Annotated in this window: 47 protein-coding genes and 2 riboswitches (2 of these 49 cut by a window edge); of the genes, 33 read left to right on the top strand and 14 right to left on the bottom strand. The window is 71.9% G+C overall.

Features of this window, described 5'->3' with window-relative positions; translation table 11 throughout:
• Nucleotides 1-2,332: the 3' portion of an alpha-glucan family phosphorylase gene (gene glgP / locus IO20_RS0122175; RefSeq protein ID WP_030553653.1), read on the top strand. 221 nt of this gene lie to the left of the window's left edge; the window shows 2,332 of its 2,553 coding nt (coding positions 222-2,553); the start codon falls outside the window, past its left edge; it ends in the stop codon at nt 2,330-2,332.
• A gap of 15 nt (nt 2,333-2,347) precedes the next feature.
• Here glgP and IO20_RS0122170 read toward each other — a convergent pair whose 3' ends face one another.
• From IO20_RS0122170 to IO20_RS0122155, 4 genes are all read right to left on the bottom strand, one after another.
• The gene (locus tag IO20_RS0122170) at nt 2,348-3,865 is read right to left on the bottom strand and encodes a sensor histidine kinase (protein ID WP_030553655.1); all 1,518 of its coding nucleotides are present in this window, start codon (nt 3,863-3,865) and stop codon (nt 2,348-2,350) included.
• Nucleotides 3,858-4,514 carry a response regulator gene (locus IO20_RS0122165; RefSeq protein WP_031127569.1) on the bottom strand — a complete coding sequence of 219 codons (657 nt, stop codon included), beginning with the start codon at nt 4,512-4,514 and terminating at the stop codon, nt 3,858-3,860. The genes IO20_RS0122170 and IO20_RS0122165 overlap by 8 nt, the downstream gene beginning before the upstream one ends.
• 87 nt (nt 4,515-4,601) lie before the next feature.
• Nucleotides 4,602-6,473 (bottom strand): M4 family metallopeptidase, encoded by a 1,872-nt coding sequence (locus tag IO20_RS0122160; protein ID WP_031127568.1) that lies wholly within the window; start codon nt 6,471-6,473, stop codon nt 4,602-4,604.
• A gap of 222 nt (nt 6,474-6,695) precedes the next feature.
• Nucleotides 6,696-7,616 carry a TetR/AcrR family transcriptional regulator C-terminal domain-containing protein gene (locus tag IO20_RS0122155; protein ID WP_030553659.1) on the bottom strand — a complete coding sequence of 307 codons (921 nt, stop codon included), beginning with the start codon at nt 7,614-7,616 and terminating at the stop codon, nt 6,696-6,698.
• Between the two features lie 124 nt (nt 7,617-7,740).
• On the opposite strand from IO20_RS0122155, the gene IO20_RS0122150 reads away from it, so the two are divergent.
• The gene (locus IO20_RS0122150; RefSeq protein WP_245685006.1) at nt 7,741-9,231 is read left to right on the top strand and encodes an MFS transporter; all 1,491 of its coding nucleotides are present in this window, start codon (nt 7,741-7,743) and stop codon (nt 9,229-9,231) included.
• 50 nt (nt 9,232-9,281) lie between these two features.
• Here the strand turns inward: IO20_RS0122150 and IO20_RS0122145 are convergent, their stop codons facing one another.
• The 3 genes from IO20_RS0122145 to glgX form a co-directional block, all read right to left on the bottom strand.
• The gene (locus tag IO20_RS0122145) at nt 9,282-11,108 is read right to left on the bottom strand and encodes an ABC transporter ATP-binding protein (protein ID WP_051874634.1); all 1,827 of its coding nucleotides are present in this window, start codon (nt 11,106-11,108) and stop codon (nt 9,282-9,284) included.
• A complete protein-coding gene (locus IO20_RS0122140; RefSeq protein WP_030553664.1) occupies nt 11,105-12,916 on the bottom strand; it encodes an ABC transporter ATP-binding protein in 1,812 nt (603 codons plus the stop codon). Before IO20_RS0122140 ends, IO20_RS0122145 begins: the two co-directional genes overlap by 4 nt.
• Nucleotides 12,917-12,979: 63 nt before the next feature.
• Nucleotides 12,980-15,178 carry a glycogen debranching protein GlgX gene (glgX, locus tag IO20_RS0122135; protein WP_030553666.1) on the bottom strand — a complete coding sequence of 733 codons (2,199 nt, stop codon included), beginning with the start codon at nt 15,176-15,178 and terminating at the stop codon, nt 12,980-12,982.
• Between the two features lie 143 nt (nt 15,179-15,321).
• Here glgX and IO20_RS0122130 point away from each other — a divergent pair, with 143 nt between their 5' ends.
• The 8 genes from IO20_RS0122130 (at nt 15,322) to IO20_RS0122095 (ending at nt 23,081) form a co-directional block, all read left to right on the top strand.
• Nucleotides 15,322-16,560: a L,D-transpeptidase gene (locus tag IO20_RS0122130; protein WP_397787487.1), complete on the top strand. Its 1,239-nt coding sequence runs from the start codon at nt 15,322-15,324 to the stop codon at nt 16,558-16,560.
• Nucleotides 16,561-16,745: 185 nt separating this feature from the next.
• On the top strand, nt 16,746-18,011 hold the full coding sequence (locus IO20_RS0122125; RefSeq protein WP_030553670.1) for a L,D-transpeptidase: 1,266 nt from the start codon (nt 16,746-16,748) through the stop codon (nt 18,009-18,011).
• An 81-nt stretch (nt 18,012-18,092) separates the two neighbouring features.
• Nucleotides 18,093-18,860: an enoyl-CoA hydratase/isomerase family protein gene (locus IO20_RS0122120; RefSeq protein ID WP_030553672.1), complete on the top strand. Its 768-nt coding sequence runs from the start codon at nt 18,093-18,095 to the stop codon at nt 18,858-18,860.
• Between the two features lie 71 nt (nt 18,861-18,931).
• Complete coding sequence (locus tag IO20_RS0122115) at nt 18,932-19,438, top strand: ATP-binding protein (protein WP_030553674.1); 507 nt, start codon at nt 18,932-18,934, stop codon at nt 19,436-19,438.
• 372 nt (nt 19,439-19,810) lie between these two features.
• A complete protein-coding gene (locus IO20_RS0122110) occupies nt 19,811-20,590 on the top strand; it encodes a polysaccharide deacetylase family protein (protein ID WP_030553676.1) in 780 nt (259 codons plus the stop codon).
• Entirely contained in the window at nt 20,590-21,771 is a 1,182-nt protein-coding gene (locus IO20_RS0122105; protein ID WP_030553678.1) for a YncE family protein, read from the top strand. Before IO20_RS0122110 ends, IO20_RS0122105 begins: the two co-directional genes overlap by 1 nt.
• Nucleotides 21,772-21,879: 108 nt before the next feature.
• On the top strand, nt 21,880-22,095 hold the full coding sequence (locus tag IO20_RS0122100) for an EF-hand domain-containing protein (RefSeq protein WP_030223519.1): 216 nt from the start codon (nt 21,880-21,882) through the stop codon (nt 22,093-22,095).
• 68 nt (nt 22,096-22,163) lie between these two features.
• Nucleotides 22,164-23,081, top strand: a complete 918-nt coding sequence (locus IO20_RS0122095; protein ID WP_030553680.1) for a CopD family protein — start codon at nt 22,164-22,166, stop codon at nt 23,079-23,081.
• Between the two features lie 10 nt (nt 23,082-23,091).
• Here the strand turns inward: IO20_RS0122095 and IO20_RS0122090 are convergent, their stop codons facing one another.
• From IO20_RS0122090 to gcvT, 5 genes are all read right to left on the bottom strand, one after another.
• Nucleotides 23,092-23,982 (bottom strand): hypothetical protein, encoded by an 891-nt coding sequence (locus IO20_RS0122090; protein ID WP_030553682.1) that lies wholly within the window; start codon nt 23,980-23,982, stop codon nt 23,092-23,094.
• Nucleotides 23,983-24,092: 110 nt separating this feature from the next.
• Nucleotides 24,093-25,463: an L-serine ammonia-lyase gene (locus IO20_RS0122080; RefSeq protein ID WP_030223510.1), complete on the bottom strand. Its 1,371-nt coding sequence runs from the start codon at nt 25,461-25,463 to the stop codon at nt 24,093-24,095.
• A gap of 158 nt (nt 25,464-25,621) precedes the next feature.
• Nucleotides 25,622-26,890, bottom strand: a complete 1,269-nt coding sequence (locus tag IO20_RS0122075; protein WP_030223508.1) for a serine hydroxymethyltransferase — start codon at nt 26,888-26,890, stop codon at nt 25,622-25,624.
• Between the two features lie 31 nt (nt 26,891-26,921).
• Nucleotides 26,922-27,299: a glycine cleavage system protein GcvH gene (gene gcvH / locus IO20_RS0122070; protein ID WP_030553684.1), complete on the bottom strand. Its 378-nt coding sequence runs from the start codon at nt 27,297-27,299 to the stop codon at nt 26,922-26,924.
• Between the two features lie 77 nt (nt 27,300-27,376).
• Nucleotides 27,377-28,492 (bottom strand): glycine cleavage system aminomethyltransferase GcvT, encoded by a 1,116-nt coding sequence (gcvT, locus tag IO20_RS0122065; protein WP_030553686.1) that lies wholly within the window; start codon nt 28,490-28,492, stop codon nt 27,377-27,379.
• Nucleotides 28,493-28,551: 59 nt separating this feature from the next.
• A riboswitch (glycine riboswitch) is annotated at nt 28,552-28,665 on the bottom strand.
• Nucleotide 28,666: 1 nt separating this feature from the next.
• A riboswitch (glycine riboswitch) is annotated at nt 28,667-28,766 on the bottom strand.
• A gap of 151 nt (nt 28,767-28,917) precedes the next feature.
• Here gcvT and IO20_RS0122060 point away from each other — a divergent pair.
• The 11 genes from IO20_RS0122060 to IO20_RS0122010 all read left to right on the top strand — a co-directional run bounded on the left by IO20_RS0122060 (nt 28,918) and on the right by IO20_RS0122010 (nt 41,126).
• Nucleotides 28,918-29,580, top strand: coding sequence for an AAA family ATPase (locus IO20_RS0122060; protein WP_030553688.1), 663 nt, complete (start codon nt 28,918-28,920; stop codon nt 29,578-29,580).
• 125 nt (nt 29,581-29,705) lie between these two features.
• On the top strand, nt 29,706-30,446 hold the full coding sequence (locus IO20_RS0122055; protein WP_030553690.1) for an enhanced serine sensitivity protein SseB: 741 nt from the start codon (nt 29,706-29,708) through the stop codon (nt 30,444-30,446).
• 73 nt (nt 30,447-30,519) lie between these two features.
• A complete protein-coding gene (locus IO20_RS0122050; RefSeq protein WP_030553691.1) occupies nt 30,520-31,311 on the top strand; it encodes an enhanced serine sensitivity protein SseB C-terminal domain-containing protein in 792 nt (263 codons plus the stop codon).
• 362 nt (nt 31,312-31,673) lie between these two features.
• Nucleotides 31,674-32,702, top strand: a complete 1,029-nt coding sequence (locus IO20_RS0122045; protein WP_030553693.1) for an ABC transporter permease — start codon at nt 31,674-31,676, stop codon at nt 32,700-32,702.
• Between the two features lie 106 nt (nt 32,703-32,808).
• Nucleotides 32,809-34,572, top strand: coding sequence for an ABC transporter substrate-binding protein (locus IO20_RS0122040; RefSeq protein ID WP_030553696.1), 1,764 nt, complete (start codon nt 32,809-32,811; stop codon nt 34,570-34,572).
• Between the two features lie 114 nt (nt 34,573-34,686).
• On the top strand, nt 34,687-35,685 hold the full coding sequence (locus IO20_RS0122035) for an ABC transporter permease (RefSeq protein WP_030553698.1): 999 nt from the start codon (nt 34,687-34,689) through the stop codon (nt 35,683-35,685).
• Complete coding sequence (locus IO20_RS0122030) at nt 35,682-36,800, top strand: ABC transporter ATP-binding protein (protein ID WP_030553700.1); 1,119 nt, start codon at nt 35,682-35,684, stop codon at nt 36,798-36,800. Before IO20_RS0122035 ends, IO20_RS0122030 begins: the two co-directional genes overlap by 4 nt.
• Nucleotides 36,801-36,808: 8 nt before the next feature.
• On the top strand, nt 36,809-37,960 hold the full coding sequence (locus IO20_RS0122025) for an ABC transporter ATP-binding protein (RefSeq protein ID WP_051874646.1): 1,152 nt from the start codon (nt 36,809-36,811) through the stop codon (nt 37,958-37,960).
• A 172-nt stretch (nt 37,961-38,132) separates the two neighbouring features.
• The gene (locus IO20_RS0122020) at nt 38,133-38,810 is read left to right on the top strand and encodes a trimeric intracellular cation channel family protein (protein ID WP_030553704.1); all 678 of its coding nucleotides are present in this window, start codon (nt 38,133-38,135) and stop codon (nt 38,808-38,810) included.
• 23 nt (nt 38,811-38,833) lie between these two features.
• Nucleotides 38,834-39,742, top strand: a complete 909-nt coding sequence (locus tag IO20_RS0122015; RefSeq protein WP_030553705.1) for a thioesterase family protein — start codon at nt 38,834-38,836, stop codon at nt 39,740-39,742.
• 220 nt (nt 39,743-39,962) lie between these two features.
• Nucleotides 39,963-41,126, top strand: coding sequence for a cysteine desulfurase family protein (locus IO20_RS0122010; protein WP_030553706.1), 1,164 nt, complete (start codon nt 39,963-39,965; stop codon nt 41,124-41,126).
• Between the two features lie 45 nt (nt 41,127-41,171).
• Here the strand turns inward: IO20_RS0122010 and IO20_RS0122005 are convergent, their stop codons facing one another.
• Nucleotides 41,172-41,849 carry an N-acetylmuramoyl-L-alanine amidase gene (locus IO20_RS0122005; RefSeq protein ID WP_030553707.1) on the bottom strand — a complete coding sequence of 226 codons (678 nt, stop codon included), beginning with the start codon at nt 41,847-41,849 and terminating at the stop codon, nt 41,172-41,174.
• A gap of 61 nt (nt 41,850-41,910) precedes the next feature.
• Between IO20_RS0122005 and mnmA the strand changes: the two genes are divergently transcribed.
• Nucleotides 41,911-43,059: a tRNA 2-thiouridine(34) synthase MnmA gene (gene mnmA / locus IO20_RS0122000; protein WP_030553708.1), complete on the top strand. Its 1,149-nt coding sequence runs from the start codon at nt 41,911-41,913 to the stop codon at nt 43,057-43,059.
• Here the strand turns inward: mnmA and IO20_RS0121995 are convergent.
• On the bottom strand, nt 43,056-43,844 hold the full coding sequence (locus tag IO20_RS0121995; protein ID WP_030553709.1) for an alpha/beta fold hydrolase: 789 nt from the start codon (nt 43,842-43,844) through the stop codon (nt 43,056-43,058). The two genes, mnmA and IO20_RS0121995, sit on opposite strands and share 4 nt — an antisense overlap.
• Nucleotides 43,845-43,941: 97 nt before the next feature.
• On the opposite strand from IO20_RS0121995, the gene IO20_RS0121990 reads away from it, so the two are divergent.
• From IO20_RS0121990 to IO20_RS0121940, 11 genes are all read left to right on the top strand, one after another.
• Complete coding sequence (locus tag IO20_RS0121990; protein WP_030553710.1) at nt 43,942-44,481, top strand: LOG family protein; 540 nt, start codon at nt 43,942-43,944, stop codon at nt 44,479-44,481.
• Between the two features lie 7 nt (nt 44,482-44,488).
• The gene (locus IO20_RS0121985) at nt 44,489-45,187 is read left to right on the top strand and encodes an SDR family oxidoreductase (RefSeq protein ID WP_030553711.1); all 699 of its coding nucleotides are present in this window, start codon (nt 44,489-44,491) and stop codon (nt 45,185-45,187) included.
• A gap of 26 nt (nt 45,188-45,213) precedes the next feature.
• A complete protein-coding gene (locus IO20_RS0121980; RefSeq protein WP_030553712.1) occupies nt 45,214-46,212 on the top strand; it encodes a methionine synthase in 999 nt (332 codons plus the stop codon).
• Between the two features lie 32 nt (nt 46,213-46,244).
• Complete coding sequence (ligA, locus tag IO20_RS0121975; protein ID WP_030553713.1) at nt 46,245-48,425, top strand: NAD-dependent DNA ligase LigA; 2,181 nt, start codon at nt 46,245-46,247, stop codon at nt 48,423-48,425.
• 318 nt (nt 48,426-48,743) lie between these two features.
• Nucleotides 48,744-50,879, top strand: a complete 2,136-nt coding sequence (locus IO20_RS0121970; RefSeq protein ID WP_030553714.1) for a putative bifunctional diguanylate cyclase/phosphodiesterase — start codon at nt 48,744-48,746, stop codon at nt 50,877-50,879.
• Between the two features lie 106 nt (nt 50,880-50,985).
• A complete protein-coding gene (gatC, locus tag IO20_RS0121965; RefSeq protein WP_015036350.1) occupies nt 50,986-51,282 on the top strand; it encodes an Asp-tRNA(Asn)/Glu-tRNA(Gln) amidotransferase subunit GatC in 297 nt (98 codons plus the stop codon).
• Between the two features lie 5 nt (nt 51,283-51,287).
• On the top strand, nt 51,288-52,784 hold the full coding sequence (gene gatA / locus IO20_RS0121960; protein WP_030553715.1) for an Asp-tRNA(Asn)/Glu-tRNA(Gln) amidotransferase subunit GatA: 1,497 nt from the start codon (nt 51,288-51,290) through the stop codon (nt 52,782-52,784).
• A gap of 5 nt (nt 52,785-52,789) precedes the next feature.
• Nucleotides 52,790-53,023, top strand: a complete 234-nt coding sequence (locus IO20_RS0121955; RefSeq protein WP_030216157.1) for a hypothetical protein — start codon at nt 52,790-52,792, stop codon at nt 53,021-53,023.
• A 16-nt stretch (nt 53,024-53,039) separates the two neighbouring features.
• Nucleotides 53,040-54,551, top strand: a complete 1,512-nt coding sequence (gene gatB, locus IO20_RS0121950; protein WP_030553717.1) for an Asp-tRNA(Asn)/Glu-tRNA(Gln) amidotransferase subunit GatB — start codon at nt 53,040-53,042, stop codon at nt 54,549-54,551.
• 441 nt (nt 54,552-54,992) lie between these two features.
• Nucleotides 54,993-57,071, top strand: coding sequence for a phosphocholine-specific phospholipase C (locus IO20_RS0121945; protein WP_030553719.1), 2,079 nt, complete (start codon nt 54,993-54,995; stop codon nt 57,069-57,071).
• 199 nt (nt 57,072-57,270) lie between these two features.
• Nucleotides 57,271-57,671, top strand: partial view of an MMPL family transporter gene (locus IO20_RS0121940; protein WP_030553721.1) — the 5' portion only. It continues 1,840 nt past the right edge of the window; 401 of the gene's 2,241 nt are visible here — the first part of the coding sequence; it begins with the start codon at nt 57,271-57,273; its stop codon lies beyond the right edge, outside the window.

The following is a 57,671-nucleotide window of genomic DNA, read 5'->3' as shown; positions in this document are numbered from 1 at the left end:
GGCCCGGCTGCGCGCCGCCGCCGACGACCTCGACGCCTATCTCCACGCCCCCCGCTGGTACCAGGAACAGTCCGGCGCGCCCGCCGCCCTCGCCTACTTCTCGCCCGAGTTCGGCGTCACCGCCGCCCTGCCCCAGTACTCCGGCGGCCTCGGCATCCTCGCCGGCGACCACCTCAAGTCCGCGAGCGACCTCGGCGTCCCCCTGATCGGCGTCGGACTGCTCTACCGGCACGGCTACTTCCGCCAGTCCCTCGCCCGGGACGGCTGGCAGCAGGAGCAGTACCCCGTCCTCGACCCCGGCGAACTGCCCGTCACCCTGCTCCGCGAGGCCGACGGCACCCCCGCTCGGATCACCCTCGACCTGCCCGGCGGACGCAGCCTGCACGCCCACCTGTGGATCGCCCAGGTCGGCCGCGTCCCGCTCCTCATGCTCGACTCCGACGTCGAGGAGAACGCCCCCGGCGAACGCGGCGTCACCGACCGGCTGTACGGCGGCGGCAGCGAGCACCGGCTGCTCCAGGAGATGCTGCTCGGCATCGGCGGAGTCCGCGCCGTCCGCACGTACACCCGGCTCACCGGCACCCCGGACCCCGAGGTCTTCCACACCAACGAGGGCCACGCCGGCTTCCTCGGCCTCGAACGGATCCGCGAACTCCAGGGCGAGGGGCTCGACTTCGACAGCGCCCTGGAGACCGTCAGGGCCGGGACGGTCTTCACCACCCACACCCCCGTCCCGGCCGGCATCGACCGCTTCGACCGGGGCCTGGTCGCCCGCCACCTCGGCGAGGACGGCGCGCTCCCCGGCGTCGACACCGGACGGATCCTCGCCCTCGGCGACGAGATCCCGCTCGGCGGCGAGCCCGGCGTCTTCAACATGGCCGCCATGGGCCTGCGCCTCGCCCAGCGCGCCAACGGCGTCTCCACCCTCCACGGGGCGGTCAGCCGCGCCATGTTCGCCGGCCTCTGGCCGGGCTTCGACGCCGAGGAGGTGCCGATCACCTCGATCACCAACGGCGTCCACGCCCCCACCTGGGTCGCCCCCGAGGTCGGCCGGCTCGGCCCCGACGCGAGCGACGGTGAGCTGTGGGAGCTGCGCCGCACGCTGCGCGAACGGCTCGTGACCGACGTACGGGAACGCCTTCGCGCCTCCTGGCGGCAGCGCGGGGCCGCCGCCGCGGAACTCGGCTGGACCGACTCCGTCCTCGACCCCGACGTCCTCACCATCGGCTTCGCCCGCCGCGTCCCCTCGTACAAGCGGCTCACCCTGATGCTCCGCGACAAGGACCGGCTGCGGGCCCTCCTTCTCCACCCCGAGCGGCCGGTGCAGCTCGTCGTCGCAGGGAAGGCCCACCCCGCCGACGACGGCGGGAAGCGGCTCGTGCAGGAACTCGTCCGGTTCGCCGACGACCCCCGGGTCCGGCACCGGATCGTCTTCCTGCCCGACTACGGCATGGCGATGGCCCGCGACCTCTACCCCGGCTGCGACGTCTGGCTCAACAACCCGCTGCGCCCCCTGGAGGCCTGCGGCACCAGCGGCATGAAGGCCGCCCTCAACGGCTGCCTCAACCTGTCGGTGCTCGACGGCTGGTGGGACGAGTGGTTCGAGCCCGACTTCGGCTGGGCCATCCCCACCGCCGACGGCGCGGCCGCCGCCGACGAGGACCGCCGCGACGACCTGGAGGCCGCCGCCCTCTACGAGCTGATCGAACGCCGGGTCGCCCCCCGCTTCTACGACCGGGGCCCCGACGGGGTGCCCGCCGGCTGGACGGCGATGGTCCGGCGCACTCTCGCCGACCTCGGCCCGAAGGTGCTCGCCGACCGGATGGTCCGCGAGTACGTCGAGCGGCTCTACGTGCCCGCCGCCACCGCCCGCCGGGCCCTCACCCCGGCCCGCGCCCGGGACCTCGCCGCCTGGAAGGCCCGGGTCCGGGAGGCGTGGCCCAAGGTGACCGTCGACCACGTCGAGGTCGGCGACGGGCTCGCCGACGACCTCGCGGACGCCGAGCTGGGCGCCACCCCGGTCGTCCGGGTCCGGGTGGCGCTCGGCGCGCTCGGCCCCGACGACGTCGAGGTGCAGGCCGTCACCGGCCGGGTCGACGCCGACGACACCCTCACCGACACCCGCGCCGTCCCGCTGAAGCCGGCGGGCGGCCCGGATCTGGAGGGCAGGCTGACCTACGCCGGCACCCTGGAACTCGACCGCACCGGCTCCTTCGGCTGCACGGTCCGCGTCCGCCCCACCCACCCGCTCCTCGCCCACCCGTCCGAACTCGGCCTGGTGGCCGTGCCGGGGGAGACGACGGGGGAGGGGGCGGGAGTGCTCCTCAGGTAGCGGCGCGCGTGCCCGTCAGGGCACCTCGGCCTTGTCGGCGAGGTGCCCGTCGGCGAAGCAGAGCCGGTACACCGGGACCGCCGCGAGCATCGTGGCCCGGTAGTACCGGCATGCGTCCATGCCGGGCGGCTCGGCCGGGGCGCCCCGCGGCGGGCCGTCCAGCGGGCGGTCGGGCCAGTCCTCGGCCTCCTCGTCGATCTCCGCGAGCGACTGCCCGACCCGGATCCGGTCGTAGTCCGCCGGTTCCAGATACGACCGGGCCTGCGTCCACAGCGCGACCCCGGCCATCAGCAGGCCGAGCGCGGCGAGCAGCGCGAGCGGGATCCAGATCGCCCGCGCCAGGCCCCTGCGCACCTCGCGCCGCGCCCGGTCCAGTTCCCTGGCCGAGGTGGGCGCGGCGGGCAGGGGCGCGGGAGGGTTCCGGGGCAGGACGGCGGTCAGGGCGAAGCCGCCGTCGTCGGTGGCCCGGTGGTCCAGGGTGCCGCCCGCGAGCCGTACCCGTTCGTCGAGCCCGACGAGGCCGGTGCCGCCCCCGCTGTCGGCGCCCCCGCTGTCGGTGCCGCCGGTGCCGGGGCCGCTGACCACCCGGACCCGGGCGCTCGTCGGGTCCTGGTCGACGGTCACCGACACGGCCGCGCCGGGCGCGTGCCTGGCCGCGTTCGTGAGCCCCTCCTGCACGACCCGGTGCAGCGCGAGCCCCGCCATCCCGGGCAGCGTGGGCACGGGGGTCGGGGCGAGGGTGACCGCGAGGCCCGACGCCCGGGCGCGGGCCGTCAGCTCCTCGACCGTCTCGCCGGGCGGGCTCGTCGGCGCGGCGGAGTCGTCCTCGCGCAGTACGCCGATGATGTCCCGCAGCCGGGCCGTGGCGTCCGCGGCCGCCCGGCGCAGTTCGCCGGCCGCCCGCTGCTGGTCGGGCCCCAGCTCCGGGGAGACCTCCAGGGCGCCCGCGCGGATCGCGATCAGGGCCAGGTCGTGGCCGAGGGAGTCGTGCATGTCGCCGGCGATCCGGGAGCGTTCCCGCAGCCGCTCCCGGTCGGCGACGGCCGCCTGTTCGCGTTCCATCCGATCGGCCAGCTCCCAGCCACTGCGCACGAGCCGGTCGTACTGGCGTACGTAACGGCCGATCAGCCAGGGCGCGACGACGGCGAGGGCGAGCGCGAGCAGCAGCGTGAACCACTGCCCGAGGGAGGTCCGGGTGAGCCAGGTGAGGGCGAGTCCCGCCACGGCGACCGCGCCGAACAGCCAGAGGGCCGCCCGGGTGTGCTCCTGTCGCCGCCCCGCGAGATAGCCGAACGCGACCAGCGCCAGGCTGTACGAGGGTGTGAACAGCTCCAGGGAGGCCGGCAGGCTCGCCGCGACCGTGGCCGCGAGCGCGAGGAGCGGCCATCGCCTGCTCACCGCGACACATCCGCCGAGGACGACCACGCCGAGGGCGACCTGGAGCCGGCTGCCGCCGTCGTTCGGGTCCGACCTCAGCAGCACGGGCACGGAGAGCAGCAGCCAGAGGCCGAGGTCGAAGAGGCGTTCACGCATCGGGGAGCAGGCCCGCCTCGTACGCGAGGACCGCGAGCTGGACCCGGTTGCGCAGGCCCAGCCGGCCGAGGACGGCGCTCACATGCGCTTTGACGGTGCCCTCGACGACGTACATGCGGTCCGCGATCTCCTGGTTGGAGAGTCCGGCGCCGAGGAGCGCGACGACCTCGCGCTCCCGGCCGGTGAGCGGTTCGAGGCGGGTCCGTGCCTCGGCGGCGCGGGTGAGGCGCTCGCCGCCGAGGGTGTCGATGACCCGGCGGGCGACGGTGGGGGAGAGGGCGGCGGCGCCCCCGGCGACGGCCCGCACCCCGGCGATGAGTTCGCGCGGGTCCCCCGACTTCAGCAGGAAGCCGCTGACGCCGCTGCCGAGCGCGCGGGCGATGTACGTGTCCTCGGAGAAGGTGGTGAGCATGACGACGGCCGCGTCCGGCACGGTCAGGCGCAGTTCCTCGGCGGCGCCGAGTCCGTCGAGCCGGGGCATCCGGATGTCGAGGAGGACGACGTCGGGCCGGTGCTCGCGGGCGAGTTCGACGGCTTCGTGGCCGTCGCCGGCCTCGGCGACCACCTCGATCCCGGGGTCGCTCGCGAGGATGGCCCGTACTCCGGCCCTGATCATCGTCTCGTCGTCGGCCAGCAGCACCCTGATCATGCGGTCCAGGGTATGCAGCCGCCGTCCGGACGTGCGGACGCCCGGAGGGAACGTTCCCTCCGGGCGTTCGCGGCATCGCTTCCGGGGTTACGGGAAGGTCAGCTTGAAGTTGTTGATGTAGCCGGTGTCGATCGAGGCCTTGTCCTGGGCGCGGAGCTTCCAGGCACCGTTGGCGACCTCGGAGGAGGCGTTCACGGTGAAGGTCTGGACGATGTTGTCGGCGCTGCCGCCGTTGTCCGGGATGGACACGTCGGCCGCGTTCTCGAAGACCTTGCCGACCGGCGGCTCGGTGCCGCCGGGGCGGGTACCGACGTTGACGCCGGCCCAGGCGTGCTGGACCGCGAGCACCTCGGGGCTTCCGGCGCCGTACAGCTCCGTGGCCACCGCGACGGTGCCCGTGCGGGCGCCGGCGTAGTTGGTGGAGGAGTTGAACTTGGTGGTGAGCGCCTTGAACCAGATCAGCGAGGCCTTGTCACGGCCGATGCCGGTGACGGGCAGGCCGTCCGAGGTCGGCGAGTCGTAGTTCACGCCGTTGACGGTCTTGGTGCCGCTGCCCTCGGAGAGCAGGTAGTACCAGTGGTTGGCCGGGCCCGACGAGTAGTGGACGTCGACGCTGCCTATGCCGGAGTACCAGTAGTCCTTGGACGAGCCGTCCTTGCTCGGCTTGTCCATGTAGCGCAGCGGGGTGCCGTTGCCGCGGATGTCGATCTTCTCGCCGACGAGGTAGTCGCCCTGGTCCTGGGCGTTGTTGGCGTAGAACTCGACGGCCGCCGCGAAGATGTCCGAGGTGGCCTCGTTGAGGCCGCCGGACTCGCCGCTGTAGACCAGACCGGCGGTGACGGAGGTCAGGCCGTGCGTCATCTCGTGCGCGGCCACGTCGATCGAGGTGAGCGGCTTGGCGTTGGCCGCGCCGTCGCCGTACGTCATGCAGAAGCAGGAGTCCTGCCAGAAGGCGTTGACGTACGCGTTGCCGTAGTGGACCCGGGAGTACGCGCCGACGCCGTCACCGCGGATGCCGGAGCGGCCGTGCACGTTCTTGTAGTAGTCCCAGGTGAGCGCGGCGCCGTAGTGCGCGTCGGCGCCCGCGGTCTCCAGGTTCGACGGGGTTCCGTTGCCCCAGACGTCGTCGGGACCGGAGAAGAGCGTCCCGGTGCCGGACGTACCCCGGTTGAGGTTGTACGTCTTGTGGTTGCCGCGGGTGGTGTCGGTGAGCGTGTACGAGGGCGCGGTGCCGAGGGTGACCGAGCCGCTGTACTGCGTGTTGCCGGTGCCGTTGTGCACGGCCTGCCACTCGTACAGCTTCGCGCCGGTCTTCGCGTCCGTCACGACGTGCAGCTCGTTCGGGGTGCCGTCGTGCTGGAGGCCGCCGACGACGGTCTCGTACGCGAGGACGGGGGCGCCCGAGGCCATCCAGACGACCTTGCGCGGGGCGCGCTCGGCGTCCGTCTCCTTCGAGCCCTCAGCCGTGGCGAGGCCGACGGCCTGCTTCTCGGCGGCGGCCGGGGCGACCGTGGCCGTGAGGTCGACGTTCTTCAGCTCCGCGCGGGAGGACTTGGTGACCGAGGCGGTCGCGCCGGCCTTCGTCTCGGCGACGATCAGGTCCCCGCCGAGGACGGGCAGCCCGGCGTAGGTGCGCTCGTAGCGCGTGTGGGTGGTGCCGTCGCGGTCCTGCACGACGTCGCGGACGACCAGCTTCTCCTGGGCGCCGAGGCCGAGGGACTTGGCCGTGGCGGCCTTGTCGGCGTCGGCCGCCTTGATGAGCGCGGTGCGCTCGGCGGGGGTGAGGTCGGCCGGAAGCTTGCCGGGGTTCGCCGAGGTGCCCTGCTGGGCCTTGGGGGCGATGGTCCAGGAATCGTCGGCCGCGGTGGCGGAACCGGTCTGGACGCTCACGGCGAGCATGGCGGCGGCAGCGATCAGAGCGCCGGTCGCGGTGGCGCGACGGCTGGGCGTGGATCTCACGCAGACTCCTTCTTGCGAGGGGGGTACCGGCGGACTGGGTGGGGTCCGTCCGGGCGGAGCAAGCAGAGCTGTGGAGCACGTTCAGGTGACGCGGAAGCCGTTCGGGTGAAGCGCCGAACGGTGGTGCGAGTTGGGGAGAGAGTGGCAGGGCTGACGGGGACCTGTCAGGAGTGCGGCGGGAAGTTGGCCAAAATTCGTCCGCTGCCCGTACGCCCGTGTTCGTTAACCGGACGTTTCGTCGATCATGGACGCGATGCCGTCCAGCGTTCGCCGAAGCCCGAATTCGAAGAGCGAGTCCAGGTCCAGACCGAAGTCGCCACCGCTGGTCACCGCTTCCAGCTCGGGGTACGCGCCGCCCGCCTGGATCGCGTCGTGCCGTGGCTCATTCTGTTCCATCCACTCGCCGTCGGAGATCCCCGTGTCCTGGCGCGCCTGCTCCTCCAGGTCCTCGGCCATCGACAGGCCCTGCACGTACGCGAAGACCAGCAGATGCGTGTGCAGCTTCTCCGCGGACGTCAGCGGAGTCCCCCGCAGCGACTTCAGCACCCACTCCAGGTACGCCAGCGCGTTCGGCGTCGCCACCGGCCGCGTGAACGAGGCCATGGCGTGCGCCATCCAGCGGTGCCGGCGGTACATCCCGCGCAGCCAGCGCGCGCCCTGTTCGAGGCCCGTCCGCCACTCCCGCGGCACGGGCCCCAACGGCACCTCCCCGCACGCCGCGTCCGTCATCAGACGCACCAGTTCCGCCTTCCCCTGCACATGGCGGTACAGCGCCATCGTCGACACCCCGAGTGCCGTCGCCAGCCGGCGCATCGTCAGCGCGTGCAGGCCCTCCGCGTCGGCCAGCGCGAGGGCCGCCTCCACCAGCCGCTCCCTCGACAGCGGCTCGGTGTCCGGGCCCCTCTTCAGGTGCGCGTCCGGGCCCGCCAGGGGCACGACCACGGTGCCCACGCCCGCTTCCGGCCGCACCAGGCCCTCCTGGCGCAGCACCCCCAGCGCCTTCGTGGCCGTCGCCATCGCCACGCCCCACTCGCGGGTGATGGCCCGCGTCGACGGCACCCGGTCGCCCGGGGACAGCTCGCCCGACCGGACACGGCGGCGGAGTTCGGCGGCGATGGCCAGGTAGGGCGGTTCGGTCGTCACGGGCGGGAGTGTACTAGTGCGCCAGGACGGTGTACGCGTAGGAGGGCGTTGAGATGGTGCGCATTCGCCGCGGTGCACTAGGGCGGGCATGGCGGTGTACGCACACGCCTGCTTCCCTCCACGCATGACCTCACTCATGACGAACCCCGGGCCCGGCCCCACCGCCCGTGCCGGCCGCCGCGAATGGGCCGCCCTCGGCGTCCTCATGCTGCCCCTCCTCCTCGTCTCCATGGACATCTCCGTCCTCTACTTCGCGATCCCGTCCATCGCCGCCGACTTGCGCCCCGGCGCCACGGAGCAGCTGTGGATCCTCGACATGTACGGCTTCGTCCTCGCCGGACTCCTCATCACCATGGGCGCCCTCGGCGACCGCGTCGGCCGCCGCAGGCTCCTGCTCGGCGGCGCCGCCCTCTTCGGCCTCGCCTCCGTCGCCGCCGCCTACGCCCACAGCCCCGGCACCCTCATCGCCGCCCGCGCCCTCCTCGGCGTCGCCGGCGCCTGCCTCATGCCGTCCACGCTCGCCCTCATCCGCACCCTGTTCCACGACCCGGCCCAGCGCGCCAAGGCCGTCACCCTGTGGACCGCCGTCATGGCGAGCGGCATCTCGTTCGGACCCGTCGTCAGCGGGGCCCTGCTCGAACACTTCTGGTGGGGCGCCGTCTTCCTGCTCAACCTGCCCGCCATGGCCCTGCTCCTCGTCCTCGGACCCCTGCTGCTTCCCGAGTCCCAGGGGGCCACCGGTGGCGGGCGCTTCGACCTGCTCAGCGCGCTTCTCTCCCTGGCCGCGCTGCTGCCCCTCATCCACGGCATCAAGGAGCTCGCCCAGCACGGGTGGGCGCCGGTGCCCGCCCTCGGCGTCACCACCGGGGTCGTCCTCGCCTGCGTCTTCGTGCGCCGGCAGGCCCGACTCGCCCATCCGATGGTCGACCTCGGACTCGTCCGCACCCGCGCCTACGGCGGCTCCGTGCTCGTCAACCTGCTCGCCATGGTCGCGACCGTCGGCTTCGCCGTCTTCCTCACCCAGTACCTGCAGTCCGTCCTCGGCCAGAGCCCCTTCGAGGCCGCGCTCTGGAGCCTCGTCCCCACCGGCGGCGTCCTCGTCGCCGCGCCGGTGGCCGCGGCGCTCGCCCGGCGGGTCGACCGGGCGTACGTCATGGGCGGCGGGTTCCTCGCCGCGGCGGGCGGCTTCGCCTGGCTCGCCGGGGTCGACCGCGCCACGCCGCTGTGGGTCGTGCTCGTCGGCGGCGGGGTCTACGCCGCCGGGCTCGTCTCCGCGATGACCCTCGCCAACGAACTCGCCCTCGGCGCGGCCCCGCCCGAGCGCGCCGGGTCCGCCGCCGCCGTCCTCGAATCGGGGCAGGAGCTGGGCGGGGCGCTCGGAATGGCGGTCCTCGGGTCGGTGGGCGCCGCCGTCTACAGCGCCGCGATGCCCCCCTCCGCGCCTGCCGCCGCGCGGGAGACGCTGGGGGGTGCGCTCGGGTTTCCCGGGCCTGTGCTGGATGTCGCGCGGAGTGCCTTCGTCGAGGCCATGGGTGGGGCCGCTGTCGCCGCCTCCGTGCTGACGCTTGTCGCGGCCGGGGTGTCGGTTGCCTTGTTGCGGGGGGTGCGTGCTTGACGGTCGTGGGGGCCGTTCCGGGTGCCGGCCCCCACTGCTGTCCGTCGCCTTCAGCTCACCAGGCTTTCCCGCCATGCCTGGTGCAGGCCCGCGTAGCGGCCCTCGTGGGTGATCAGGTCCGACGGCGTGCCGTCCTCGACGATCCGGCCCGCCTCCATCACCAGGACCCGGTCCGCGACCTCCACCGTGGAGAGGCGGTGGGCGATGACCACCGCGGTACGGCCCGCCAGGACCGTGTCCATCGCCCGCTGCACCGCCCGCTCGCCCGGCACGTCGAGCGAGCTGGTCGCCTCGTCCAGGATCAGGACCGCCGGGTCCGCGAGCAGGGCGCGGGCGAAGGCGACGAGTTGGCGCTGTCCCGCCGAGATCCGGCCACCGCGCTTGCGTACGTCCGTGTCGTAGCCGTCCGGGAGGTTCTCGATGAACTCGTGCGCCCCGATGGCCCTGGCCGCCGCCTCGATCTCCTGCCGGCTCGCGTCGGGGTTGCCGATCGCGATGTTCTCCGCGACCGTTCCGGAGAAGAGGAAGGCTTCCTGCGTGACCATGACGACACCCCGGCGGAGTTCCGGGGTGGCCAGGTCGCGGAGGTCCACGCCGTCGAGACGTACGGCCCCGTCCGTGGGGTCGTAGAAGCGGGCCAGGAGCTTCGCCAGGGTCGACTTGCCCGCGCCCGTCGCCCCGACGACCGCCACCGTCTGGCCCGGGGGGATCGTCAGGTCGAAGGCGGGCAGGATCTCGCCGCCCGTCCGGTAGGCGAAGGAGACCTTGTCGAAGGTCACCTCGCGGCCCGGGGTGCCCGAGCGGGCCGGGAGCTCCTTCGGCGCCTTCGTTTCCGGTACGCCCGGTTCCTGGGCCAGCAGGCCCGCGATCTTGGTGAGGGACGCCGCCGCCGACTCGTACGAGTTGAGGAACATGCCCAGGCGGTCGATGGGGTCGTACAGGCGCCGCATGTACAGGACCGCCGCCGCCAGGACGCCCAGTTCGAGGGAGCCCGAGGCCACCCGGTAGGCGCCCCACAGGCACATGCCCGCGACGGCCGTGTTCGCCACCAGGCGCGAGCCGACGACGTAGCGGGCCATCTCCAGGAGCGCGTCGCCGTTCGACCGCTCGTGGCGGTGGTTGAGGGTCGCGAAGTCCTTGTCGTTGACCTCTTCCCGGCGGAACGCCCGGACCGGGCGGATGCCGTTCATCGTCTCCGCGAACTTCACGATCACGCCCGCTATCGCCGTGGAGCGTTCGGCGTAGACCGCCCCCGCCCGCCTCTGGTAGAGGCGTACGAGGAGGTGGAGGGGGAGGAAGGAGGCGATCGCCACCGCTCCGATGCCCAGGTCGAGCCAGAGGAGGATCAGGGAGATCGAGACGAAGGAGAGGACCACGCCGATCAGTTCCTGGAGGCCCTCGGAGAGCAGTTCCTGGAGTGATTCGACGTCCGTGGTCGAGCGGGAGATCAGCCGGCCCGAGGTGTAGCGCTCGTGGAAGTCGACGCTGAGGACCTGGGCGTGGCGGAAGATCCGGCCGCGCAGGTCGAGCAGGACGTCCTGGTTGACGCGGGCCGCGCCACGGACGAAGACGTACTGCAGGGCCCCCGCGAGCGCCGCGCAGAGGAGGTAGCCCAGTGCCACCGCGACGACGGGGCCGTGGTCGCCGGCGCGGAAGGCGGGGACGCCCCGGTCGATGGCGTACGCGACGAGCAGCGGGCCCGCCTGGATCGCTCCCTCCTTGACCAGGATGACCAGTGCGGCGAACGCGACGCGCGCGCGGTGGGTCGAGAGGAGCGAGCGGAGCAGCGCGGCCGTCGCCCCCGGGGGCGACGGCAGGTCGTCGCGGTCGAAGGGGTCGCCGGGCGGCTCGGTGCGGTCGGTCGTGGTGTCCGTCATCGGTCCTCGGTCCCCTTGTCCTCGCCCGACATCAGCCAGGCGTACTCCTCGCTGGTCCGCAGCAGTTCCTGGTGCGTGCCCACGGCCGCGATCCGGCCCCGGGACAGCAGCGCCACCCGGTCGGCCAGCATCACCGTCGACGGGCGGTGTGCCACGACCAGTGCCGTCGTCTCCCGCAGCACCTCCCGGAGGGCCGCCTCGACGCGGGCCTCCGTGTGGACGTCGAGAGCCGAGAGCGGGTCGTCCAGGATCAGGAAGCGGGGACGGCCGACGACCGCGCGGGCGAGGGCGAGGCGCTGCCGCTGGCCGCCGGACAGGCTCAGGCCCTGTTCGCCGACCTGGGTCCCCGTGCCGTCGGGCAGCCGGTCGACGAATCCGTCCGCCTGCGCCACGCCGAGGGCGCGTCGCAGCTCCGGTTCGCCCGCCTCGTGGCCGGCGCCCATCAGGACGTTCTCCCCGACGCTGGCCGAGAACAGCGTCGGCTCCTCGAAGGCCATCGACACCAGGGACCGCAGGCGGTCCCGTTCCATCAGGGCGATGTCCTCGCCGTCCAGCAGGATGCGCCCGGCGGACGCCTCGTGCAGCCTCGGTACGAGCGCGGTCAGGGTGGTCTTGCCGGAGCCCGTGCCGCCGACCAGGGCCAGGGTCTCCCCGGGGCGGATGTGCAGGTCGATCCCGTCCAGGACCGGCGGGGCGTCCTGCGGCGCGTCCGGGTAGCGGAACGACACGCCCTCGAAGCGCACCCCGCCGGGACCCTCCGCAGGGGTGGCCGAGCGGGCGGGCGCGTCCGGTTCCTCGTCGGCGTCCATCACCTCGAAGTACCGTTCCGTCGCGGTCGCCGCCTCCTGGCTCATCGCGAGCAGGAAGCCGATCGACTCCACCGGCCAGCGCAGCGCCATGGCCGTCGACAGGAACGCGACGAGCGTCCCCGCCGACAGGTCGCCGTCCGCGACCTGCACCGTGCCGAGCACCAGGGCCGCGCCGATGGCCAGTTCCGGTACGACGGTGATGACGGCCCAGATCATGGCGAGCAGCCGGGCCTTGGCCAGTTCCGTGCCGCGCAGGGTGCTCGCGAGGTCCCGGAAGGCCAGGGCCTGGCTGCGGTGCCGGCCGAAGCCCTTCACGATCCGGATGCCGAGGACGCTCTCCTCGACGACCGTCGTCAGGTCGCCCACCTGGTCCTGTGCGCGGCGCGCCACCGCCCCGTACCGGCCCTCGAACACCGAGCAGACGATCACCAGGGGGATGACCGGGGTCAGCAGCACCAGGCCGAGCGACCAGTCCTGGGCGAGCAGCAGGACGTAACCCGCGAGGATCGTCACGCCGTTGACCAGGAGGAACGTCAGCGGGAAGGCCAGGAACATGCGGACCAGCATGAGGTCGGTCGTGCCGCGGGAGAGCAGCTGGCCCGACGCCCACCGGTCGTGGAAGGCGATCGGCAGCCGCTGGAGCCTGCCGTACAGGTCCGCCCGCATCCGCGCCTCGACTCCGGCCAGCGGCCGGGCCACCAGCCAGCGCCGGAACCCGAAGAGCACCGCCTCGGTGATCCCGAGCAGCAGCAGGTAGAGGGCTCCGAGCCACACCCCGCCGGGGTCCCGGTCCGCGACGGGACCGTCCACCAGCCACTTCAGGACGAGGGGGATGACGAGGGACAGGCAGGAGGCGACGACGGCGACGAACGCGGCGGTGAACAGGCGCCTCCGCACGGGCCGCACGTACGGCCAGAGACGGAGCAGCGCCCGTACCGCCGAGCGGTCGGGGGCGGCGGCGGGCGCGGGGGGCTCTGGGGCGACAGGTATCTCGGGCATCAGGTGCGACCTTACGGTTCGCCCCTGACGCCTCTCATCCGGTTTTCCGGCCGGCGCGCGGCCTCACTCCCTGACCCGCAGCAGCACCACCGACCGTCCCCCCACCGTGATCGTCTCCCCGCCCCGGTGCTCCGTGCCGGGGGCGGCGGACTGGTCCTCGCGGGCGGTGTCGACGGTCAGTTCGTACGTCTCCGCCCAGGGCGGGCCAGGGAGGCGGAAGTCGAGGGGCTCCGGGCCCGCGTGGAGGACGGCGAGGAAGCTGTCGTCGGTGATCTGCTCGCCGCGCTCGTCCCGGCCCGGTATGTCGCGGCCCGACAGGTAGAGGGCGATGGTGGCCGTCGGGGTGTACCAGTCCCGCTCGGTCATCTCGGTGCCGTCGGCCCCGAACCAGGCCAGGTCCCGCAGCCCGTCGGCGCCCCGGCCGGAGAAGAAGGCCCTGCGGCGCAGTACCGGGTGGCGGTGGCGCAGGTCGAGCAGGCGGCGGGTGAGGGTGAGGAGGTGGGACCTTCCCGGGTCGTCCGGGAGGGTCCAGTCGAGCCAGCCCGTCTCGTTGTCCTGGCAGTACGCGTTGTTGTTGCCGCCCTGGGTGCGACCCATCTCGTCGCCCGCGACGAGCATCGGGACGCCGGTGGAGAGGAGGAGGGTCGTGAGGAGGTTGCGCTGCTGGCGCAGGCGCAGGGCGCTGATCGCCGGGTCGTCGGTCTCGCCCTCCGTCCCGCAGTTCCAGGAGCGGTTGTCGTGGGTGCCGTCCCTGTTGCCCTCGCCGTTGGCCTCGTTGTGCTTGCGCTCGTACGTGACGAGGTCCCGCAGGGTGAAGCCGTCGTGCGCGGTGACGAAGTTGACGGAGGCGTACGGCCGGCGCCCGCCCCAGGCGTACAGGTCGCTGGAGCCGGAGAGCCGGTAGCCGAGGTCCCGCACGTCGGGCAGCGCGCCGCGCCAGAAGTCCCGTACGGCGTCCCGGTAGCGGTCGTTCCACTCGGTCCAGAGCGGCGGGAAGGCGCCGACCTGGTAGCCGCCGTTGCCCACGTCCCACGGTTCGGCGATCAGCTTGACCCGGCGCAGGACCGGGTCCTGGGCGATGACCGCGAGGAAGGGGGAGAGCATGTCGACGTCGTGCATGGAGCGGGCGAGCGCCGCCGCCAGGTCGAAGCGGAAGCCGTCGACGCCCATCTCCGTGACCCAGTAGCGCAGGGAGTCGGTGATGAGCCGCAGCACCTGTGGCTGGACGACGTGCAGGGTGTTGCCGCAGCCCGTGTAGTCGGCGTACCGGCGGGCGTCGGACTGGAGCCGGTAGTAGCCGCGGTTGTCGATGCCCTTCAGGGACAGGGTGGGGCCGAACTCGCCGGCCTCCGCCGTGTGGTTGTAGACGACGTCGAGGATGACCTCGATCCCGGCCGCGTGCAGCGCCCGCACCATCCGTTTGAACTCGCCGACCTGCTGCCCGGTCGTCCCCGAGGAGGAGTAGCCGGCGTGCGGGGCGAAGTAGCCGATGGAGTTGTAGCCCCAGTGGTTGCGCAGGCCGCGCCGGAGGAGGTGGTCCTCGTGCGCGAACTGGTGCACCGGCAGCAGCTCCACCGCCGTCACCCCGAGCCGTACGAGGTGTTCGATCGCCGCCGGATGGGCCAGGCCCGCGTAGGTGCCCCGGAGGTGCTCGGGGATGCCCGGGTGGAGCTGGGTGAAGCCCTTCACGTGCATCTCGTAGATGACCGAGTCCTGCCAGGGCGTCTTGGGTCTGCGGTCGTCGGACCAGTCGTCGTCGTCCTGGACGACGACCCCCTTCGGGACGAACGGCGCGGAGTCCCGCTCGTCGCGGACGGTGTCGGCGACGTGCTGCTGCGGCCAGTCCCTGACGTGCCCGTACACCTCCGGCGGAAGGGCGAAGTCGCCGTCGACGGCCCGCGCGTACGGGTCGAGGAGCAGCTTCGCCGGGTTCCACCGGGCGCCCGTCCACGGGTCCCAGCGACCGTGCACCCGGTAGCCGTACCGCTGTCCCGCCCCGATCCCGGGCACGAAGCCGTGCCAGATCTCATGGGTCAGCTCGGTCAGCGGCAGCCGCCGCTCCGTCCCGTCGGGGTCGAAGAGGCACAGTTCGACGGCCTCCGCCCCTCCCGCCCACAGGGCGAAGTTGGTGCCCGCGATCCCGTCGGGGCCGACCCGGCAGCGGGCGCCCAGGGGTGTCGGGGCGCCTGGCCACACCGGTGGACCGCCCGTCCGCTCCGGGGCATGCTCCGGTACCGCCTCCTGCTCGGCTGTGCTCGCCACCGTTCCGGCCTCCCGCGGCTCGTCGGGCCCGCACGCGGGGGAGCGGCGGCGTCCCGGCCGCCGCTCCCGCGCGTGGTCCTCCTCCTGTTCTGCCCGCACCGGCCCGCTCCCAACATGACCCGTACGCACGTTTCCCCTGGAGGGTGCCCGTCGTTGGGCCGAGCGTGACACTTGTATGGAAGCGGGCGGGGTACGCCCTCGCGGTGGCGGGACTGATGGCGGGCCTCGTGGGCTGCACGGGAGAAGGCGGCGGACGGGGCATCGACGTCTCCCTGCCGGGCAAGGCGAGAGCCCCGGGTGACGTCATCCGGATCAGCCCCGAGGACGGCAGCCGGGGGGTGCCGGCCGAAGGCCCGGTCGAGGTGCGGGTGGACAGCGGGCGGCTCGAACGGGTGACCGTGGTCCAGGTGGAGGACGCCCAGCGGACCCGGGTCGCCGGGGAGATCTCCGCGGACGGGCTGCGCTGGCGGCCCCGGCCGGACACCCGGCTCGCGCTGGCCGCGAAGTACAGCGTGGACGCGGTCGCGCTCGACGCGCACGGGCGCCGCTCCGCCCGGCACACCACCTTCACCACCGTGGTGCCGGAGAGCCGTTTCATCGGCTACTTCAAACCGGAGAATCGTTCCACGGTCGGCACCGGCATGATCGTCTCCTTCGGCTTCAACCGGCCGATCGAGAACCGGGCCGAGGTCGAACGGGCCATCAGGATCACCTCGGAGCCGCCGGTGGAGGTGGTCGGCCACTGGTTCGGCAAGGAGCGGCTCGACTTCCGCCCCGCCGCGTACTGGCAGCCGGGCACCCGCGTCACCGTCGAGCTCGGACTGCGGGACGTCGAGGGGGCGCCCGGCGTGTACGGCATCCAGCGCAAGACGGTCGGCTTCACCGTCGGCCGCTCCCAGGTGTCCCTGGTGGACGCCGCCGCGCACACCATGGAGGTCAGGAGGGACGGCGAGGTCCTGGCCACCCTGCCGATCACGGCCGGGGCGCCGAAGACCACCACGTACAACGGGAAGATGGTCGTCACCGAGCTGTACGACGTGACGCGGATGGACGGGCGCACGGTCGGCTTCGGGGGCGAGTACGACATCAAGGACGTTCCGCACGCGATGCGTCTCACCGAGTCGGGGACCTTCCTGCACGGCAACTACTGGGCCTCGCCCGGAACCTTCGGCTCCGCCAACGTCAGCCACGGTTGCGTCGGACTGCGGGACGAGAAGGGCGGCAGCGCGGACTCGCCCGCGGGCTGGTTCTTCGACCGGACGCTCATCGGCGACGTGGTGGAGGTGGTCAACTCCCGTGACCGGAAGGTGGCTCCCGACAACGGCCTCGGAGGCTGGAACATGGAGTGGGACCGGTGGAAGGCCGGCTCCGCGCTGCACTGACCTCCTGTCCCCCTCGCACCGCCGTGCACGCCCGTCGTCCTAGCAGATCGATCGGGACGGAACGGTGACATTCACGAGGATCTTTCGTGTCCTGCGGTGTGATTATCTAGCGCCGTGTGCGCGAGTGAATGCGCACGGGGGTGGGGCCGTGGCGGTGCCAGGCCGTGTGAGGGGAGACGACCACAGTGAACGGGCAGCCGATATCGGGGACATCGGTAGGGACGACCGGGCGACGCGGCCGACGACGCGGGGGCGTCCGGCTGCAGGCCCTCGCGGCGGGAGCGATGCTCCTGGTGCTCACCGCCTGCGGCGGCGGCGAGACGCCCGCCGGCGGCAACGGGGGACAGGGACCGGCGGCCCAGGGCGGCGGCAAGCAGGACAACGCCGCCTCCCAGGCGGTCGTGACGATCCTTCCGAAGGACGGTGCCGACGCGGTCGCCACCAGCGGGGCCCTCAAGGTCACCGCGGCCCAGGGCAAGCTGACCACGGTCACGGTCGCCGACTCCAAGGGCACCGCGGTCGAGGGCGAGATCGCGGCGGACGGCGCCAGCTGGACGCCCACCGCCCACCTGGCCGCGGCCACGCAGTACAAGGTCCACGCGGTCGCGAAGGACGCCGAGGGCCGTGAGTCGGCGAAGGACACCACCTTCACCACCCTGGTCCCGAAGAACACCTTCATCGGCCACTACACGCCGGAGGACGGTTCGACCGTCGGCGTCGGCATGCCGGTGTCCATCAACTTCACCCGGGGCATCACCGACCCCGAGGCCGTCGAGAAGGCCATCAAGGTGACGGCCGTTCCCGCCGTCGAGATCGAGGGCCACTGGTTCGGCAACGACCGCCTCGACTTCCGCCCGGAGAACTACTGGGCCGCGGGCACCAAGGTGACCGTCGAGCTCAACCTGGACGGCGTCGAGGGCCGCCCGGGCGTCTACGGCAAGCAGAAGAAGAAGGTCTCCTTCACCATCGGCCGCCGTCAGGTCTCCACGGTCGACGCGAGCGCCAAGACGATGAAGGTCGAGCGCGACGGCAAGATCATCAAGACGATCCCGATCACCGCGGGCGCCCCGTCGACGACCACGTACAACGGTCAGATGGTCATCAGCGAGAAGTTCAAGGTGACCCGCATGAACGGGGCCACCGTCGGCTTCGGCGGCGAGTACGACATCAAGGACGTGCCGCACGCGATGCGCCTGTCCCAGTCCGGCACTTTCGTGCACGGCAACTACTGGGCCTCGGCCGGCACCTTCGGCTCCTCCAACGTCAGCCACGGCTGCGTCGGCCTCCAGGACGCGCGGGGCGCGGGCGACAGCTCCATGCCGGCCGCCTGGTTCTACGACCGCTCGATCATCGGCGACGTCGTCGTCGTGAAGAACTCCAAGGACAAGCAGATCAAGCCGGAGAACGGCCTGAACGGCTGGAACATGCCCTGGTCGGAGTGGATCGCGTAGCCGTACGCGACGGAGTGCGGGCCCGGTGCTGTGAGCAACAGCACCGGGCCCCTTCGCGTTAACGGACACTAACCTTCCCTCATGACTGTGAACCTCGAAGTCGCCGAAGGCGTCGGCACGATCCGCCTCGACCGCCCCCCGATGAACGCCCTGGACGTCGCCACCCAGGACCGGCTGCGCGAGCTGGCCCAGGAGGCGACCGACCGCGACGACGTGCGGGCCGTGATCCTGTACGGCGGCGAGAAGGTGTTCGCGGCCGGCGCGGACATCAAGGAGATGCAGGTCATGGACCACGTGGCCATGGTCAAGCGCTCCCGCGCCCTCCAGGACTCCTTCACCGCCGTCGCCCGCATCCCCAAGCCGGTCGTCGCCGCCATCACCGGCTACGCCCTCGGCGGCGGCTGTGAGCTCGCGCTCTGCGCCGACTACCGGATCGCCGCCGACAACGCGAAGCTGGGGCAGCCGGAGATCCTGCTCGGCCTGATCCCGGGTGCGGGCGGCACCCAGCGCCTGTCCCGCCTGGTCGGCCCCTCCAAGGCGAAGGACCTCATCTTCACCGGCCGGATGGTCAGGGCCGACGAGGCCCTGACGCTGGGTCTGGTCGACCGGGTCGTGCCGGCCGCCGAGGTGTACGAGCAGGCGCACGCCTGGGCCGCGAAGCTGGCGCAGGGTCCCGCGGTCGCCCTTCGGGCCGCCAAGGAGGCGATCGACCAGGGTCTGGAGGCCGACATCGACACCGGTCTCGCCATCGAGCGCACCTGGTTCGCGGGTCTGTTCGCTACGGAGGACCGCGAGCGCGGCATGCGCAGCTTCGTCGAGGAGGGCCCGGGGAAGGCGAAGTTCGCCTGACGGATGTTCCAGGGGGCCGATTCCACCGGAACGGCCCCCGCGGACGTCTCCGTGCGGCCATGATGGGGGGCATGGCGGGCCTGGAGGGTAGGGAACAACCGTGGCAGCGCGGCAGCGCCGCCGCAGCGCGGTGGTCACCGGCCGCGGATGACGAACAGGCCGCCGAGGCAGTGGAGTTGTACGGTAATCCGGCGGAGGAGGACGTCCGGCTGCCGTCCCGTCCGGAGTCCGCGTGGCTGGCCCGCAGGCTCACCCATCACGTGGTGCTGCGGCAGTGGGGCCTCGGCCCGCAGATCGCCGAACACGCGGTCCTCCTCGTCTCCGAACTCGTGGGGAACGCGGTCCGGCACACCGGCGCCCGGGTCTTCGCCCTGCGGTTACAGCGGCGGCGCGGCTGGATCCGGATCGAGGTCCGGGACCCCTCGCGCGGACTGCCCTGTCTGATGCCGGTGCACGAGCTCGACGTCAGCGGCCGGGGGCTCTTCCTCGTCGACAAGCTCTCGGACCGCTGGGGCGTGGACCTGGCCCCGCGCGGCAAGACGACCTGGTTCGAGATGCGGGTCGCCGACCGGCCGTGAACGCACGGAAGCCCCCGTGCGCCGTGGTGAGGCAGCTGGGGGCTTCCGTGTGGTGCGCCGTGGACGGGGGGGTGTATCCACGGCTGCTATGTCGACCTGGCCCGGGTCAATGGGGGTCGTGTCTCCGACTATGGCAGACAGGTGGCGTTGCCGCCAAAAGTCCCTAGCGGGGCAATCTTGGATGAAACCGGACAGTTTGATAGTGAATCGTTGGTGACATGGAGCACTCACCTTGCAAACTGTGAATGACTATGCGGTTCATGGCTTGTTTCCCCGGCTCGTCCGCATGGTGGACGCTCCACGAGGCGCCTGTAAACGTCCTGAATTGGCCTAATCGTAATAAATCGGGCATCGACGGCTTTGAATGGCCGGGTGAAGCCGACCGACCGCCGCGGAGCCCTCAGGGCAGGTGCCGCCACCGCCCTCGCGGGAGCCCTCGCCACCGCCTGCGGCACCGGCTCCCCTGCCCCGGGGCCCCGCTCCTCCGGCCCCGTCCCCCGGCGCCCCGCCCCCGCACCCGCCGCCGCCCCCGCCCCGCGGCGCCTCCCCGGACAGCCCGCCGAGATCACCCACGGCCCCCGCGGCCGGCCCCTGGTCGCCCTCACCTTCCACGGCCAGGGCGACCCCGCCCTCGCCCGCACGCTCCTGACCCAGGCGGAGAAGGCCGGCGCCCGCGTCACCGTCCTCGCCGTCGGCAGCTGGCTCGACGCCCACCCCGGCATGGCCCGCCGCGTCCTCGACGGCGGACACGACCTCGGCAACCACACCCAGCACCACACCGACGTCAACGCCATGACCGAGGCCCAGGCCCACGCCGAGATCGAGGCCTGCGCCACCCGGCTGCGCCGCCTCACCGGCTCCATCGGCACCTGGTTCCGGCCCTCCCGCACCCGGCACGCCGCCCCCGCCGTCCTGCGCGCCGCACACCGCGCCGGATACCCGCACGTCCTCTCGTACGACGTCGACTCCCTCGACTTCACCTCGCCAGGCGCCACCGCCGTCGTCCGCAACGTCACCGGCACGGTCCGCGCCGGATCCGTCGTCAGCCTGCACTTCGGCTACCCGGACACCGCCGTCGCCCTGCCCCTCCTCCTCGCCGACCTCGACCGCCGCGGGCTGCGCGCGGTCACCACCACGGAGCTGCTGACCTGATGGCACACCTCTCCCGGCGCACCAGGACCCTCCTCGCCGCCGCCCTCCTCGCCACCCTCACCGCCTGCGGCAGCGGGGACCCCGGCGACGGCGCCGCCCCCGTGAAGAAGGCCGCCGCCCCCGCAGTGCGCAAGCCGGCCCCCGCCCCCGCGGGACTCCCCGGCATGCCGCCCGTCCTCGACCCGAACGACGTCTACGCCGCCGACCGGCCGAACCGGCTCTCCCCCGTCGTCAAGGACTTCCCCTCCCGGGTCTACGTCCCCAACACCAACTCCAACACCGTCTCGGTCATCGACCCGGCCACGTACCAGGTCATCGAGACCATCCCGGTCGGCATCCAGCCCCAGCACGTCGTCCCCTCCTGGGACATGAAGACCCTCTGGGTCAACAACAACCGGGGTCACACCCTCACCCCCATCGACCCCGCCACCGGCGTCGCGGGCAAGCCCGTCGAGGTCCACGACCCGTACAACCTCTACTTCACGCCCAACGGCAAGTACGCCGTCGTGATGGCCTCCCTCGACCGCGAACTCGTCTTCCGCGACCCCCACACCATGGAACGGAAGAAGACCGTCCCGGTCAGCTGCTACGGCGTCAACCACGCCGACTTCTCCGCCGACGGGCGCTACTTCGTCGTCTCCTGCGAGTTCTCCGGCGAACTCCTCAAGGTCGACACCGAGAAGATGGAGGTGATCGGCCAGCAGAGACTGCCCTTCGAGGGCGCCATGCCGCAGGACGTGAAGATCTCCCCCGACGGCAAGACCTTCTACATCGCCGACATGATGGCCCACGGCATGTGGGTCCTCGACGGCGAGAAGTTCACCACCCCGACGCTCCTGCCCACCGGCAAGGGCTGCCACGGCCTCTACATCAGCCGGGACTCGCGCGAGATGTACGTCCCCAACCGCGGAGAGGGCTCCGTCTCCGTCTTCGACTTCGCGAAGAACAAGCTCACCAAGAAGTGGTGGCTGCCGGACGGCGGCTCCCCCGACATGGGCGGCGTCTCCGCCGACGGCAAGGTCCTGTGGCTCTCCGGCCGCTACGACTCCGAGGTGTACGCCATCGACACCACGACCGGAAAGCAGCTGGCCCGCATCCCGGTCGGCGGCGGCCCCCACGGCCTCGCCGTCTACCCCCAGCCCGGCCGGTACTCCCTCGGCCACACCGGCATCTTCCGGTGAGGCCGACCTGCCCTCATGCGCCGGTCGGTCCAAGGCCTGGGTCCGCCGCCGTCACCGGGCCAGCTAATCTGACCACCGTCAGAGAAGTACCGAGAAGGGGCGGAAGCAGTGGCGGACATCGAGTCGGCACGCACGGCATTCAACAAGTTCGACGCGAACGGGGACGGCTTCATCACCGCCGCGGAGTACAAGAGCCTCATGGCGCAGCTGGGCGACTTCAACGTCACCGAGACGGTCGCCGAGGCCCTCATCAAGCAGCGTGACGACAACGGCGACGGCGTCCTGTCCTGGGACGAGTTCTGGGCGCACCTCAGCAAGGCCTGATCCGTCGGCCCCGGCGGGCGGCGCCGGCCTGAGTTGCCGCCCGTCCGGGGCTCGGTGACGATCGTCCGGTGACGCTTCCCGGACCTTTCGGTACCCCGAGCCGTCTGACGGCGGCGGTCCTCGCCGCGGTCGTCGTCAGCGCTGTCGTCGTCCTCGCCCTCCTGGGCACGGGCCTGGCCCAGACGGGCACCGGCGAGCTCCGAATACCCGCTGCGGGCACCACCACGCTGCTGCGGTTCCTCGTCCTCACCGGTCTGGCCGTGCACGTCGGCGAACTCGCCGGCCGCCGTCTCGCCGGGGAGGGGCCACGACCCCGCGCCCTCTCCGTTCCCGCCGCCCTGCTTGCCACGGCCGCCTCCGCCGGGCTCCTGCTGCTCCTCACCGCCGTCAGCGGATTGAGCCCGCCCGTCGCGTACGGGCTCCGCGAGGGACGCCTCCTGCTCGTCACCGCCAACGCCTTCGCCCTCGCCGCCCTGTGCGCCGCCTCCCGGCGCCCGGCCCTCGCCGTCGCGCCGCTCGCCGTCGCGGTCGTCGCCGAGGCGATGCGCGCCCACCCCGAGACGTCCACCCCGGCCCTCGGCATCGGGCTCACCGTCGTCCACCTCACGGGCGCCTCGCTCTGGTTCGGCACGCTCCTGTACGTGCTGCGCACCATGCGGCTGCGGCGCGGCGGGCGCGACGTCCTCGTCCGCTACGCCCGGATGGCCGCCTGCGTGTACGCCGCCCTCGCGGTCACCGGCACCGTCTCCACCCTGCGCAGGCTGCCGCTCGACGCCGTCCTGACCACGGCCTACGGGCGGATCCTGCTGGTCAAGCTGCTGCTGTTCGGGATGGTCAGCCTGCTGGCCCTGGCGGCCAGGAGCCGGATGCTGTCCGGCGGGGACGCCGAGGCCCCGGCACGGATCGAGGTGGCCGTGCTCGCGGTGGTCGTGGTCGTCTCGGTGCTCCTCACGGTCGTCCCGGACCCGCACTGGCTCACGCCCTGACGCGGTCTCCTCAGGAGGACGCGGCGACGGGGACCTCGATCCGGCCGGCGAAGGGAGACCGGGTGTCCGCGCCGAGCCGCTGCTCGTAACGGAGCTGCCGGCCCTCGTGCGGGACGGCGAACCCGAAGGAGGAGCGGTAGGAGGTCATCCGGTGGGTGCGCGCGTCGAGGACGAGGGTCTCCTCCAGGCCCGTCAGGACGATCCGCTCCTCGCCCGCCGTGACCCCGGCCTTCCGCAGCTTGTCCAGGGTGGGCCGGAACTCCCGGGCCGCCTTCGCGACGGCCGGCCGTTCCGTGCGGTCGGAGAGGTGTCCGGCGGAGATCCGGACCCGGAGCCGGATCTCGCCCCCGGTCCTGCTGACCTCGATCCGCTCGCCGCGCCCGGCGTAGTCCGCGAACGAGTCCAGGACGGTCAGCGGGTCCTCCACCTTCGCGGCGATCTCCGGATCGGTCAGCGGTCCCTTGCGCCAGGGCGCACCGGAACCGCCCTCGCGCACGTACCCGGTGCCGTCCACGGCGAACAGCTCCTCGGCCGTCCGCCGGCCCTTGCGCAGGATCGTGCCCTTCTGGTGCAGGGCCCGCGGGCTGTCGGTCCGCTCCACGGCGGCGGAGTACGAGGCGGTGCTCGCGGGCGCGCCGGACTGCGTCAGCGACTCCTCGCCCGTCACGGCGAAGGTCCACCCCGCCTCGGCGCCCATGGCCGCCTCCGCGCGTGCCAGCGGCCCGGCCGGGCCGTCCTCGGTGGCCTTCGGGCTGTCCGGCGTACGGGAGGGCGTGCGGGAGGAAGGCGGGGAGGCCGACGCGCTCCCGGCCGCCGGCTCGGGGGACGGCTCCGTCCCGCAGCCGCTCACCGCCACGAGGACGGCAAGCCCCGCCGCCGCCCACACGCTGGGTATCCGCATCGCTTCTCCGCCTCGTCCGGTGTCCGTGATCATCCGAGGCCGCGGATTGTAGGCCGCGCGAGGCCCACGATCACCTCACGGGACGAAGCGGAACAGAAGCGGCGGCCGCCTCAGCACTCGATGATGTTCACCGCGAGACCGCCGCGCGCGGTCTCCTTGTACTTGACGCTCATGTCCGCGCCGGTCTCCTTCATGGTCTTGATGACCTTGTCGAGGGAGACCAGGTGGCTGCCGTCGCCGCGCATCGACATCTTCGCCGCCGTGACGGCCTTGACCGCCGCCATGCCGTTCCGCTCGATGCACGGGATCTGGACCAGGCCGCCGACCGGGTCGCAGGTCAGGCCCAGGTTGTGCTCCATGCCGATCTCGGCCGCGTTCTCCACCTGCTCGGGCGTGCCGCCGAGGACCTCGGCGAGGGCGCCCGCCGCCATCGAGCAGGCCGAGCCGACCTCGCCCTGGCAGCCGACCTCGGCGCCGGAGATGGAGGCGTTCTCCTTGAAGAGCATGCCGACCGCGCCCGCCGCGAGCATGAAGCGGACGACGCCCTCGTCGTCGGCGCCGGGCACGAAGTTCATGTAGTAGTGCAGGACGGCGGGGATGATGCCGGCCGCGCCGTTCGTCGGGGCGGTGACCACCCGGCCGCCCGCCGCGTTCTCCTCGTTCACTGCCATCGCGTAGAGGGTGATCCACTCCATCGAGTGGGCCGCGGGGTCGCCCTCGGAGCGCAGCTTGCGGGCCGTGTTCGCGGCGCGGCGGCGCACCTTCAGGCCGCCGGGCAGGATGCCCTCGCGGGACATGCCGCGCGAGACGCAGGCCTGCATGACCCGCCAGATCTCCAGGAGGCCCTCGCGGATCTCCTCCTCCGTGCGCCAGGCCTTCTCGTTCTCCAGCATCATCGCGGAGATCGAGAGACCGGTCTCCTTGGCGAGACGCAGCAGCTCGTCGCCCGTGCGGAAGGGGTATTTCAGGACGGTGTCCTCGGGGACGATCGGGTTCTCGCCCTCGACGGCGTCCTCGTCGACGACGAAGCCGCCGCCGACCGAGTAGTACGTCTTCTGCAGGACGAGGGCGCCCTCGGCGTCGTACGCGAAGACCGTCATGCCGTTGGCGTGGTACGGCAGCGCCTTGCGGCGGTGCAGGATCAGGTCCTCGTCGAAGTCGAAGGGGATCTCGTGCGCGCCGAGCAGGTTGATCCGGCCGCTCGCCTTGATCCGCTCGAACTCCTCGTCCGCCGTCTCCACGTTCACCGTGCGGGGCGAGTTGCCCTCCAGGCCGAGGAGCACCGCCTTGGGGGTGCCGTGGCCGTGGCCGGTGGCGCCGAGCGAGCCGTACAGCTCCGCCCGTACCTTCGCGGTGTGGGCGAGCAGGCCCTCGTTCTTCAGCCTGCGGGCGAACATCCGGGCCGCGCGCATCGGGCCCACCGTGTGGGAGCTGGACGGGCCGATGCCGATCGAGAACAGGTCGAAGACCGAGATGGCCACGGGAGGACTCCTTGTGGGGGCTAGACGCCGTTGTCTGCCGGGGTGGTGCAGAACGGAGCAGGAAGATCGGAACGGAGCACGACATGGGGTGGGGCACCGCGCCCACCTTTCAGTGTGCGCGATGCCCCAAACGTTCGTACGAACAAAAGGGTACGAAACTACTTCAGGCCGGGGTACAGCGGGTGCTTGTCGGCGAGAGCCGTCACCCGGGCCTTCAGCGACGCGGCCTTGTCGGCGTCGAAGCCGGGCTTCAGGGTCTCCGCGATGATGTCGCCGACCTCGGTGAAGTCCTCGGCCTGGAAACCGCGGGTGGCGAGCGCCGGCGTACCGATGCGCAGACCCGAGGTGACCATCGGCGGGCGCGGGTCGTTCGGAACGGCGTTCCGGTTGACCGTGATGCCGACCTCGTGGAGACGGTCCTCGGCCTGCTGGCCGTCCAGCTCGCTGTCGCGCAGGTCGACGAGGAGCAGGTGGACGTCGGTGCCGCCGGACAGGACGGAGACACCGTGGGCGGTGACGTCGTCCTGGACCAGGCGCTCGGCGATGATGCGGGCGCCGTCCAGGGTGCGCTGCTGGCGCTCCTTGAACTCCTCCGAGGCCGCGACCTTGAAGGAGACGGCCTTGGCCGCGATCACGTGCTCCAGCGGGCCGCCCTGGAAACCGGGGAAGACCGAGGAGTTCAGCTTCTTCGCGAACTCCTTCTTCGCCAGGATGATGCCGCCGCGGGGGCCGCCGAGCGTCTTGTGCGTGGTGGAGGTCACCACGTCCGCGTACGCGACCGGGTTCGGGTGCAGACCGGCGGCGACCAGGCCGGCGAAGTGGGCCATGTCGACCCACAGCTTGGCCTCGACCTCGTCGGCGATCCGGCGGAACTCGGCGAAGTCCAGCTGGCGCGGGTAGGCGGACCAGCCCGCGATGATCACCTTCGGGCGGTGCTCCTTGGCGAGGCGCTCGACCTCGGCCATGTCGACCAGGCCGGCCTCGTCCACGTGGTACGCGACCACGTTGAACTGCTTGCCCGAGAAGTTCAGGCGCATGCCGTGGGTGAGGTGACCGCCGTGCGCCAGGTCCAGACCCAGGATCGTGTCGCCGGGCTGGGCGATGGCGAAGAGGGCGGCCTGGTTCGCGGAGGCGCCGGAGTGCGGCTGGACGTTGGCGTACTCGGCGCCGAACAGGTCCTTGACCCGGTCGATGGCGATCTGCTCGGCCACGTCGACGTGCTCGCAGCCGCCGTAGTAGCGGCGGCCCGGGTAGCCCTCGGCGTACTTGTTGGTGAGGACGGAGCCCTGGGCCTCCATGACCGCGACCGGAGCGAAGTTCTCCGAGGCGATCATCTCGAGGGTGGACTGCTGACGGCGGAGCTCGGCGTCGACGGCGGCGGCGACGTCCGGGTCCAGCTCGTGGAGAGGGGTGTTCAGAAGCGACATGAATCGATCCCTAGGGGTCTCGGGCCCGGTCTCAGCCGGCGGAGAACGCGGTGTACTCGTCGGCGGAGAGCAGCTCTTCCGGCTCGCCCGCGACACGCACCTTGAACAGCCAGCCACCCTCGAACGGAGCCGAGTTCACCAGGGACGGGTCGTCCACCACGTCCTGGTTGGCGCCGACGACCTCGCCCGTGACGGGGGAGTACAGGTCGCTCACGGACTTCGTCGACTCCAGCTCGCCGCAGGTCTCGCCCGCGGTGACGGTGTCGCCGACGGCGGGGAGCTGGGCGTAGACGACGTCACCGAGCGCGTTGGCCGCGAACTCCGTGATGCCGACCGTCGCGACGCCGTCCTCGGCGGTCGACAGCCACTCGTGCTCCTTGGTGTACCGCAGCTGCTGGGGGTTGCTCATGACCTGATTCTCCTGGATCGGGGGAGTGCTGGTGAACGTGGGTCTCGCGGGATGAGACCCGGGATGAGACGACTGCGTCACTTCTGGCGCTTGTAGAACGGCAGCGCCACGACCTCGTACGGCTCGTGCGTACCGCGGATGTCCACCCCTACACCCTCGGTGCCGGGCGCGGCGTGCGCCGCGTCCACGTAGGCGATGGCGATCGGCTTTCCGAGGGTCGGGGACGGGGCACCGGAGGTCACCTCGCCGATCACCACGCCGTCCTTGACGACGGAGAAGCCGGCGCGCGGGACGCGGCGGCCCTCGGCGATCAGGCCGACGAGCTTGCGCGGCGGGGCGGTCTCGGCGCGCTCGGCGGCGGCCTCCAGGGCCTTGCGGCCGACGAAGTCACCCGGCTTCTCGAACTTCACGACCCGGCCGAGGCCGGCGTCGAAGGGGGTGAGCGCGGTGGTCAGCTCGTGGCCGTACAGCGGCATGCCCGCCTCCAGGCGGAGCGTGTCGCGGCAGGACAGGCCGCAGGGGATCAGGCCGACGCCCTCGCCCGCCTCGGTGAGCGCCTTCCACACGCCCTCGGCGTGCTCGGGCTTCAGGAACAGCTCGAAGCCGTCCTCGCCGGTGTAGCCGGTACGGGCGATCAGCGCGGGCACGCCCGCGACCGTGCCGGGCAGTCCGGCGTAGTACTTGAGCCCGTCCAGGTCGGCGTCGGTGATCGACTTCAGGATGCCGGGGGACTCGGGGCCCTGGACGGCGATCAGGGCGTACGCGTCACGGTCGTCGCGGACCTCGGCGTCGAATCCGCCGGCGCGGGCCACGAGGGCGTCCAGGACGATCTGCGCGTTGGAGGCGTTGGCGACGACCATGTACTCCGTCTCGCCGAGGCGGTAGACGATCAGGTCGTCGAGGATGCCGCCGTCCTCCTGGCAGATCATCGTGTAGCGGGCGCGGCCGTTGCCCACCGTGGAGATGTTGCCGACGAGGGCGAAGTCGAGCAGGTCGACGGCCTGCGGGCCCGTCACCGTGATCTCGCCCATGTGGGACAGGTCGAAGAGACCCGCCTTGGTGCGGACGGCGACGTGCTCGTCGCGCTCGCTCGCGTACCGGAGCGGCATGTCCCAGCCCGCGAAGTCGGTCATGGTCGCGCCCAGCGAACGATGCAGCGCATCGAGGGCGGTCAGACGGGGGGCAGTGCTCATGGGGTGGCTCCCGGATCCCAAGGGCGGTTCGGTGACGAAACACATGACGGGCGAGGACGTCCTCCCCATCTGTCATGGAACCTGAGAGGTTCACCGAGAGCATCTCGTCACACGAGAGACTCGGCTTGCACCTTGGGTGGGGACACGGCAGGGTGTCCCGCTTTTCAGATCTGCCTCATCCACGCGGTACGGGGCCTGAGAGATTCAAGGGAGGGTCTTGCTCCTTCGGCGTCCGGACGCGCTGGGCGGTCCGGAACTCTCCCGCGCGGATTCGAGCGGCCGGTATGCGATTGTGTGGCGACTGTGCGCGCCTGGCGCGGACATCATTGCACGCGAGCCACGCGGGGCACATCGCTTGTGTCTCATTACCGTTTCTTTACACTTTGTGGGCAAGGGTCTCCCAAGGCCCGGCAGGGGGAGAAGCGATGAGGATCCAGCACACCGGCGCGTACGCACCGAGTACCGGCATACCGTCCCAGCGAGCCCGCGCGAGGACCCGCCGGCGCGGCAGACTCCTGCGCGACCTCCGCGAGCGCGGCGGCCGCGGCCCCCGCGCCCTCACCTTCGCGGCCGGCGACCTCGTGGTGATCTCCGGCCTGCCCGGGAGCGGCAAGTCGACCCTCATGAAGCGCGCCGCCGAGGGCACCGGCATCGACTCCCAGGACGCCCGCGAGCGATGGGAGGCCCGGATGCCCCGCCTCCTGCCGTACGCGCTCTACCGCCCCCTGGTCCGGCTCGCGCACTACGCGGGACTGCGCCGCGCCCTGCGCTCCGGCGCCGGCGTGGTCGTGCACGACTGCGGCACCCAGTCCTGGGTGCGCGGCTGGCTCGCCCGCGAGGCCCGGCGGCGCGGCCGTGCCCTGCACCTGGTCCTCCTCGACGTCAGCCCGGACATCGCCCGCGAGGGACAGCGCGCCCGCGGCCGCGGCGTCTCCGCCTACGCCTTCGCCCGGCACCGGCGGGCCGTCGCCCGACTCGTCGGCGCCGCCGAGTCGGGCCGCCTTCCGCACGGCTGCGCCTCCGCCACCCTGCTCGACCGGGACGCGGCGGACACCCTGCGGAGAATCGGCTTCCGGGCGGCCGCCTGACGGGCGCCCGGCTTCCGCACCCTCCCGGTTCCGTACCCTTTTGGCCACGCCGCCCCCGGGGCGGCGTTAGGGTGCTGCCCGGGGCGGCCGGTGCGGCAGGCCGTGCGAGAAGGAGAAACGCGACCGTGGACGTGACGTGGCCGGGCAACGAGCTCGAAGAGGTCCTTGTCGCCTCACTCGGCGACCCCGCGGCCGGCGGCCGGCTGGTCGAGGTGCTCGGGCGCAGCCCGATCTGGGTGCCCCTGCCCAACGGCGGCGGGCCCGACAGCCCCGACCTCGACCTGCCCACCATGGAGATCGACGGCGCGGCCTACGTGCCCGTCTTCAGCTCCGAGCAGCAGTTCCTCGCCTGCGTCGGCAGCCACATGTCCTTCACCGTCGCCCCCGCCCGTGACTTCGCCCGCGGTCTGCCCCCGCAGCTCGGCATCGCGGTGAACCCCGGCGGCACCGTCGGCGTCCCGCTGCCCCCGCCCGCCGTCGCCGAGCTCTGCCGGGTGGGCCGCACCCCGCTCGACGGCCCCGCCAGCGGCGGTCGCGTCCGCCTCTTCGAGCCCGACTGGCAGGACGACCCGGTCGACTTCCTCGCCGCCGCCTCCGCCGAGTTCGAGGCCACCGGCGTGGTGACCACCGCCCGCCGGGCCCTCGCCAGCGTCGAGGGCACCGAACCCGCCCTCTTCATCGGCGTCCAGCTCGCCGGCTGGGACGGCGTCGACCGCAACGCGCCCCTGGACGCCCTCGGCCGCGCCCTCGGCCGCGTCGAGGTCGCCTGGCCGGTCAACCTCATCCTGCTCGACCTGGCGCAGGACCCGGTCGGCGACTGGATGCTGGAGCGGGTGCGCCCCTTCTACCAGCGCGCCGCCGTGTGACAGAGGGCCTGTCTAAGCTGAACTGAATCGGTAGCGGGACGAACGTGGTGAACGAAAGAGGGGCGGGACCAGGGTGAGCGCGTCAGGCACGGCTGCGGCCGGGAGGGTCGAGCACATGCTGCGCCAGGTGGCACCCGGACGCTACGACGCGTACGAGCAGCTGCTGCACGCCCTCGCCGACGGTGAGCTCTGGATGCTGCTCTGGCACGGCTCTCCCGGCTCGCCCGAGGCCCAGTACGGGAACATGGAGGTCGACGGCTTCGGCTACGCGCCCTGCGTCACCTCCGCCCAGGAACTCGCCGCCTCCGGATGGAACCGCGCCCACGAGCTCGTCACCGGCCGCGAGATCGCCCGCGCCCTCTACCCCGACCGCTGGGGCGTATGGCTGAATCCGCACGCCCCCGGCGGCGGTGTCGGCGTCCCCTGGGCCGATCTGCGCCGGATCGCCACCGGCCTCGACCGGATGCCCGCCGGGCCGCTGCGGGTCACCGAGCCCGCCCTGGAGATCCCGCAGTTCTACGCCCTGCTCACGCAGAACGCGCACCGCACCCCGGCCGTCCGGGCGCTGCGCCGCGGCTGGGTGCAGCCCGCGCTCGGCTCCCCGTACCTCGCCATCGGTCTCGATCTGTACGACAGCTCCGCGGCGGCCGTGGACACGGTCCGCGCGATGATGCGCCAGTCGATCGGCGCCGTACCCGAAGGACTGCCCGTCTCGACGGTCGCGCTCTCCGACGCGTACGACCCGGTGGCCCTCTGGCTGCGGGCGAACGGGCGGCCCTTCTACGACCGCGAGGCGCACGCCGGGCGCGGCTCCGCGCCCGCCCCCGGGTACGGCTACCCGCCGCCGGCCCCGTCCGGATACTGAGACGCACCCCTTCCCCCTTCGTGTCCCACCGGCCTCCGGAGTTCCCTCCGGAGGCCGTCGTTCACCCCAATTCATCACGGCGAACGCCCGGTTGAGCGACATGTCCGATTGGGGGGAAGAGGCCCCGAGATGGTCCGCTCAGGTGATCGCGACGTCCGGATAACGGAAGTCGCAGCACCGCATCACGTTTGAGCAAACATTCCCCGTCAGGGCTGGCGGGTGATCGTGAACGCATTGAAGACTCCCCGGAACACCGGGCGTTCGGCTCCTTTCGAGCAGGTGCCCAGCAGGTTGTTCCACCGAGCCGCTACCCGCGGCGGGCAAGGGCCGGCTACCGGCGGCCGAGAGGGGTCCTCACCACGATGACGGCACCACTGCACGAGACGAGTGCGGGCGAGTCGACCGCCACCGTCGTCGCCGCGCCCGACGCACCCGGCACACCGGACAAGTCCGGCGGCTCCGCCAAGGCGATCGAGGGCCGCTCGCCCTGGAAGATCGCCTGGACCCGCCTCAAGCGCGACAAACTGGCCCTCGCGGGCGCCTTCGTCGTTCTCTTCCTCGTCCTGGTCGCGCTCTTCGCCCCGGTCATCGTCGGCCTCCTCGGCCACCCGCCGGACGAGTTCCACGAGGACCAGATCGACCCCCTCTTCGGCACCCCGATCGGCTCCTGGGGCGGTGTCAGCTCCGAGTTCCTCTTCGGCGTCGAGCCCGTCAACGGCCGCGACGTCTTCAGTCGCATCGTCTACGGCACCCGGATCTCGCTGCTCGTCGCCGTCGCGGCGGCGGTCTTCGCCGTCGTCCTCGGCACCGTCCTCGGCATCGTCGCGGGCTACTTCGGCGGCTGGATCGACGCGGCCCTCAGCAGGGTCATGGACGTCATGCTCGCGTTCCCCCAGCTGCTCTTCACGATCGCCCTGGTCTCGGTCCTGCCGAACTCGCTCCTCGGCCTCGACGGCTCAGGCGTCCGCATCGCCGCCCTGATCGTGGTCATCGGCTTCTTCGGCTGGCCGTACGTGGGCCGCATCGTCCGCGGCCAGACCCTCTCGCTGCGCAACCGCGAGTACGTCGAGGCCGCCCAGAGCCTGGGCGCCGGCCGGATCTACATCCTGCGCCGCGAGCTGCTGCCCAACCTGATCGCCCCGATCACGGTCTACGCGACCCTCATGATCCCCACCAACATCCTCACCGAAGCGGCGCTCAGCTTCCTCGGCGCGGGCGTGAAGCCCCCCACCGCATCGTGGGGGCAGATGCTGTCGACGGCCATCACCACCTACGAGGCGGACCCGCTCTTCATGGTGATCCCGGGCCTCGCGATCTTCATCACCGTTCTGGCGTTCAACCTCTTCGGCGACGGCGTGCGTGACGCGCTCGACCCGAAGGGCTCCCGCTGACCGTTCGCCGACACGCAAGACCCGCCCCTGCCGCTGGCGACAGGAGGCCCACCCCAAATCGGCGGACCGCCGTATCGGCCGCCACTACCCGGAGGTTGCGAGACCCATGATGAGCTCTCAGAGGCGCAGAATCGCCGCAGGCGCGCTGCTCGCGGCGGCCACGATGGTCGTCACCACCGCCTGCGGCGGCGGCACCGAGACCGGTGGCGACAAGGGCAAGACCGGCGCGGCCGGCTTCAACGCCGCCGTGAACAAGGTCGCCAACGCCTCCGACAAGAAGGGCGGCGAGCTGAAGTTCATCGGCTCGCAGGACGCGGACTTCTGGGACCCGCAGCGCGGCTACTACGGCTTCATGTGGGACTTCTCCCGCTACTACACGCGCCAGCTGGTCACCTTCAAGGCCGAGCCGGGCGCCGCCTCCACCGAGCTCGTCCCGGACCTCGCCACCGACGCCGGCAAGGTCTCGGCCGACGGCCTCACCTACACCTTCACCCTGAAGGACGGGGTGACCTGGGAGGACGGCAAGCCGATCACCTCCAAGGACATCAAGTACGGCATCGAGCGCATCTGGGCCCAGGACGTCCTCTCCGGCGGCCCGATCTACCTCCAGCAGGTCCTCGACCCCAAGGGCGAGTACAAGGGCCCGTACAAGGACACCTCCGCGGACAAGCTCGGCCTCAAGGCGATCGAGACCCCGGACGACAAGACCATCATCTTCAAGCTGCCGGTCGCCAACGGTGACTTCCTGCAGATGCTGGCCATGCCCGCCGCCTCCCCGGTCCGCCAGGACAAGGACACCAAGGCCAAGTACACCCTGAAGCCGTTCTCGTCCGGCCCGTACAAGTGGGAGTCCTACACTCCCAACAAGTCCCTCAAGCTCGTCCGCAACGACAAGTGGGACGCCAAGACGGACACCGTCCGCAAGGCGCTCCCGGACAAGATCAGCGTCACGTTCACCACGAACGCCGACGACATGGACAACCGCCTGATCGAGGGCGAGTACGACCTCGACCTCAACGCGACGGGCATCGGCTCCGCCGCCCGCCAGAAGGCGCTCCAGCAGCACAAGGGCAACATCGACAACCCGCAGACGGGCTTCATCCGCTACGCGGTCTTCCCGCAGACGGTCATCCCCAACATCGAGTGCCGCAAGGCGATCATCTACGCGGCCGACTCGAAGTCCCTCCAGACCGCCCGCGGCGGCCCGCAGGCCGGTGGCGACATCGCCACCAACATGCTGCCGCCGGCGATCAAGGGCGCCGACCCGAAGGCCGACCCGTACGGCAAGCTCGCCGGCGCGCCGGACCTCGCCAAGGCGAAGGAAGCGCTGAAGAAGTGCGGTAAGCCGAACGGTTTCAAGACCACCATCGCGGTCCGCAACAACAAGAAGATCGAGATCGCGACCGCCGAGTCCCTCCAGCAGTCGCTGAAGGCCGTCGGCATCGACGCCCAGATCGACCAGTTCGACGGCGCCCAGACCTCCGGCATCATCGGTTCGCCGAAGGTCGTCAAGGACAAGGGCTACGGCATCATCATCATGGGCTGGGGCGCCGACTTCCCGACCGGCCAGGGCTTCCTCCAGCCGCTGGTCGACGGCCGCTTCATCCTCCAGAGCGGTAACAACAACTTCTCCGAGCTGAACGACAAGGCCGTCAACGGCCTGTTCGACCAGGCGCTGAAGGAGACCGACCCGGCGAAGGCCGGCGAGCTCTACAAGCAGATCAACACCAAGGTCTCGGAGGCCGCGGTCTACCTGCCCTTCACCCACGAGAAGAACATCATCTGGCGCAGCTCCCGGCTGACCAACGTGTACACGGCGGACGCCTACAACGGCCGCTACGACTACGCGTCGCTCGGCGTCGTCAAGTAATCCGCTCCGTTTCACCGGCGCACCACCCGCCGCCAGGTCCGAAGGGCAGGTGATGGCCGAGGGCGGCGGCCGGGGGACCCGATCGGGTCCCCCGGCCGCCGACCGGCCGACCGCATGCTTGCATACATAGTCCGACGGCTCTTCGCAGTCGTCGCGATGCTGCTCGTCGTCACCCTCGTGACGCTCAGCATCTTCTTCCTCATCCCCAAGATGACCGGCAGTGACCCTGCCGCGATGTTCGTCGGCAAGCAGGCGGATCCGGCTGCCATCGAGGCCGTCCGGCAGAAGCTGGGTCTGGACGAGCCGCTCCTGGTCCAGTTCTGGCACTTCGTCTCCGGCATCTTCGTCGGACGTGACTACACCGGTGGTGGCGACACCATCCACTGCGCGGCGCCCTGCTTCGGCTACTCGTTCCGCAGTGAGCAGGACGTCTGGTCGATGCTGGTCGAGGCCTTCCCCGTCACCCTCTCCATGGTGATCGGTGCCGCCGTGCTGTGGCTGGTCCTGGGTGTCTCCACGGGTGTCGTCTCCGCGCTCAAGCGGGGCACGGTCATCGACCGCGTGGCGATGATCACGGCGCTCTCGGGCGTCTCGCTCCCCATCTTCTTCACCGCCATGCTGGCGATGCTGGTCTTCCGCACCCAACTGGACTGGGTCGACGCCACGTACGTGCCGCTCTCCGAGTCCTTCGGTGGCTGGTTCGGCGGACTGCTGCTGCCCTGGGTGACGCTCGCCTTCCTGTACGCGGCGATGTACGCGCGGCTCACCCGCGCCACCATGCTGGAGGTCCTCGGTGAGGACTACATCCGCACGGCCCGGGCCAAGGGCCTGCCGGAGTCGGTCGTGCTCGGCAAGCACGCCATGCGCTCCACGATGACCCCCATCCTGACCATCTTCGGCATGGACCTCGGCGCCCTCGTCGGCGGCGCGATCCTGACCGAGACCGCGTTCAGCCTCCACGGGCTGGGCGCCCTGGCCATCCGAGGCGTCAACGAGCGCGACCTGCCGCTCATCCTGGCCGTCACGCTCATCACCGCCGCGTGCGTCGTCGTCGCCAACCTCGTGGTGGACCTGCTGTACGCGGTGATCGACCCCCGAGTGAGGCTCGCATGACGGACAAGCTGACGAAGACCGGCGCGGCGGTGGGAGAACCCGTCGCCACCGGGAAGTCCGCCGGGAAGTCAGCCCCCTCGGACGCCTTCCTCGACGTACGCGACCTGAAGATCCACTTCCCGACCGACGACGGTCTGGTCAAGTCGGTCGACGGTCTCAGCTTCCAGCTGGAGAAGGGCAAGACCCTCGGCATCGTGGGCGAGTCCGGCTCCGGCAAGTCGGTCACCTCGCTCGGCATCATGGGCCTGCACACGGTCGGCCAGTACGGCCGGCAGAAGGCGAAGATCTCCGGCGAGATCTGGCTCAACGGCCGCGAGCTGCTCTCGGCCGACCCGGACGAGGTCCGCCGGATGCGCGGCCGCGAGATGGCGATGATCTTCCAGGACCCGCTGTCCGCGATGCACCCGTACTACACGGTCGGCAACCAGATCGTGGAGGCGTACCGCGTCCACAACGACGTCGACAAGAAGACGGCGCGCAGGCGGGCCGTCGAACTCCTCGACCGGGTCGGCATCCCCGAGCCCGCCAAGCGGTTCGACAACTACCCGCACGAGTTCTCCGGCGGCATGCGCCAGCGCGCCATGATCGCCATGTCGCTCGTCAACAACCCGTCGCTGCTCATCGCCGACGAGCCGACGACGGCGCTCGACGTCACGGTCCAGGCCCAGATCCTGGACCTGATGCGGGACCTCCAGAAGGAGTTCGGCTCGGCGGTCGTCATCATCACCCACGACCTCGGCGTCGTCGCCGAGCTCGCCGACGACATCCTCGTCATGTACGGCGGGCGCTGCGTCGAACGCGGACCGGCCGAGTCCGTCTTCTACGAGCCGCAGCACCCCTACACCTGGGGCCTGCTCGGCTCGATGCCGAGGATCGACCGTGAGCAGACCGAGCGGCTCATCCCGGTCAAGGGCAACCCGCCCAGCCTCATCAACATCCCGAGCGGCTGCGCCTTCAACCCCCGCTGCCCGTACGCGGACGTCCCCAAGGGCGGCATCACGCGCACCCAGCGGCCGGAGCTGGCGCCGGCCGGGGACCGCCACTTCTCGGCGTGCCACATGCCGCAGGAGGAGCGGACCCGCATCTGGACCGAAGAGATTGCGCCGAAACTGTGAGCGACAACATGGAACCTCTGCTCAAGGTCACCGGCCTGAAGAAGCACTTCCCGATCAAGAAGGGGCTGCTCCAGCGCCAGACCGGCGCCGTCAAGGCGGTCGACGGGATCGACTTCGAGGTCCTGCCCGGTGAGACCCTCGGCGTCGTCGGCGAGTCCGGCTGCGGCAAGTCCACCATGGGCCGGCTCATCACCCGGCTCCTCGAACCGACCGACGGCCGGGTCGAGTTCCAGGGCAAGGACATCTCCCACCTCGGGGTGTCGGGCATGCGCCCGTTCCGCCGGGACATCCAGATGATCTTCCAGGACCCGTACGGCTCGCTGAACCCGCGCCACACGGTCGGCACGATCGTCTCGGCGCCCTTCAAGCTCCAGGGCGTCGAGCCCGAGGGCGGCGTCAAGAAGGAGGTCCAGCGGCTCCTCGGCCTGGTGGGCCTCAACCCCGAGCACTACAACCGCTACCCGCACGAGTTCTCCGGCGGCCAGCGCCAGCGCATCGGCATCGCCCGCGCGCTGGCGCTGAAGCCGAAGCTGGTCGTCGCGGACGAGCCGGTGTCGGCCCTCGACGTCTCCATCCAGGCGCAGGTGGTCAACCTCCTGGACGACCTCCAGCAGGAGCTCGGCCTCACGTACGTGATCATCGCCCACGACCTGTCGGTCATCCGGCACGTCTCGGACCGCATCGCGGTCATGTACCTGGGCAAGATCGTGGAGCTCGCGGACCGCAAGTCCCTGTACGAGAACCCGATGCACCCGTACACCCGGGCCCTGATGTCCGCGGTTCCGATCCCGGACCCGCGCCGCCGGGGCGCGAAGAGCGACCGCATCCTCCTCACCGGAGACGTGCCGTCCCCGATCGCCCCGCCGCCGGGCTGCCGCTTCCACACCCGCTGCTGGAAGGCCACGGACCTCTGCAAGACCCAGGAGCCGCCGCTCGTGGAACTCCGCCCGGGCCAGCGCGTGGCATGCCACCACCCGGAGAACGCGGAGCTGCTGACGATCCCGGGGGCGAGGGAGTCGGTGGAGATCACGAAGGCGGAGACGAAGCCGGAGGCAAAGGCCGAGGCGGAGGCCAAGGCCGAGGTCGAGACGCCGGCGTCGGCGAACGCGGACGCAGACGCGGACGCGCCGACCGAGGGCGGCGACGCGCCGAAGGCGTAGCGACGCCGCAACGCCCTTGGAGGCCCCCGCCGCCGCACGGCGACGGGGGCCTCCGGCGTGCCCGCCGGGCCGGCGGGGGTTCGGGGGGCGGAGCCCCCGGTCCCGTCAGGGTCCGGGGGCGGTCGGGGGGAGGGGTCCCGGCCCCCACGGGCGCAACCGGCACAATTGGGCGGTGCTCCACGACCTGTTCACCCCCTCCGTCCAACACGCCCTCGATCTCGTCGGCATCTTCGTCTTCGCCATCTCCGGCGCCCTCCTCGCCGTCCGGAAGAACTTCGACGTCTTCGGCATCGCGGTCCTCGCCGAGGTCACCGCCCTCGGCGGCGGTCTCCTGCGCGACCTGATCATCGGCGCCGTACCGCCGGCCGCCTTCACCGATCTCGGCTACTTCGTCATGCCCCTGGTCGCGACGGTCCTCGTCTTCTTCCTCCACCCGGAGGTCGAGCGGACCCAGACCGCCGTCAACGTCTTCGACGCGGCCGGTCTTGGCCTGTTCTGCGTGACCGGTACGACGAAGGCGTACGACTACGGGCTCGGCCTCACCTCCTCCGCCGCCCTGGGGCTCGCGACCGCCGTCGGCGGCGGCGTCCTGCGCGACGTGCTCGCCAACGAGGTGCCCTCGCTGCTGCGCTGGGACCGGGACCTGTACGCGGTCCCGGCGATCGTCGGGGCGGCCATGGTGGTGCTGTTCATCCGGTTCGACGCGCTGAACGCGTTCACCAGTGGCGCCGCCGTCCTGACCGCCTTCCTCCTCCGCCTGCTCGCGATGCGCTACCACTGGCGCGCCCCCCGCGCCTGGAACCGGCGCTCCTCCGCCCGCGAGGAGCCGGAAAAAGCTACCGCTCAGTAGGTAGCTGCGGTACCGTCGAAACCATGAGCACGAGCACCGAGACGAGCCCCGAAGCGAGCTCCGCGCCGGCGGCCGCGACGGACACCACGACGGAGCCCGCGACCGGCCCCGCGCCGAGCGAGTTCGACCGCGACACCGCCGTCACCCTCCGGGAGCCCGGCGTCTACGACGCCGACCTGTCCGCCGGCTGGACGATCATCCACGCGGTCAACGGCGGCTACCTCCTCGCTCTCCTCGGCCGCGCGCTCGGCGAGCACCTCCCGCACCCCGACCCGTTCACGATCTCGGCGCACTACCTCACGCCCTCCGTGCCGGGCCCCGCGGTGATCAGGACGGAGACGGTCCGTACGGGCCGGACACTGTCCACCGGGCAGGCCTCCCTCTTCCAGTACGCCGAGGACGGCACCGAGGTCGAGCGCATCCGGGTCCTCGCCTCGTACGGGGATCTCGACGCCCTCCCCGACGACGTCCGCACCACCGCGACGCCCCCGGCGATGGCCCCGATCGAGAACTGCTTCAGCGCCGCCGACAACCCGGCCCCGAGGATCCCCGGCTCCTCCGCCATCGCCGACCGGCTCGACCTCCGCCTCGACCCGGCCTGCGTCGGCTGGGCGGTCGGAGCACCCTCGGGCAAGGGCGAGATGCGGGCCTGGTTCGGCCTCGCCGACGGCCGCGAGCCCGACGCGCTGACCCTGCTCCTGACGGTCGACGCCCTGCCGCCGACCTCCTTCGAGCTGGGCCTCAAGGGCTGGACCCCCACCGTCGAGCTGACGACCCACGTCCGCTGCCGCCCGGCCCCCGGTCCGCTGCGGGTCTCCATCACCACCCGCAACCTGGCGGGCGGCTTCCTGGAGGAGGACGCGGAGGTCTGGGACAGCGCGGACCGCCTGGTGGCCCAGTCCCGCCAGCTGGCCCGCGCCCCGCGCGACTGATTCGTACGAAGGACGAGGGCCCCGGACACCCGGGGCCCCGACGCGGACGGCACTCCGGGCCCTCCACGGTCAGGCGCCGAGGCGGGCGGCACTCCCGGGCCGCCCCACCGTCCGGAAGTCACTCGGGCGCCCGGGCCGGCCCCCGAAACCGCCCCCGGGCAGCGGCGTAATCAGGCCACCCGCAGGGCCCGCCATCACGGGCTCGTAGAATCGACCCACCATGGCTTACCTCGACCACGCCGCGACCACGCCCATGCTCCCCGAGGCGATCGAGGCGATGACCGCCCACCTCGCCGTCACGGGCAACGCCTCCTCCCTGCACGCCGCCGGACGGCGCGCCCGGCGGACCGTCGAGGAAGGGCGCGAGACGCTCGCCGCCGCGCTCGGCGCGCGGCCGAGCGAGGTCGTCCTCACCTCCGGCGGCACCGAGGCCGACAACCTCGCCGTGAAGGGCCTCTACTGGGCCCGCCGCGACGCCGACCCCCGCCGCACCCGCGTCCTGGCCAGCCCGGTGGAGCACCACGCCGTGCTCGACGCCGTCGACTGGCTCGCCACCCACGAGGGCGCCACCGTCGAGTACCTCCCCGTCGACCGCCACGGCCGCGTCCACCCCGATGCCCTGCGCGAGGCCATCGCCCGGGACCCCGACTCCGTCGCCCTGGCCACCGTCATGTGGGCGAACAACGAGATCGGCACGATCATGCCGGTCCGTGAACTCGCCGATGTCGCCGCCGAGTTCGGCGTCCCCCTGCACGCCGACGCGGTCCAGGCCGTCGGTCAGGTCCCGGTCGACTTCGCCGCCTCAGGGCTCGCCGCGATGACCGTGTCCGGCCACAAGATCGGCGGCCCCTACGGCATCGGCGCCCTGCTCCTGGGCCGCGAGCAGACCCCCGTACCCGTACTGCACGGCGGAGGCCAGGAGCGGCACGTCCGCTCCGGCACCCTCGACGTGCCGGCCGTCGCCGCGTTCGCCGTCGCCGCCCGGCTCGCCGCCGAACGGCGCGAGGAGTTCGCCCGCGAGGTCGGCGCGCTGCGCGACGAGCTCGTCGCCGCCGTCCGCGCGGTCGTCCCCGACGTGATCCTCGGCGGCGACCCGGTCGAGCGGCTCCCCGCCAACGCCCACTTCACCTTCCCCGGCTGCGAGGGCGACTCCCTGCTCCTGCTGCTCGACGCCGCCGGGATCGCCTGCTCCACCGGTTCGGCCTGCACCGCCGGCATCGCCCAGCCGAGCCACGTCCTGCTGGCCACCGGCACCGACCCTGACCTGGCCCGGGGCACCTTGCGCTTCTCCCTCGGCCACACCTCCACCAAGGAGGACGTCGCGGCGGTCGCCGGGGCGATCGGCCCGGCCGTCGAACGGGCCAGGACCGCCGGCCTCACGTGAGCCGCGAGCACGCGGGCGCGTGAGCCCCGTCCAGGGCCCCGGCCCTCACACGCGTGTCTTGGACGCCTCACGCACCAGCTTCATGTAGCGGTCCCAGTCCCAGTGCGGCCCCGGGTCGGTGTGGTCGGTGCCCTCGACCTCCACGTGCCCGATGACGTGCTCCCGGTCCACGGGTATCCCGTGCCGGGCGCATATGTCGGCCGTGAGCCGCGCCGACCCCGCGTACATCGCCGCCGTGAAGTCCTGCGGCCGGTGGACGAAGCCCTCGTGCTCGATGCCGATGCTGCGCTCGTTCATGTCGCGGTTGCCGGCGTGGAAGGCGACGTCGAGCTCGCGGATCATCTGCGCCACATGACCGTCCTTGCGGACGACGTAGTGCGTGGCGGCGCCGTGCCCCGGATTCTTGAAGACCTTCAGGGCCGTCGCGTAACTGCCCTGGACGACATGGATCACGACCCGGTCGATCCGGTAGTCGTCCGGCCGGTCGGCCCGCCGCCAGTTCGCCCGCGCGGCCGAGGTCCACTCGGCCGCCCGGTGGTCGAGCTCGCCCTCGACCCGCTTCTTCTCCATCCCCGGCAGGCGCCACCAGGCGCGCGCCAGCTCGTCCCTGGCCAGTACGGCGGCGCCGATCACCGCCGCACCGCCGCCGAGCAGCACCGCGCGCCGCCCCACCCGCCTGCTGGACCCGTCCGACTGGTCCGCCCCGCTCGACTCGCTCCCCATGCCACCCAGAACGCTTACTACCGCGACTGTGGTTCCCGGCGCCCCGTACCCTGGTAGGGCTATGACTCAGACCCCGCCCCAGCGCCCCCGCACCCAGCCCCTCCGGGTACTCGCCGCCATGTCGGGTGGAGTGGACTCCGCCGTCGCCGCCGCCCGCGCCGCAGAAGCGGGCCACGACGTCACCGGCGTGCACCTCGCCCTCTCCGCGAACCCGCAGTCCTTCAGGACCGGAGCGCGCGGCTGCTGCACGATCGAGGACTCCCGTGACGCGCGCAGGGCCGCCGACGTCATCGGCATCCCCTTCTACGTGTGGGACCTGGCCGAGCGGTTCCGGGAGGACGTCGTCGACGACTTCGTCGCCGAGTACGAGGCCGGCCGCACCCCCAACCCGTGCCTGCGCTGCAACGAGAAGATCAAGTTCGCGGCGCTGCTCGACAAGGCGCTCGCCCTCGGCTTCGACGCGGTCTGCACCGGCCACTACGCGACGGTCGTCCTGAACGAGGACGGCACCCGCGAGCTGCACCGGGCCTCCGACATGGCGAAGGACCAGTCGTACGTCCTCGGCGTGCTCGACGAGAAGCAGCTGGCGCACGCGATGTTCCCGCTGGGCGACACCCTCACCACCAAGGACGAGATCCGGGCCGAGGCCGAGCGTCGCGGGCTCGCGGTCGCGAAGAAGCCCGACAGCCACGACATCTGCTTCATCGCCGACGGTGACACCCAGGGCTTCCTGGCCTCCCGCCTGGGCAAGGCCGAGGGCGACATCGTCGACGAGGCCGGTACCAAGGTCGGCACCCACGAGGGCGCGTACGGCTTCACCATCGGCCAGCGCAAGGGCCTGCGGATCGGGCACCCCGCGGCGGACGGCAAGCCCCGCTACGTCCTCGACATCTCGCCCGTGAACAACACGGTGACGGTCGGCCCCGTCGAGGCCCTGGACGTCACCGGCCTGACGGCGATCAAGCCCCGCTGGTGCGGCACCGCCCCGGAGGGCGAGGGCCGCTACACGGCCCAGCTCCGCGCCCACGGCGGCGAGACCGAGGTGACGGCGTCCCTGACGGACGGCGAACTCACCGTCGCCTTCACCGAGCCGGTGCGGGGCGTGGCCCCCGGCCAGGCGATCGTCCTCTACGACGGCACGCGCGTGGTGGGCTCCGCCACGATCGCGACGACGACCCGCCGCACGGTGGAGCAGGGCGCGACGGCCTAAGCCGCCTCGCTCGTCTCCCGTTCCTCCGCCAGGAACTCCTCCAGGACCGGGGCCAGGACGTGCGGGGCCACCTCGTGCGTCTGGCCCGTCAGGGTGCGGTGGCGGGCCCGGGGGAGGGCGGCCGTCAGGGCACGGGCCGCGCTACGGGACCCCGCCGGGCTCGCGCCCCCGTCGACCACCAGTACGCGCGCGTGGACCCGGGCGAGGTGCCGCGCCGGAACCGTCCCGTCGCCGAGGACGGCATGGTCGTACGCCAGGGTGTGCGCGAGTTCCACGACGCCCGGCCGCAGCTCCGGAGGCACCGCCGAGTCGGCGAGGAACAGGTCGAGCGCCGCGCCCCGCCGCCCCCGGTCGAGCAGCGCCGCCGCCCCGCGGTACCGCGCCGCGGCCTCCGGCGAGTAGGGCGGCTCGTACACCGACACGGGCCCGGCCGAGAGCCCGGCCGCCAGCGCTCCGAGCACCAGGGCGCCCCCCGTCCCCGTCCCGTGCAGGGCCGGCTCGCCGCCCGCCTCCGCGACCACCGCCGCCAGGTCCTCGTACTCCCGTTCCACCGCGTACGGCGCGGTGTCACCGCTCCCGCCGCGGCCCCTCCGGTCGTACGCGAGCACCGAGAAGCGCCGGGCCAGCAGCAGGCCGAGCGGCCGCTCCGCCGTGGCCGTCCCCAGAGCGCCGCTCACCAGGACGAGCGGCGGCCCGTCCCCGTACCTCTCGTACGCGATCGGCGTCCCGTCCAGTGACGTGACCCGTCCCCGGAGCCTGCGCAGCGCGATGTCCACCTCGTTCATGCCAGGGCAGACCCGGCCCGTCACCGGAACTCATCGCCACACACCGGTATTTCCCGAAGAATCTTGGAAGCCGCTGGTCAGGGCCTACGGTGGGGCGATGAACATCTGTGTCTTCCTCTCCGCGGCCGACCTCGACGAGCGCTACACGGCCCCCGCGCGGGAATTCGCCCGCCTCCTCGGCAAGGCCGGCCACACGCTGGTCTGGGGCGGGTCCGACACCGGTCTGATGAAGGTCGTCGCGGACGGTGTGGAGGAGGCCGGCGGCCGGCTCGTCGGCGTCTCCGTCGACTTCCTCGCCCACAAGGCCCGCCCGCAGGCGGACCAGATGGTCATCGCCGGCGACCTGGCCGAGCGCAAGGCGCTGCTCCTCGCGAAGTCCGACGCGATCGTGATCATGGTCGGCGGCACCGGAACCCTCGACGAGGCGACCGAGATCCTGGAACTGAAGAAGCACGGCAAGCACGCGAAGCCGGTGGTCCTGCTGAACACGGCGGGCTTCTACGACGGACTGAAGACCCAGTTCCACCGCATGAACGAGGAGGGCTTCCTGCCGATCCCGCTCACCGACCTCGTCTTCTTCGCGGACGACGCCCCGACGGCACTCGCCCACCTGGAGGAGAACATCGCCTCCCGCTGATGCGAGCATGGCTCCCATGGCTACACATGTGATCACCGGAGCCGGTTCCGGCATCGGCGCGGCCGTCGCGCGCCGCCTCCACGCGCGCGGGGACGAACTCGTGCTCCACGCGCGCGACGCGGGGCGGGCCAAGGAGCTCGCCGCGGAGTTCCCCGGGGCCCGGACGCTCGTGGGGGATCTCGCGGACCCGGACCGGCTCTCCTGGGCGTTCTCGCACCAGACCATGCCCGAGCGGGTGGACAGCCTGCTGCACATCGCGGGCGTCGTCGACCTCGGGCCCATCGGCGACCTCACCCCGAAGACCTGGCACCACCAGCTCAACGTCAACCTGATCGCACCCGCCGAGCTGACCCGGCACCTCCTGCCCCAGCTCCGGGTCTCGCAGGGCCATGTCGTCTTCGTGAACTCGGGCGCCGGGCTCAACGCGCACGCCGAGTGGGGCGCCTACGCCGCCTCCAAGCACGGCCTCAAGGCCCTCGCGGACTCCCTGCGGCACGAGGAGCACGCCAACGGGGTGCGGGTCACCTCGGTCTACCCGGGCCGCACCGCGAGCCCGATGCAGGCGAAGGTGCACCAGCAGGAGGGCAAGGAGTACGACCCGTCGCGATGGATCGACCCGGAGTCGGTCGCCACGGCGATCCTCACGGCGATCGACCTGCCGCGCGACGCCGAGATCAACGACCTCACCGTCCGTCCGGGGCGGTAGACGTGAGCACATCGGACACATCGGACATGAGTGACACGAAGCGATGGGGGCCCGCCACCGGCGTCGGTTCCCTGCCCGGCGGCGACGCCCGCGAGGCCGCGAGGGCGGCCACCGGCTCCTTCGAGGACTTCCCGTTCCTGGCCGAGCTGCCCGCCAGGGGTCCCGGCGCCGACATGATCGGCCGGACGCTCGGGATGCTCGTCGACCTGTACGCGCACCTGGAGCCGAGCGGCTGGCGGATCAGCGACCGGCCCGGCCGGGACACCAGGCGGGCCCGTTCCTGGCTCGGCGAGGACCTGGACGCCCTGGAGGAGTTCACCCAGGGGTACGAGGGTCCGCTCAAGGTGCAGGCCGTGGGCCCGTGGACGCTCGCCGCGGGCCTGGAGCTGCGCGGCGGCGAGTCGGCGCTCGGGGACGCGGGCGCCTGCCGCGACCTGGTCGGCTCGCTCGCCGAGGGACTCCACGGACACCTCGCGGACCTGCGCAAGCGGATCCCCGGGGCCCGGGTCGTGCTCCAGCTCGACGAGCCCTCGCTCACCGCCGTCCTGCGCGGCCACGTCCGTACCGCCAGCGGCTACCGCACCTACCGGGCCGTCGACCGGCAGGTCGTCGAGAGCGCGCTGCGGGAGGTGATCGCGGTCCACGACGGGCCGGTGCTCGTCCACTCCTGCGCACCCGACGTCCCGTTCGCGCTGCTGCGGCGCGCCGGCGTCGCCGGGGTCTCGTTCGACTTCGGGCTCCTCACCGAGCGTGACGACGAGCAGATCGGCGAGGCCGTCGAGTCCGGTACGAAGCTCTTCGCCGGTGTGGTCCCGTCCACCGACACCGCATTGTCGGACCCGGGCGGTAGCGTCATGGGTGTCAGGACGCTGTGGCGCAGGCTGGGGCTGAATCCGGGGACTCTCGCGGAGTCCGTGGTCATCACCCCCACGTGCGGGCTCGCGGGCGCATCGCCCGCCTACGCCCGCGCGGCCCTCGCCCACTGCGCCCGGGCGGCGAGATCGCTCGCGGACAACCCAGAGTGACCGGGTTTCGAGGCACGGGAGGACGGACGAAGGTGGCAGTCGAACAGGGGGCCCTGCCCGCCGAGGCACGGGAGAAGCACGCCGATCTGGCCGAGCGGGTCGAGGAGCACCGCTTCCGGTACTACGTGAAGGACCAGCCGGTCATCAGCGACGGCGAGTTCGACAAGCTCCTGCGCGCCCTGGAGGCGCTGGAGGAGGAGTACCCGGAGCTGCGGACGCCGGACTCGCCGACCCAGAAGGTCGCGGGGCAGTACGAGACGGACTTCACCTCCGTCGAGCACCGGGAGCGCATGCTCTCCCTGGACAACGCCTTCGACGACGAGGAGTTGGCGGCCTGGTCCGAGCGGGTCGCCCGGGACGTCGGCACCCCCGACTTCCACTACCTGTGCGAGCTGAAGGTCGACGGCCTCGCGGTCAATCTCACCTACGAGCACGGGCGGCTGACCCGGGCCGCCACCCGCGGCGACGGCCGCGCCGGCGAGGACATCACGCCCAACGTCCGGACGATCGCAGACATCCCGGACCGGCTGCGCGGGGACCGTGTCCCCGACCTGGTGGAGATCCGCGGCGAGGTCTACTTCCCGATGGAGGCCTTCGAGGGGCTCAACGCCCGCCTGGTGGAGGCCGGCGAGAAGCCCTTCGCCAACCCGCGGAACGCGGCGGCGGGTTCGCTCCGCCAGAAGGACCCCAAGGTCACCGCCTCCCGCCCGCTCCACATGGTCGTGCACGGCATCGGCGCCCGCGAGGGCTTCGACATCTCCCGGCTCTCGGAGACGTACGACCTGCTCCGCGAGTGGGGCCTGCCCACCGCCCGGCACAACAAGGTGGTCGGTTCGCTCGACGAGGTGCGGGAGTTCATCGCGTACTTCGGGGAGAACCGCCACTCGGTGGAGCACGAGATCGACGGGGTCGTCGTCAAGCTCGACGAGATCCCGCTCCAGGGCCGGCTGGGTTCCACCGCGCGCGCCCCGCGCTGGGCCATCGCCTGGAAGTACGCGCCGGAAGAGGTCAACACAAAGCTGATCGACATCAAGGTCGGCGTCGGCAGGACCGGGCGCGTCACCCCGTACGCGCAGGTCGAGCCGGTGACGGTGGCCGGGTCCGAGGTCGAGTTCGCCACCCTCCACAACCAGGAGGTGGTGAAGGCCAAGGGCGTCCTGATCGGCGACACGGTCGTGCTGCGCAAGGCCGGTGACGTCATCCCGGAGATCCTCGGGCCGGTCGCCGACCTGCGGGACGGCAGCGAGCGGGAGTTCGTCATGCCGGCGGAGTGCCCCGAGTGCGGCACCCCGCTGAAGCCGATGAAGGAGGGCGACATCGACCTCCGCTGCCCGAACGCCCGCACCTGCCCGGCCCAGCTGCGCGAGCGGCTCTTCTTCCTCGCCGGGCGCCAGTGCCTGGACATCGAGAACTTCGGCGCGGTGGCCGCCGCCGCCCTGACCCAGCCCCTGGAGCCGGCCGAGCCGCCGCTCTCCGACGAGGGTGACCTCTTCGACCTCACCATCGAGAAGCTGCTGCCGATCAAGGCGTACGTCCTCGACCCGGACAGCGGACTCCCGCGGCGGGACCCGAAGACCGGCGAGGAGAAGATCGTCACGGTCTTCGCCAACCAGAAGGGCGAGCCGAAGAAGAACGCGCTCGCGATGCTGGAGAACATCGCGGCGGCGAAGACCCGGCCGCTCGCCCGGTTCATCAACGGGCTCTCGATCCGCCACGTGGGGCCGGTCGCGGCCGAGGCGCTGGCCCGCGAGTTCCGCTCCCTGGAGCGGATCGAGCAGGCGAGTGAGGAGGAGCTGGCGGCCGTCGACGGGGTCGGCGGGATCATCGCGACCGCGGTGAAGCAGTGGTTCGCCGAGGAGTGGCACCGGGAGATCGTGCGCAAGTGGCGCGCGGCCGGGATCAGCCTGGAGGACGAGGGTGCCGGCGAGGACGAGGGCCCGCGTCCGCTGGAAGGGCTCACGGTCGTGGTGACCGGCACGCTGGAGAACTTCACCAGAGATGGCGCAAAAGAGTCGCTCCAGAGACTCGGAGCGAAGGTGACCGGTTCCGTTTCGAAGAAGACCGCCTTCGTGGTCGTCGGTGAAAACCCTGGTTCGAAGTACGACAAGGCGATGCAGCTGAAGGTTCCGGTTCTGGACGAGGACGGCTTCGCGGTCCTGCTCGAACAAGGGCCCGAGGCCGCCAGGGAAGCCGCGGTCCCGGTCACCGGCTAGGGACCCGAACCTCTCGCGAAGCTCACCCGTTCGGCGCATACCAGATCGTTACGGGTGGGCGGGCCGCATTCGGGCAAGACAGGGAGAGCGCTGCCCGTCGGAGCCCTCGGCGGCCTAGTGTGGTGACCGTGCGTCTCGTCCTGCACGGCCGCGCGAGGGCTCTGCCGGTCGTGGCGTAGGACGACGGCCCCGTGGCACGAGGAACGACCGGCTGAGCCCTCGGCCGGCCGGCGTGCGGCGGACGGCCGGACGACGGACGGCCGCGTGACCGCGGCCCATCGCACACCGACGGCACCGCCGCCTGTGAGAGGGACGGGAATGGAACCGACCGAGAGCGCCGCCCCGGTCGCACGGCCGTACGGCCGTGTGGTCTCCCTGGGCTTCACCTCCCGGCTGCCCGCAGCCGTGGTGGGCATCGCCGCCGTCGTGCTCGTCGCGGGGCTCCAGCGGGCCCTGAGCACCGGCCACGGACTCTTCCCCGCCGGGGTGGTCGGCTGGTCCCTCGCCGTCCTCACCGGCCTGATCGTCGGCCATCTGGTCGCCCTGGGCCGCGACCGCTGGTGGGGCGGCACCGGCTCCGGCGCCGCGCTCACCCTCGCCGTCCTGCTGCTGTACGGCTGGGTCCCCGCGGGACTCGTCTCGCTGACCGTCGTCGCCCTGGTCGGCGCCGCCCGCCGGCACCGCTGGCGCCAGGGCCTGCTGCACGGCGCCGCCGACGTCATCGGAGTCGCGGCCGCCGCCCTCGTCCTCGCCCTCTTCGGAGACGTACCCAGCGTCGAACAGCCCTGGCAGCCCCTCGACTGGACGATCGGGGACCTCCCGGAAGTCGTGCTCGCCGCGGCCACCTATCTCGTGGTGACCCGCCTCCTCCTGTGGTACACGCTCGCCCCCCAGGGCCGCGGACTGCCCACGGTCGCCCGCACCGCCCTCCTCCGGCAGGGCCTCGTCGCCGTCGCCCTCCTCGGCATCACCCCGCTGATCTGCGTCGTCGCCGTCAGCAGACCGGTCCTGCTGCCGCTCTTCGCCGTCCCCCTCATCGCTCTCGACTCCACCCTGTGGATCGCCCGCGCCCGCGCGGAGGAACAGCTGCGCGACCCGCTGACCGGGCTGCCCAACCGCCAGTGGCTCCTGGAGCGGGCCTGGACCGCCCTGGAGGAGGCCGAGGGCCAGGGAGCCCGCGCCGCCCTCGTCCTGATCGACCTCGACCGCTTCCGGTCGGTCAACGACACGCTCGGACACCTCGCGGGCGACCGGCTGCTCCTCCAGATCGCCGACCGGCTGCGCCTCGCCCTGCCACGCGGCGCCGAGGCCGCCCGGCTCGGCGGCGACGAGTTCGCCGTCCTGCTGCCCACCGCCGACTCCACCACCAGCGCCCAGCGCGTCGCCCGCCACCTCGTCGCCGAGCTCTCCTCCCCGCTCGACCTCGACGGGCTCACCCTCGTCCTGGAGGCCAGCGCGGGCGTCGCCGTCTTCCCCGACCACGCCCTCGACGCCGAAGGCCTGCTGCGCCGCGCCGACGTCGCCATGTACCAGGCCAAGCGGGACCGCACCGGCGTCGAGGTCTACGAGTCCAAGCGCGACTCCAACACGCCGGACCGGCTCGGCCTCCTCGGCGACCTGCGCCGCGCCCTCGACGCGGGCGAGGTCGAACTGCACTACCAGCCCAAGGTCCGCTTCGACGGCCAGGTCGCGGGCCTCGAAGCCCTCGTCCGCTGGGTGCACCCCGAGCGCGGAAAGGTCCCGCCCGACGAGTTCATCGCCATCGCCGAGTCCTCGGGACTGATGCCCCACCTCACCGAGTACGTCCTGGAGACCGCCCTCGCCCAGGTCGCCCGCTGGCGCGCCCAGGGGCTCAACGTCCCGGTCGCCGTCAACGTCTCGCCGCGCGACGTGCACACCCCCGGGTTCGCGGGCGCCGTCGCCGCCCGGCTGGCCCGCCACGGCGTCCCGGCCGGAGCGCTCCAGCTGGAGATAACGGAGCACGTGCTCCTGGAGGACCCCCAGCGGGCCGCCGACACGCTCAACGGCCTCACCGGCCACGGCGTCAAGATGTCCCTCGACGACTTCGGCACCGGGTACTCCTCCCTCGTCCATCTGCGCCGGCTCCCCGTCAGCGAACTGAAGATCGACCGCTCCTTCGTCGCCCGGCTGGCCGTCGACACCGAGGACGCCGAGATCGTCCGCTGCACCGTCGACCTCGCCCACTCCCTCGGCCTCCTCGTCGTCGCCGAGGGCGTGGAGGACGACGAGACCTGGGAACGCCTGCGTGACCTGGGCTGCGACGCCGTCCAGGGCTGGCTGGTCGCCGCCGCGATGCCGCCCGTCGAGGCGACCGCCTGGCTGCTCGCCCGCGGCGAGCACGGCTGGCGCCGCCCCGCCGACATCGCCGCCCAGGCCGAACTCGACCAGGCCGCGGGCCGGCTCGACCACCCCTCCGGCCAGGTCGTCCCGTAGGACGGCCCCGCCCGGCACCCGGACGCCGGGCAAACCGTTTCACGGGCAGCGGCACCGGCCCCATAGGATGGGGCCACACCATCAAGCTCACCCCGTGAGGATCCGCATGCCTGGCATCACGCGCGAGGAGGTCGCCCACCTCGCACGGCTGGCGCGTCTGGAGCTGAAGGGCGAAGAACTCGATCACTTCGCCGGCCAGCTCGACGACATCATCGGCGCGGTCGCCCGCGTCTCCGAGGTCGCCGACCAAGACGTACCGCCGACCTCCCACCCGCTGCCGCTGACCAATGTCATGCGCGCGGACGAGGTCCGTCCGTCGCTCACCCCCGAGCAGGCGCTCTCCGGCGCCCCGGCCCAGGAGCAGCAGCGTTTCAAGGTGCCGCAGATCCTGGGGGAGGACTAACAGTCATGACGGACAACATCATCAAGCTCACCGCGGCCGAGATCGCCCGCAGGATCGCCGCAGGCGACCTGACGGCCGTCGAGGTCACCGAGGCACACCTCGCCCGCATCGAGGCCGTCGACGAGAAGGTCCACGCCTTCCTGCACGTCGACCGTGAGGGCGCCCTCGCCCAGGCCCGCGCCGTGGACGAGAAGCGTGCCCGCGGCGAGAAGCTCGGCCCCCTCGCCGGTGTGCCGCTCGCGCTCAAGGACATCTTCACCACCGTCGGCATGCCGACGACCGTGGGCTCGAAGATCCTGGAGGGCTGGATCCCGCCGTACGACGCGACCCTGGTCAAGAACCTCAAGGCCGCCGACGTCGTCATCCTCGGCAAGACCAACATGGACGAGTTCGCGATGGGCTCCTCCACGGAGAACAGCGCGTACGGCCCCACCGGAAACCCCTGGGACCTGACCCGGATCCCCGGCGGCTCCGGCGGCGGCTCCTCCGCCGCGCTCGCCGCGTACGAGGCCCCCCTCGCCATCGGCACGGACACCGGCGGCTCCATCCGCCAGCCCGCCGCCGTCACCGGCACCGTCGGCGTCAAGCCGACCTACGGCGGCGTCTCCCGCTACGGCATGGTGGCCTTCTCGTCCTCCCTCGACCAGGGCGGCCCCTGCGCCCGCACGGTCCTGGACGCGGCCCTCCTCCACGAGGCCATCGCCGGACACGACCCGCTCGACTCGACCTCCATCGACGCCCCGGTCCCGCCGGTCGTCGAGGCGGCCCTGAGCGGCTCCGTCGGCGGCATGCGCGTCGGCGTCGTCAAGCAGTTCCGCGGCGAGGGCTACCAGGCCGGTGTCGTGCAGCGCTTCGACGAGTCCGTCGAGCTGCTCAGGTCGCTGGGCGCCGAGATCGTCGAGCTGGACTGCCCGACCTTCGATCTCGCCCTTTCGGCGTACTACCTGATCGCGCCGTCCGAGTGCTCCTCGAACCTGGCCCGCTTCGACGCCATGCGCTACGGCCTGCGGGTCGGCGACGACGGCACGCGGTCCGCCGAGGACGTCACCGCCCTCACCCGTGAGGCCGGCTTCGGCGACGAGGTCAAGCGCCGCATCATCCTCGGTACGTACGCGCTCAGCTCCGGCTACTACGACGCGTACTACGGCTCGGCCCAGAAGGTCCGCACGCTCATCACCCGCGAGTTCGAGAAGGCCTTCGAGGAGGTGGACGTGATCGTCTCCCCGACGACGCCCACCACCGCCTTCCCGATCGGCGAGCGCGCCGACGACCCGATGGCGATGTACCTCGCGGACCTGTGCACCATCCCGACCAACCTGGCCGGCAACGCCGCCATGTCGCTGCCCTGCGGCCTGGCGCCCGAGGACGGTCTGCCGGTCGGCCTGCAGATCATCGCTCCCGCCATGAAGGACGACCGGCTGTACAAGGTCGGCGCCGCCGTCGAGGCCGCGTTCGTGGAAAAGTGGGGGCATCCGCTGCTTGAGGAGGCTCCGTCGCTGTGAGTGCCATGGCAAAGAAGGCCAAGAACTTCAAGAAGTCGAAGACCGGCGTCTACGTCTCGCTGGCCACCACCGCGTTCGGCGCGGTCAGCGTCGCCAAGCAGGCCAAGATGGCCCGCAACGACGGCGACATGCTGCGGCTCGTCGACGCCGCGGTGTCCGCCGCCGCCATCGTTACCGGCCTGGCGATCCTCTACCGGGAGCTGAAGCGCCTGGGCGACGACGACGTCCTGCTGGGCTGAGAGGGAAAGTCTCACCGTGACTGTCACTGAACTGCTGTCGTACGAAGCGGCGCTTGCCGAGTACGACCCCGTCATGGGCCTGGAGGTCCATGTCGAGCTCGGCACCCGGACGAAGATGTTCTGCGGCTGCTCGACCGAGCTGGGCGCGGAGCCGAACTCGCAGACCTGCCCGACCTGCCTCGGCATGCCCGGCTCGCTGCCGGTCGTCAACGCGATCGGCGTCGAGTCCGCCATCAAGATCGGCCTCGCGCTGCACTGCGAGATCGCCGAGTGGTGCCGCTTCGCCCGGAAGAACTACTTCTATCCGGACATGCCGAAGAACTTCCAGACCTCCCAGTACGACGAGCCGATCGCCTTCAACGGCTACCTGGACGTCCAGCTGGAGGACGGCGAGATCTTCCGCGTGGAGATCGAGCGCGCCCACATGGAGGAGGACACCGGCAAGTCGCTGCACGTCGGCGGCGCGACCGGCCGCATCCACGGCGCCTCGCACTCGCTGCTCGACTACAACCGGGCCGGCATCCCGCTCATCGAGATCGTCACCAAGCCGATCGAGGGCGCGGGCGAGCGGGCCCCCGAGGTCGCCAAGGCGTACGTCGCCGAGCTGCGCGAGCTGATCCGCGCCCTCGGTGTGTCCGACGCGCGCATGGACAAGGGCCAGATGCGCTGCGACGTGAACCTGTCGCTGCGCCCCCACGGCACCAAGACCTTCGGCACCCGTTCGGAGACGAAGAACGTCAACTCGCTCCGTTCGGTGGAGCGTGCGGCGCGCTTCGAGATCCAGCGCCACGCGGCCGTGCTCACCTCCGGTGGCACGATCGTGCAGGAGACCCGTCACTTCCACGAGGACGACGGCTCCACCACCTCCGGCCGCATCAAGGACAACGCCGAGGACTACCGGTACTTCCCGGAGCCCGACCTCGTCCCGGTGGCCCCTGCCCGCGAGTGGATCGAGGAGCTCCGCAAGGGGCTTCCCGAGCTGCCGCGCGTGCGCCGCAACCGGCTGCGCGAGGAGTGGGGCGTGTCCGAGCTGGACATGCAGTCCATCCTCAACGCGGGCGCGGTCGACGCGATCGTCGCCACGATCGAGGCGGGCGCCGACGCGGCCTCGGCCCGCAAGTGGTGGATGGGCGAGCTCGCCCGTAACGCCAACGAGCAGGGCGTCTCCCTCGAGGAGCTGGCGATCACGCCGGCGGACGTGGCCCGGGTCTCGGCCCTGGTCGCCTCCGGCGACCTCAACGACAAGCTGGCCCGTCAGGTCATCGAGGGCGTTCTCGCCGGCGAGGGCACCCCGGACGCGGTCGTCGAGAAGCGCGGTCTGAAGGTCGTCTCCGACGACGGCGCGCTCGGCACGGCGGTCGACGAGGCCATCGCGGGCAACGCGGCCATCGCGGACAAGATCCGCGGCGGCAAGGTCGCGGCGGTCGGCGCCCTGGTCGGCGCGGTCATGAAGGCCACCAGGGGCCAGGCGGACGCGGCGAAGGTCAAGGACCTGATCCTGGAGAAGCTCGGCGTCAGCGAGGGCTGAGCCCGCTTTCCGTCACACGTACGAGGGCGGCCCCCCACCGGAACTCCGGTGGGGGGCCGCCTTTCGTCGCCGTCGTGGGTCACGTAGCTGCCCGGGTTCACACAGAAGTCGAAGTTCTGGTAGCTGAGGTTGTGCGACGAGGTCCCGATGCTGCCCGAAACCCGAGCATCCCCGCGGAGGGGTCCGACCCCGACGCGCGCCGCCTTCGTCGCGAGCGGGTTCACGTCCCTCGACGGACTGCCTGCCGTGGCGGGCCCTGACGGACCGTTCACCACCGCGCCGTCACGGGGTCTTGTCGGCGTCATCCGACCTCACTACCGTCCCTCGCGTACCACCCAATGGCTCGAAGGCGAACCATTGGCCGTCGACTGGAGGTCGGTCTTGCCCCCCGAGAGGTCCCCCGAGAAGTCCCCCGAGAAGTCCCCCGAGAAGTCCCCCGAGATGTCCCGCAGAAGGCTCCTCGCGCTGGGTGGAGGCGCCTTCGGTGTCGCCGCCGCCGGGTCGCTGCTGCCGCCGTCGCTGCAGGCCGCGATGGCCGCGGAGCCCCCGGCCGGGGGGATGCCGGCGGTCCGGCACGTGGTGATCCTGATGCAGGAGAACCGTTCCTTCGACCACTACTTCGGCACCCTCCGCGGCGTCCGCGGATTCGGCGACCGCAATGCGATCGAGCTGCCCTCCGGCACGTCGGTGTTCGAGCAGCCCGCCGCCCTCGACCGGACCGTGCTGCCCTTCCCGATCCGCGGCGCCGCCGAGACCCAGAAGAAGGACCTCCAGTACATCGGGGACCTCGACCACTCCTGGAGCGGCGGCGCCAAGGCCTGGCGCGACGGCTGGATGGACGGCTGGGTCTCGGCGAAGACCGCCGCCACCATGGCGTACTACGACCGGCAGGACCTCCCCCTGCACTACGAGCTGGCCGACACCTTCACCGTCTGCGACGCCTACCACTCGTCCGTCCACACCTCGACGAGCCCCAACCGCAACCACCTCTGGTCCGGCTGGACCGGCTTCGAGGCCGACGGCAGCCGGGCGGTCACGAACGCCGCGTACGCCGAGGGCACCCACCCCGGCTACGGCTGGCCCACCTACGCCGAGCGTCTCGAAGCCGCCGGTCGCAGCTGGAAGACGTACACCGAGTGGGAGAACTTCACCGACAACAACATCGAGTTCTTCACCACCTTCAAGAAGATCGCCCGCAAGGCCCTCGCCGGGACCGGCGGGCACACCTTCATGGAGTCCTTCTACGCCGCCGTCCGCGACACGGGCGACGCCACCGAGCGCGCCCGCCTGCTCGGCCTCCTGGAGGAGGGCGTCGCCACCCTCACCGAGGCCGAGCGCTCCCTCTTCGAGCGCGGACTGCGCCGCGTGGAGAGCGGCACCCTCGCCGACGCCTTCCGCGCCGACGTCGCCGCCGGCACCCTCCCCGAGGTCTCCTACCTCGTTCCCTCGGCGATCGATTCCGAGCACCCCGGTTCCTCCTCGCCGATCGCCTCCGCCACCCTCGTCTACAAGGTGCTCGACGCCCTCGGCGCGCACCCGGACGTGTGGCGTCACACCGTCGTCCTGATCAACTACGACGAGAACGACGGCTTCTTCGACCACGTGCCGCCGCCGGTCCCGCCCGCCGACAACACGGACGAGCGCTGGAAGGGCCGGCCCACCGGCCTCGGCATCCGCGTCCCGCTGCTCGTCGTCTCCCCCTGGTCGGTCGGCGGCTACGTCTGCTCCGAGACCTTCGACCACACCTCGGTGATCCGCTTCCTGGAGAAGCTCACCGGCATCGAGGAGCCCAACATCACCCCCTGGCGCCGGGCCGTCACCGGCGATCTCACCTCCGCCTTCGACTTCAGGCGGGGCCGCCGGCAGCCGCCCGTCGAGCAGCCGGGCCCGATCCCGCCCTTCACCGGCCGCTGGCGGCCGCAGCCCCCGGCCGTGCAGCGGATGCCCGTGCAGGAGCCGGGTGTCCGCCCCGCCCGCCCGCTGCCGTACCAGCCGGACGCCGCCGCGACCACCGGCGACGGCGCGGTGACGGTCGCGCTCAGCAACCGGGGCAGGGCGAGCGCGCACTTCGCCCTCTACCCGTACGCGGGCGAGTTCGCCGTCCCCCAGCACCAGGACGTCAGGGGTACGGGGGAGTGGACCGTCCCCGTTCCGGGTGATCATTACCGCTTCACGATCACCGGCCCCAACGGCTTCCGCCGCGAGTTCGAGGGCCCCGCGACGGGCGGCGCCGAACTGGGCTCCCGCATCGACCATCACGACCGTGACCTGCACCTCACCGTACGGAACACCGGATCGGCCGCCGTCTCCTTCACGGTCAGGCCGCTCGGGTACGTGGACCCCGACGACCTCGGCGACTGGACCCGCACCGTCACCGTGAAGCCCGGGAAGACCCGTACCGTCGTCCACTCGGCCGCCGACGCGCACGGCTGGTACGACGTCGAGGTGACCGCGCCCGGGGGCTTCCGCCGCCGGCTCATGGGGCACATCGAGAACGGTCGCGCCAGCGTCTCCGGCTGAGCGTCCACGGTGACCTTCCGTGCCCGGGGTGCAGGACCTTCGTCCCGATCCCCGGGCACGCCTGTGAGTATCGCCACGAAAGGGGCAAACGATCACGTTTGGCTGCCAGAGTGGGCGCACGTAGTCATGCGTGTCGGTCATGCGTTCTTCTCGGGCTGTTCCCGCGAAAGATCCACGAACCACCCAGGGAGCACGTCCTTTGGCAGCCATCGCACGGTGGTGCATCAAGCACCGCCTCGTCGCCGTCCTCCTGTGGCTCCTCGCCCTCGGCGGGGTCGGCACCACGGCCGTCGTCGCCGGCAGCGCGTACTCCAACGACTACGAGGTCCCCGGCACCGAGTCCGGCCGGGCCACCGCCCTCCTCGACCGCGGCTTCCACGGCCTCGGCGGCGACAGCGACACCATCGTCTGGCACACCGACCAGGGCAGCGTCCGCGCCGACGCCGTCGAGAAGCGCATGAGCGCGATGCTCGACGAGGTCGCCGAACTGCCCGGCATCGCCGCCGTCACCTCCCCGTACGGCGCCGTCCCGGGACAGGTCAGCGAGGACGGCCACACCGCCTACGCCGTCGTCACGTTCCACGAGCAGGCCGACGACAT

The sequence above is a fragment of the Streptomyces exfoliatus genome (assembly GCF_000725545.1).
GTDB lineage: Bacteria > Actinomycetota > Actinomycetes > Streptomycetales > Streptomycetaceae > Streptomyces > Streptomyces exfoliatus.
This window is presented reverse-complemented; position numbering and strand designations above follow the sequence as displayed.

Coding starts and splice junctions, on each gene's coding strand:
- IO20_RS0122170 (WP_030553655.1), bottom strand. CDS start 3,865: ATGCGTGAACGCCTCTTCGACCTCGGCCTCTGGCTGCTGCTCTCCGTG.
- IO20_RS0122165 (WP_031127569.1), bottom strand. CDS start 4,514: ATGATCAGGGTGCTGCTGGCCGACGACGAGACGATGATCAGGGCCGGA.
- IO20_RS0122150 (WP_245685006.1), top strand. CDS start 7,741: ATGACCTCACTCATGACGAACCCCGGGCCCGGCCCCACCGCCCGTGCC.
- IO20_RS0122145 (WP_051874634.1), bottom strand. CDS start 11,108: ATGACGGACACCACGACCGACCGCACCGAGCCGCCCGGCGACCCCTTC.
- IO20_RS0122140 (WP_030553664.1), bottom strand. CDS start 12,916: ATGCCCGAGATACCTGTCGCCCCAGAGCCCCCCGCGCCCGCCGCCGCC.
- IO20_RS0122120 (WP_030553672.1), top strand. CDS start 18,093: ATGACTGTGAACCTCGAAGTCGCCGAAGGCGTCGGCACGATCCGCCTC.
- IO20_RS0122115 (WP_030553674.1), top strand. CDS start 18,932: ATGGCGGGCCTGGAGGGTAGGGAACAACCGTGGCAGCGCGGCAGCGCC.
- IO20_RS0122105 (WP_030553678.1), top strand. CDS start 20,590: ATGGCACACCTCTCCCGGCGCACCAGGACCCTCCTCGCCGCCGCCCTC.
- IO20_RS0122090 (WP_030553682.1), bottom strand. CDS start 23,982: ATGCGGATACCCAGCGTGTGGGCGGCGGCGGGGCTTGCCGTCCTCGTG.
- IO20_RS0122075 (WP_030223508.1), bottom strand. CDS start 26,890: ATGTCGCTTCTGAACACCCCTCTCCACGAGCTGGACCCGGACGTCGCC.
- gcvH (WP_030553684.1), bottom strand. CDS start 27,299: ATGAGCAACCCCCAGCAGCTGCGGTACACCAAGGAGCACGAGTGGCTG.
- gcvT (WP_030553686.1), bottom strand. CDS start 28,492: ATGAGCACTGCCCCCCGTCTGACCGCCCTCGATGCGCTGCATCGTTCG.
- IO20_RS0122060 (WP_030553688.1), top strand. CDS start 28,918: ATGAGGATCCAGCACACCGGCGCGTACGCACCGAGTACCGGCATACCG.
- IO20_RS0122045 (WP_030553693.1), top strand. CDS start 31,674: ATGACGGCACCACTGCACGAGACGAGTGCGGGCGAGTCGACCGCCACC.
- IO20_RS0122040 (WP_030553696.1), top strand. CDS start 32,809: ATGATGAGCTCTCAGAGGCGCAGAATCGCCGCAGGCGCGCTGCTCGCG.
- IO20_RS0122035 (WP_030553698.1), top strand. CDS start 34,687: ATGCTTGCATACATAGTCCGACGGCTCTTCGCAGTCGTCGCGATGCTG.
- IO20_RS0122030 (WP_030553700.1), top strand. CDS start 35,682: ATGACGGACAAGCTGACGAAGACCGGCGCGGCGGTGGGAGAACCCGTC.
- IO20_RS0122025 (WP_051874646.1), top strand. CDS start 36,809: ATGGAACCTCTGCTCAAGGTCACCGGCCTGAAGAAGCACTTCCCGATC.
- IO20_RS0122015 (WP_030553705.1), top strand. CDS start 38,834: ATGAGCACGAGCACCGAGACGAGCCCCGAAGCGAGCTCCGCGCCGGCG.
- IO20_RS0122010 (WP_030553706.1), top strand. CDS start 39,963: ATGGCTTACCTCGACCACGCCGCGACCACGCCCATGCTCCCCGAGGCG.
- IO20_RS0122005 (WP_030553707.1), bottom strand. CDS start 41,849: ATGGGGAGCGAGTCGAGCGGGGCGGACCAGTCGGACGGGTCCAGCAGG.
- mnmA (WP_030553708.1), top strand. CDS start 41,911: ATGACTCAGACCCCGCCCCAGCGCCCCCGCACCCAGCCCCTCCGGGTA.
- IO20_RS0121995 (WP_030553709.1), bottom strand. CDS start 43,844: ATGAACGAGGTGGACATCGCGCTGCGCAGGCTCCGGGGACGGGTCACG.
- IO20_RS0121990 (WP_030553710.1), top strand. CDS start 43,942: ATGAACATCTGTGTCTTCCTCTCCGCGGCCGACCTCGACGAGCGCTAC.
- IO20_RS0121985 (WP_030553711.1), top strand. CDS start 44,489: ATGGCTCCCATGGCTACACATGTGATCACCGGAGCCGGTTCCGGCATC.
- IO20_RS0121980 (WP_030553712.1), top strand. CDS start 45,214: ATGAGTGACACGAAGCGATGGGGGCCCGCCACCGGCGTCGGTTCCCTG.
- IO20_RS0121970 (WP_030553714.1), top strand. CDS start 48,744: ATGGAACCGACCGAGAGCGCCGCCCCGGTCGCACGGCCGTACGGCCGT.
- gatC (WP_015036350.1), top strand. CDS start 50,986: ATGCCTGGCATCACGCGCGAGGAGGTCGCCCACCTCGCACGGCTGGCG.
- gatA (WP_030553715.1), top strand. CDS start 51,288: ATGACGGACAACATCATCAAGCTCACCGCGGCCGAGATCGCCCGCAGG.
- IO20_RS0121955 (WP_030216157.1), top strand. CDS start 52,790: ATGGCAAAGAAGGCCAAGAACTTCAAGAAGTCGAAGACCGGCGTCTAC.
- IO20_RS0121945 (WP_030553719.1), top strand. CDS start 54,993: ATGTCCCGCAGAAGGCTCCTCGCGCTGGGTGGAGGCGCCTTCGGTGTC.